Annotated in this window: 48 protein-coding genes and 1 pseudogene (1 of these 49 running past the window's edge); 12 read left to right on the plus strand and 37 right to left on the minus strand. The window is 72.4% G+C overall.

From position 1 onward, the window contains the following. Positions 1-529 precede the first annotated feature (529 nt). The 4 genes from IF45_RS0119735 to IF45_RS0119755 form a co-directional block, all read right to left on the minus strand. Positions 530-1,771, minus strand: coding sequence for an ROK family transcriptional regulator (locus IF45_RS0119735; RefSeq protein WP_008409785.1), 1,242 nt, complete (start codon positions 1,769-1,771; stop codon positions 530-532). 214 nt (positions 1,772-1,985) lie between these two features. After that, entirely contained in the window at positions 1,986-3,431 is a 1,446-nt protein-coding gene (locus IF45_RS0119740; RefSeq protein WP_030308661.1) for an aldehyde dehydrogenase family protein, read from the minus strand. A 354-nt stretch (positions 3,432-3,785) separates the two neighbouring features. Next, entirely contained in the window at positions 3,786-5,498 is a 1,713-nt protein-coding gene (locus tag IF45_RS0119750) for a PucR family transcriptional regulator (protein WP_030308663.1), read from the minus strand. A 117-nt stretch (positions 5,499-5,615) separates the two neighbouring features. Next, positions 5,616-7,877, minus strand: a complete 2,262-nt coding sequence (locus IF45_RS0119755) for an ATP-binding protein (RefSeq protein ID WP_283784039.1) — start codon at positions 7,875-7,877, stop codon at positions 5,616-5,618. A 408-nt stretch (positions 7,878-8,285) separates the two neighbouring features. Here IF45_RS0119755 and gabT point away from each other — a divergent pair, with 408 nt between their 5' ends. Together gabT and IF45_RS0119765 are read left to right on the plus strand one after the other, a co-directional pair. After that, on the plus strand, positions 8,286-9,617 hold the full coding sequence (gabT, locus tag IF45_RS0119760; protein ID WP_030308673.1) for a 4-aminobutyrate--2-oxoglutarate transaminase: 1,332 nt from the start codon (positions 8,286-8,288) through the stop codon (positions 9,615-9,617). Positions 9,618-10,007: 390 nt separating this feature from the next. Then, complete coding sequence (locus tag IF45_RS0119765; RefSeq protein WP_030308675.1) at positions 10,008-10,616, plus strand: phosphatase PAP2 family protein; 609 nt, start codon at positions 10,008-10,010, stop codon at positions 10,614-10,616. 164 nt (positions 10,617-10,780) lie between these two features. On the opposite strand, the pseudogene IF45_RS31490 reads toward IF45_RS0119765, so the two are convergent. The 8 genes and pseudogenes from IF45_RS31490 to IF45_RS0119805 form a co-directional block, all read right to left on the minus strand. Continuing rightward, positions 10,781-11,793, minus strand: a pseudogene (locus tag IF45_RS31490) (chitinase); the annotation flags it as partial. Between the two features lie 356 nt (positions 11,794-12,149). Next, positions 12,150-12,614, minus strand: coding sequence for a bifunctional DNA primase/polymerase (locus tag IF45_RS0119775; RefSeq protein WP_030308677.1), 465 nt, complete (start codon positions 12,612-12,614; stop codon positions 12,150-12,152). 355 nt (positions 12,615-12,969) lie between these two features. Then, a complete protein-coding gene (locus tag IF45_RS0119780) occupies positions 12,970-14,391 on the minus strand; it encodes an NAD(P)/FAD-dependent oxidoreductase (RefSeq protein ID WP_030308680.1) in 1,422 nt (473 codons plus the stop codon). A gap of 101 nt (positions 14,392-14,492) precedes the next feature. Then, positions 14,493-15,284: an ABC transporter permease gene (locus IF45_RS0119785; RefSeq protein ID WP_003951162.1), complete on the minus strand. Its 792-nt coding sequence runs from the start codon at positions 15,282-15,284 to the stop codon at positions 14,493-14,495. Next, a complete protein-coding gene (locus tag IF45_RS0119790) occupies positions 15,284-16,216 on the minus strand; it encodes an ABC transporter permease (protein ID WP_030308682.1) in 933 nt (310 codons plus the stop codon). Before IF45_RS0119790 ends, IF45_RS0119785 begins: the two co-directional genes overlap by 1 nt. Beyond that, entirely contained in the window at positions 16,213-17,364 is a 1,152-nt protein-coding gene (locus IF45_RS0119795) for an ABC transporter ATP-binding protein (protein WP_030308684.1), read from the minus strand. The genes IF45_RS0119790 and IF45_RS0119795 overlap by 4 nt, the downstream gene beginning before the upstream one ends. A gap of 257 nt (positions 17,365-17,621) precedes the next feature. Then, positions 17,622-18,878, minus strand: coding sequence for a polyamine ABC transporter substrate-binding protein (locus tag IF45_RS0119800; protein ID WP_008410156.1), 1,257 nt, complete (start codon positions 18,876-18,878; stop codon positions 17,622-17,624). A 201-nt stretch (positions 18,879-19,079) separates the two neighbouring features. Beyond that, positions 19,080-20,597, minus strand: a complete 1,518-nt coding sequence (locus IF45_RS0119805; protein ID WP_030308687.1) for a gamma-aminobutyraldehyde dehydrogenase — start codon at positions 20,595-20,597, stop codon at positions 19,080-19,082. 226 nt (positions 20,598-20,823) lie between these two features. Here IF45_RS0119805 and ybiA point away from each other — a divergent pair, with 226 nt between their 5' ends. After that, entirely contained in the window at positions 20,824-21,375 is a 552-nt protein-coding gene (gene ybiA / locus IF45_RS0119810; protein WP_008410159.1) for a riboflavin biosynthesis intermediates N-glycosidase, read from the plus strand. A gap of 267 nt (positions 21,376-21,642) precedes the next feature. Here the strand turns inward: ybiA and IF45_RS33980 are convergent, their stop codons facing one another. Next, positions 21,643-21,930, minus strand: a complete 288-nt coding sequence (locus tag IF45_RS33980; protein WP_234364528.1) for a DUF4190 domain-containing protein — start codon at positions 21,928-21,930, stop codon at positions 21,643-21,645. A gap of 900 nt (positions 21,931-22,830) precedes the next feature. On the opposite strand from IF45_RS33980, the gene IF45_RS0119820 reads away from it, so the two are divergent. Further along, on the plus strand, positions 22,831-23,859 hold the full coding sequence (locus tag IF45_RS0119820; RefSeq protein WP_015507021.1) for an adenosine deaminase: 1,029 nt from the start codon (positions 22,831-22,833) through the stop codon (positions 23,857-23,859). A 43-nt stretch (positions 23,860-23,902) separates the two neighbouring features. Further along, entirely contained in the window at positions 23,903-24,658 is a 756-nt protein-coding gene (locus IF45_RS0119825; RefSeq protein WP_030308688.1) for a glycerophosphodiester phosphodiesterase, read from the plus strand. Positions 24,659-24,782: 124 nt separating this feature from the next. On the opposite strand, the gene IF45_RS0119830 is transcribed toward IF45_RS0119825, so the two are convergent. After that, a complete protein-coding gene (locus IF45_RS0119830) occupies positions 24,783-26,006 on the minus strand; it encodes a polyamine ABC transporter substrate-binding protein (protein WP_078842897.1) in 1,224 nt (407 codons plus the stop codon). A gap of 500 nt (positions 26,007-26,506) precedes the next feature. On the opposite strand from IF45_RS0119830, the gene IF45_RS0119835 reads away from it, so the two are divergent. Further along, positions 26,507-27,766, plus strand: a complete 1,260-nt coding sequence (locus tag IF45_RS0119835; protein WP_030308692.1) for a serine hydrolase domain-containing protein — start codon at positions 26,507-26,509, stop codon at positions 27,764-27,766. Between the two features lie 197 nt (positions 27,767-27,963). Here the strand turns inward: IF45_RS0119835 and IF45_RS0119840 are convergent, their stop codons facing one another. Further along, positions 27,964-29,409, minus strand: coding sequence for a gamma-aminobutyraldehyde dehydrogenase (locus tag IF45_RS0119840; protein WP_008409424.1), 1,446 nt, complete (start codon positions 29,407-29,409; stop codon positions 27,964-27,966). A gap of 176 nt (positions 29,410-29,585) precedes the next feature. Between IF45_RS0119840 and IF45_RS0119845 the strand changes: the two genes are divergently transcribed. From IF45_RS0119845 to IF45_RS0119865, 5 genes are all read left to right on the plus strand, one after another. After that, complete coding sequence (locus IF45_RS0119845) at positions 29,586-30,074, plus strand: Lrp/AsnC family transcriptional regulator (protein ID WP_003951151.1); 489 nt, start codon at positions 29,586-29,588, stop codon at positions 30,072-30,074. Beyond that, complete coding sequence (locus IF45_RS0119850; protein WP_030308694.1) at positions 30,059-31,438, plus strand: aspartate aminotransferase family protein; 1,380 nt, start codon at positions 30,059-30,061, stop codon at positions 31,436-31,438. Before IF45_RS0119845 ends, IF45_RS0119850 begins: the two co-directional genes overlap by 16 nt. A 629-nt stretch (positions 31,439-32,067) precedes the next feature. Then, on the plus strand, positions 32,068-32,799 hold the full coding sequence (locus IF45_RS0119855; protein WP_030308696.1) for an ABC transporter ATP-binding protein: 732 nt from the start codon (positions 32,068-32,070) through the stop codon (positions 32,797-32,799). Beyond that, on the plus strand, positions 32,781-33,950 hold the full coding sequence (locus IF45_RS0119860) for a hypothetical protein (RefSeq protein ID WP_030308698.1): 1,170 nt from the start codon (positions 32,781-32,783) through the stop codon (positions 33,948-33,950). Before IF45_RS0119855 ends, IF45_RS0119860 begins: the two co-directional genes overlap by 19 nt. A gap of 184 nt (positions 33,951-34,134) precedes the next feature. Continuing rightward, complete coding sequence (locus IF45_RS0119865; RefSeq protein ID WP_008409418.1) at positions 34,135-34,545, plus strand: VOC family protein; 411 nt, start codon at positions 34,135-34,137, stop codon at positions 34,543-34,545. 126 nt (positions 34,546-34,671) lie between these two features. On the opposite strand, the gene IF45_RS0119870 is transcribed toward IF45_RS0119865, so the two are convergent. From IF45_RS0119870 to rpsB, 10 genes are all read right to left on the minus strand, one after another. Next, on the minus strand, positions 34,672-35,475 hold the full coding sequence (locus IF45_RS0119870; RefSeq protein WP_030308700.1) for a maleylpyruvate isomerase family mycothiol-dependent enzyme: 804 nt from the start codon (positions 35,473-35,475) through the stop codon (positions 34,672-34,674). 91 nt (positions 35,476-35,566) lie between these two features. Next, positions 35,567-36,673, minus strand: coding sequence for an ABC transporter ATP-binding protein (locus IF45_RS0119875; protein ID WP_030308702.1), 1,107 nt, complete (start codon positions 36,671-36,673; stop codon positions 35,567-35,569). Positions 36,674-36,687: 14 nt separating this feature from the next. Beyond that, positions 36,688-38,313 carry an ABC transporter permease gene (locus IF45_RS0119880; protein ID WP_030308705.1) on the minus strand — a complete coding sequence of 542 codons (1,626 nt, stop codon included), beginning with the start codon at positions 38,311-38,313 and terminating at the stop codon, positions 36,688-36,690. A gap of 224 nt (positions 38,314-38,537) precedes the next feature. Continuing rightward, on the minus strand, positions 38,538-39,620 hold the full coding sequence (locus IF45_RS0119885; RefSeq protein WP_030308707.1) for a thiamine ABC transporter substrate-binding protein: 1,083 nt from the start codon (positions 39,618-39,620) through the stop codon (positions 38,538-38,540). 282 nt (positions 39,621-39,902) lie between these two features. Continuing rightward, positions 39,903-41,015 carry a dual-specificity RNA methyltransferase RlmN gene (rlmN, locus tag IF45_RS0119890; RefSeq protein ID WP_003951142.1) on the minus strand — a complete coding sequence of 371 codons (1,113 nt, stop codon included), beginning with the start codon at positions 41,013-41,015 and terminating at the stop codon, positions 39,903-39,905. Positions 41,016-41,466: 451 nt separating this feature from the next. Further along, positions 41,467-42,573, minus strand: a complete 1,107-nt coding sequence (locus tag IF45_RS0119895; protein WP_078842898.1) for a phosphatidate cytidylyltransferase — start codon at positions 42,571-42,573, stop codon at positions 41,467-41,469. Next, complete coding sequence (gene frr / locus IF45_RS0119900) at positions 42,573-43,130, minus strand: ribosome recycling factor (protein WP_003951140.1); 558 nt, start codon at positions 43,128-43,130, stop codon at positions 42,573-42,575. The genes IF45_RS0119895 and frr overlap by 1 nt, the downstream gene beginning before the upstream one ends. 156 nt (positions 43,131-43,286) lie before the next feature. Beyond that, positions 43,287-44,051, minus strand: a complete 765-nt coding sequence (gene pyrH / locus IF45_RS0119905) for a UMP kinase (protein WP_003951139.1) — start codon at positions 44,049-44,051, stop codon at positions 43,287-43,289. Between the two features lie 171 nt (positions 44,052-44,222). Further along, a complete protein-coding gene (tsf, locus tag IF45_RS0119910) occupies positions 44,223-45,059 on the minus strand; it encodes a translation elongation factor Ts (protein ID WP_030308712.1) in 837 nt (278 codons plus the stop codon). A 92-nt stretch (positions 45,060-45,151) separates the two neighbouring features. Next, positions 45,152-46,090: a 30S ribosomal protein S2 gene (gene rpsB, locus IF45_RS0119915; protein WP_003951137.1), complete on the minus strand. Its 939-nt coding sequence runs from the start codon at positions 46,088-46,090 to the stop codon at positions 45,152-45,154. Between the two features lie 273 nt (positions 46,091-46,363). Between rpsB and IF45_RS34425 the strand changes: the two genes are divergently transcribed. After that, on the plus strand, positions 46,364-47,614 hold the full coding sequence (locus IF45_RS34425) for a murein hydrolase activator EnvC family protein (RefSeq protein ID WP_370443956.1): 1,251 nt from the start codon (positions 46,364-46,366) through the stop codon (positions 47,612-47,614). On the opposite strand, the gene IF45_RS0119920 is transcribed toward IF45_RS34425, so the two are convergent. The 12 genes from IF45_RS0119920 to rplS form a co-directional block, all read right to left on the minus strand. After that, on the minus strand, positions 47,568-48,125 hold the full coding sequence (locus IF45_RS0119920; protein ID WP_030308714.1) for a TetR/AcrR family transcriptional regulator: 558 nt from the start codon (positions 48,123-48,125) through the stop codon (positions 47,568-47,570). The genes IF45_RS34425 and IF45_RS0119920 overlap by 47 nt on opposite strands. 218 nt (positions 48,126-48,343) lie before the next feature. Further along, positions 48,344-49,183, minus strand: a complete 840-nt coding sequence (gene whiG / locus IF45_RS0119925) for an RNA polymerase sigma factor WhiG (RefSeq protein ID WP_003951133.1) — start codon at positions 49,181-49,183, stop codon at positions 48,344-48,346. Between the two features lie 220 nt (positions 49,184-49,403). Continuing rightward, the gene (dprA, locus tag IF45_RS0119930; RefSeq protein ID WP_030308716.1) at positions 49,404-50,657 is read right to left on the minus strand and encodes a DNA-processing protein DprA; all 1,254 of its coding nucleotides are present in this window, start codon (positions 50,655-50,657) and stop codon (positions 49,404-49,406) included. Further along, positions 50,654-52,267, minus strand: a complete 1,614-nt coding sequence (locus IF45_RS0119935; protein ID WP_030308722.1) for a YifB family Mg chelatase-like AAA ATPase — start codon at positions 52,265-52,267, stop codon at positions 50,654-50,656. Before IF45_RS0119935 ends, dprA begins: the two co-directional genes overlap by 4 nt. Continuing rightward, positions 52,267-52,629 carry a YraN family protein gene (locus IF45_RS0119940; protein WP_008409405.1) on the minus strand — a complete coding sequence of 121 codons (363 nt, stop codon included), beginning with the start codon at positions 52,627-52,629 and terminating at the stop codon, positions 52,267-52,269. Before IF45_RS0119940 ends, IF45_RS0119935 begins: the two co-directional genes overlap by 1 nt. Positions 52,630-53,042: 413 nt before the next feature. Further along, complete coding sequence (locus tag IF45_RS0119945; protein ID WP_003951129.1) at positions 53,043-53,351, minus strand: DUF2469 domain-containing protein; 309 nt, start codon at positions 53,349-53,351, stop codon at positions 53,043-53,045. Positions 53,352-53,413: 62 nt separating this feature from the next. Then, positions 53,414-53,932 carry an NUDIX hydrolase gene (locus tag IF45_RS0119950; protein ID WP_018469787.1) on the minus strand — a complete coding sequence of 173 codons (519 nt, stop codon included), beginning with the start codon at positions 53,930-53,932 and terminating at the stop codon, positions 53,414-53,416. Beyond that, positions 53,922-54,698: a signal peptidase I gene (gene lepB / locus IF45_RS0119955; RefSeq protein ID WP_008409403.1), complete on the minus strand. Its 777-nt coding sequence runs from the start codon at positions 54,696-54,698 to the stop codon at positions 53,922-53,924. The genes IF45_RS0119950 and lepB (IF45_RS0119955) overlap by 11 nt, the downstream gene beginning before the upstream one ends. Before the next feature lie 87 nt (positions 54,699-54,785). Further along, complete coding sequence (gene lepB / locus IF45_RS0119960; protein ID WP_306789806.1) at positions 54,786-55,541, minus strand: signal peptidase I; 756 nt, start codon at positions 55,539-55,541, stop codon at positions 54,786-54,788. A 13-nt stretch (positions 55,542-55,554) separates the two neighbouring features. Further along, on the minus strand, positions 55,555-56,661 hold the full coding sequence (gene lepB / locus IF45_RS34430) for a signal peptidase I (protein WP_030308725.1): 1,107 nt from the start codon (positions 56,659-56,661) through the stop codon (positions 55,555-55,557). Beyond that, positions 56,654-57,349: a signal peptidase I gene (lepB, locus tag IF45_RS0119970; RefSeq protein ID WP_030308727.1), complete on the minus strand. Its 696-nt coding sequence runs from the start codon at positions 57,347-57,349 to the stop codon at positions 56,654-56,656. Before lepB (IF45_RS0119970) ends, lepB (IF45_RS34430) begins: the two co-directional genes overlap by 8 nt. A 115-nt stretch (positions 57,350-57,464) precedes the next feature. After that, positions 57,465-57,671 carry the 3' portion of a 50S ribosomal protein L19 gene (rplS, locus tag IF45_RS0119975; protein WP_008409401.1) on the minus strand. It continues 144 nt past the right edge of the window, so the window shows 207 of its 351 coding nt (coding positions 145-351); its start codon lies beyond the right edge, outside the window — the gene reads right to left on this strand; the stop codon is at positions 57,465-57,467.

Raw genomic sequence — 57,671 nt, forward strand, 5'->3', positions numbered from 1 at the left:
GTGACGAGGTGGCGGCGGAGGGGGGACGGGCGGGGTGGGGCTCCAGGTGGGGCAGGGCGGACGTCAGGGGGCCGAGGGGCTGAGCGCGCAGCAGGAGATGGGGCGAGGCTCAGAGGTGCGGCTGGCGGTCCGTGGCTCGGCGCCGATGTAGTCAAGGATCCGGCACGGTGCGGGGCGGCCGCCGGGTACCGTGCGCGCCCCGTACGGCGCGTGCGACCTGCGGTTTTGCGCGACGGGGCGACGGGGCGACGGGGCGACGGGGCGACGGGGCGACGGGGCGACGGGGCATTCTGCGGGGCCATGGTGAGGCGGAGCCGATGACGAAGCCGGCGAGAAGGTGAGTCGGGGTCAGAGAACACCCTGGCCTAGCGCGCCCCGTATGGCCCGACGCGGCGGACACTCCGGTGCGGGCGCGCCCCGTACGAAGCACAGGCGATGCCCCGTTCCCGGCCCGCGAAGGCGTCCGACGGGGCGCGCGACGCGCGCCCCGTCTGCGCCCCGTACGTCGCATGCGACCTGCGGTTTCTCGCTACGGGACGGAGGCTGTCCCGCCGTACGCCAAAGGGTCCGCGAGGACGCGGCGCAGGACCTGGCCCGCCGCGCCGCGGGCGGCGTCGCCGGCGGGTGAGGCGGTGCTGAGGCGGCCGCTGCCGGCGCCCCAGAGGCCGGAGACGACGCGGCGTTGCAGCTCGCGTTCGGCGGCGGGGGCGAGGCGGTCGGCGAGTTCCCGGTAGAAGCCGCCGAGGACGACCGTCTCGGGGTCGAGGAGGTTGACCGCGCCGGACAGGGCGATTCCGAGCATGGCGCCCGCCTGCTCGACGGCGTCCCGGGCGCGCCGTGCCTCCGGCGCCCCGGAGCTGCCGGCGACGCGGCGCGCCAGTACCGCGATGGTGTCCCCAGGGTCCATGCCCGCCGCCTGGAGCAGGGCGTCCTGGCCGGCGTACCGCTCCAGGCAGCCGCGTGAGCCGCAGCGGCAGTCGGGGCCGTTCGGGTCGACGACCAGGTGGCCGATCTCGCCGGCGAAGCCGTGCGCGCCGCGCAGCAGTTCCCCGTCCAGGACGACGGCGCCGCCGACGCCGATGTCGCCGCTCAGGTAGACGAAGGTGCGCGCTCCGCCGGGGGCGCCCGCCCAGAGCTGGGCGAGGGCGGCGGAGTTGGCCTCGTTGTCGGAGCCGACCGGCAGCTGCGCCCCGTCGTCGCGCAGGGACTGGGCGAACAGTTCCGCGGCGGGCACCGCGTTCCATCCCAGGTTCGGCGCCTGGCGGACGACGCCCTCGGCGACGAGGCCGGGCAGGGCGAGGTCGACCCCGGCGGGCGCCAGCCCCACCCGCGCCGCCGTGCGCAGGGCGCGCCCCGTTAGCAGCGCCGCGTCGCGCAGCACGGCGCGGGGGTCCGCCCCGGCGTGCCGCCCGGCCTCGGTAAGGCGCAGCCGCTCCGTACCGGCCAGGTCGACGAGGCAGACGGTGAGCGCGTCCACGTCGACGCTGACGCCCAGTCCGGCGTGGCCGGTCCGGGCCATGGTCAGGGCGGTGCCCGGCCGCCCCGCCTGGCCGCTGAACGTCTTGCCTGACTCCGCGACGAACCCAGCCGCCATCAGCTGGTCCACGAGGGACGAGACGGCCGCCCTGGTCAGCCCGAGCCGTTCGGCCACCGCGGCGCGGGTGATCTCCGCCTCGTCGTGCACGGCCCGCGCCACCCGGCTCAGGTTGAGCCGGCGCACGCCGGGGGCGTCGGTGCGGCCCGGCGGGCGCCCCGTGCTCTCCGCGCGCACGGCACCGGGGGGGCCCGGAGCGGGGCGGCGGGGCACCGTGCGGCGGGCCGGAGGCGGTTTCTGCGTCATGGTGCCCGGCAGCCTACGGGGACGGACTCCGGCGGGGCAGAGCGCCTGCGCGGAGCGCCGGGGCTGCGCGGCGTACCGCACCCACGTACACCTGCGGGGCCGAGCGCAACCAGGCGCCCGGCCCCGCAGGAGGTGCCCGGTCCGGTCAGAGGTCCAGCCCGGTGAGGACCATGACCCGCTCGTAGGTGTAGTCGTCCATGGCGTAGGCGACGCCTTCCCGGCCGACGCCGGACTCCTTCACTCCGCCGTACGGCATCTGGTCGGCGCGGTAGGAGGGCACATCGCCGATGATGACGCCGCCGACCTCGAGGGCCCGGTGGGCCCGGAAGGCGGCCTGGAGGTCGTGGGTGAAGACGCCGGCCTGGAGGCCGTACTTGGAGTCGTTGACGGCGGCGAAGGCGGCCTCCTCGCTGTCGGCGCGCTGCACCGAGAGCACCGGGCCGAACGCCTCCTCGCAGGAGAGCGTGGCGTCGTCCGGCAGATCGGCGAGGACCGTCGGGGCGTAGGTGGCCCCGTCCCGCGTACCGCCGGTGAGCAGCGTCGCGCCGCCCTTGACCGCCTCGTCGACCCAGGATTCGAGGCGCTGGGCCGCGGCCTCGCTCACCAGCGGGCCGACGTCGGTGGCCGGGTCGGAGGGGTCGCCGGTGACCTGGCTCTCCACCGCGGCGACGATCTTCGGCACCAGGCGCTCGTACAGCGAGGCGTCGGCGATCACCCGCTGCACGGAGATGCAGGACTGGCCGGCCTGGTAGTTGCCGAAGGTGGCGATCCGGGAGGCGGCCCAGTCGAGGTCGGCGTCGGAGGCGTAGTCGCCGAGGACGACCGCCGCGCCGTTGCCGCCCAGTTCGAGGGTGACGTGCTTGCGCGGCACCGACTCCAGGATCGAGAAGCCGACGGGGCCGGAGCCGGTGAACGAGATCACCGGCAGCCGCTCGTCCTGGACGAGGGCGGGCATGCGGTCGTTGGGCACGGTCAGCACCGACCAGGAGCCGACCGGCAGGTCGGTCTCGGCCAGCAGCTCGCCGAGGATCAGCGAGGAGAGCGGCGTGGCCGGGGCGGGCTTGAGGATGATCGGGGCGCCCACGGCGATGGCGGGGGCGACCTTGTGCGCGCTCAGGTTCAGCGGGAAGTTGAACGGCGCGATGCCCAGCACGGCGCCGCGCGGGAAGCGGCGGGTCAGCGCGAGCCGCCCGGTGCCGCCCGCGTCCGTGTCGAGGCGCTGCGCGTCGCCGCCGTTGAACCGGCGGGCCTCCTCGGTGGCGAGGCGGAAGACGGAGATGGCCCGGCCGACCTCGCCCCGCGCCCACTTGACGGGCTTGCCGTTCTCGGCGGAGATCAGCTGCGCGATCTCCTCGGTGCGCTCGACGAGGCGGCGCGCGACGTGGTCCAGCGCGGCGGCGCGGACGTGCGCGGGCGTGGCGGCGAACTCCTCGCGGACGGCGTGGGCGGCGGCGACCGCCTCCTCCACCTGCTCCTCGGTCGGCACGGCGACGGTGCCGACGAGCCGGCCGTCCCAGGGGTTGGTCACGTCGAAGGTGGTGTCGCCGGCGGCCTGGCGGCCGGCGAGCCAGAAGGCGTGAGGGGAAGTCATCAGATTTCCGGCCCTTCCGCAGTCGGTGGGTGGTCCAGGGCCGTCCCGGTGGCCGGCCGGTGCGGTACGCCGCACAGCCCCGCGGCGTGGCCGCCGCACACCGGGAACGGTGTCTGAGCCCACCGTAGGGGCGCCGGTGCGCAGCGTCGTTTGTCCGGGCCGGATGAGTCGTGGGCGGCGCCACTCCGGATTGGCAGTGCGGGGCCGCGCGGCGGGCTCCGGAACGGCGGCGGGCAGGCAGCGCCGTGCGCCGCGACGGGGCGGGTACGAGCGGCTACGGGGCCGCACGGGGCGCCGCGCCGTCCGGGGCCGCCGCCCCGTTCCCGCACCGTACGGGGCGGGACGGCCGCCCCGTCACTCCGTGCCGCTGGTCGCTTTCAGCGCGAGCCACAGCTCCATCCGCACGTCGGGGTCGTCCAGCGAGCGGCCGAGGATCTCCTCCACCCGGCGCATGCGGTACCGCAGCGTGTGCCGGTGCACGCCCAGCTCAGCCGCGGCGGCGTCCCACTGGCCGTGACGGGAGAGCCAGGCGCGCAGCGAGGCGACGAGGTCGCCGCGGCCCGTCGCGTCGTGTTCGCGCAACGCCCTGAGCAGCCCGTCGGCGAAGGCGCGGACGGCGTCGTCGGAGAGCAGCTGCACCACGGAGCCGGTGGCCACCTCCTCGTGCTCCACCAGGGCGCGGCCCCGCCGCCGGGCCACCGAGAGCGCCTGCTCGGCCTGGCGGTAGGCGGTGGCGGCCGCGATGGGGCCGGCCGGGGCGGAGAGCCCCATGACCGGCTCGTCGGTACGGCCGGCGAGGGCCTGCCCGGTGGTGCGGGCCTGGTCCACTGCGGCCGCGTACCCGACGCAGGCGCGCGCCGCGGCGCCGCCGTCGGCGGTCAGCAGGACGAGCCGCTCACCGTCCGGGACGACGAGGAGCGCCTCCCCGGCCCGGGCCGCCGCCGCCTCCACGTGCTCGGCCAGCGCGGCGAGCGGACCGGCCGGGGGCTCCCCCGCCCGCACCGGCGCCGCGACGGCGCGCTCCCCCGCCACGGGGCGCGGAGCGTCGTCGGGGCGCGGAGCGTCAACGGGGCGCGGCGCCCCGTGCGGCGCGGTGCGCCCGTCGGCGTGGGCGCGGGCGGCGGTGGCGGAGGCCGCCTCGGCGATGATCAGCCGGTACGGGGCGTCGAGAAGATCCCCGTAGAGGCTGCCGGCGGCGGTGCGCGCGTGCTCCGGCTCGCCCGCGAGGAGCATGCGGAGGACCGCGGCGCCGACCCGCTGTTCCGCCTCGTGGAGGGAGCGCGACCGCTCGGTGGTGAGGGTCAGCAGGGCGATGGCGGAGTGCACCGCGTACCGCTCCGCCGTGCCCAGCGGCGCCCCGGTGCCGACGGCCAGCGCGGCACGGGGGCGCCGGGAGGTACCCAGGGTGTGCAGTTCGACCCGGTCGGCCTCGCCGCCGACGACGAGGCTCGCGGGCGGCGTCCGCGCGTGCAGCCGCTCGACCTCGGGAGTGAGCCGCGCGGCGCGGCGGGCCGCCCACTCCGGGGCCGCGGCGACGACGGCGCCGGTGGCGTCGTACAGCGCCGCCCAGCCGTCGACCTGCCCAGCGAGGGCCGCCAGCAGCCCGGCGGGGCCGCCACCGAGGGCCTGCTTGGTGAGGTCGCGCTGCGCGGCGAACCCGGCGGTGACCGCCTGGTACTGCTCGGCCGAGATCGCCGCCGACACCGCCTTGCTGATCGCGAGGAACGGGGTGCGGCGCGGCACCTCCAGAAGCGGCAGCCCCTCCTCTGCGGCGGCGTCCACCAGGGCGTCCGGGATCGTCGCGTAGTGGACGCCGACGGCGAAGCCGAGCCCCGCGACCCCCGCCTGGCCGAGCCGCCGTACGTACCGCCGCATCGCCTCCGGGTCCTCGGCGTCCAGCTTGAGCGCCGTGATCAGCAGCAGCTCGCCGCCCTCCATGTACGGCACCGGGTCGGCCAGCTCGCTCGCGTGGGCCCAGCGCACCGGGGTGGCCAGGCGTTCCTCACCGGCGCGCACCGTGAGTTTGAGCGCGGAGTGGTGGACGAGGGAGGCGAGCGTGGGAGGCATATGTCCTTCAGGTGACGGCGGGGCCGACGAGGGACCGGGACGATCTTGGACGCGGCGTATGAAGCGCCACCCTCGATTCTGCCTCACCGTAGAACGCGGCCCGCGCCCCCGTACGGCTCACTTCCGCAGGTCGACCAGGAGCGGCGGGGCGTACTCCCCTCGTACGTTCGTCAAGGACAGGACGGCGTGGCCGGGCGGGACGGCGTGGGCCAGCTCGGAGGCGGACCAGCGTTCGCGTTCGACCTGGCGCACGGTCACGGACTGGGCGGTGGGCGCCTTGCCGGTGATGACGCGGCGGACGAAATGGGCGGCCTTGGTCAGGGGTTCGTCGGCGACGATCTGGCGGTCGGTGACGTCGCGGGCCTCCGTCCACTCCTTGCCCCACACCTCGGCGAAGTCCTGGCCGTCCCAGGGGGTGAGCCCGGAGAGCGCCACGCGGCAGCCGACGGCGCCCAGCAGCGGACCGCGCAGCGTACGCGGCACCTCCTCGAGGGTGCGGAGGGTCAGCACGGCGCCGGCGTTGGCCGAGCGCAGCCGCTGCAGGCTGCGCACCGTCTGCGGCGTCACGACGCCGGTGGCATCGTCCAGGACCAGGCAGGCGAAGAGCGAACGGTCCTCACGCGCCGCGACGCTCTCGGTGAACTGGGCGAGGACGAGGCGGGCCAGGATGCGCGACGCGTCGGCGTGGCCGCGCTCGGGCAGGTCGATACGGACCCGCACGGGGTGGTCCACGGCGCGCAGGGAGAACGGCCGGGTGCGGCCGCTGGTGTCGAAGAACTCCGCGAACGCGGGACGGTCCAGCAGGGCGATGCGGTCGGCGAGCACCGGCCCGGGATCGTGCGGACTGCCCGCCTGGCGCGTCCGGGCATCCAGCTCGCGGACCATCGCGGTCTCGCCGAGATCCTCCAGATCCTTACGGAGGGCGCTCAGCGGGGCGGGCCCCCCGTCGAGGAGTTCCCGCAGCTCCGGGACGGACGGGAAGCGGCCGTGCACGGCGGCGTACGGCCCGATCAACTGGGCGAGCACCGTGGTCGAGCGCCGCGTGTCACCCCCCGTGTGCGGGTCGGCGAGGTCGCCCACGAGCGCCTCGGCGAGAACGGCGGCGGCCTCGTCGGGGTCGGAGGTGCCGCCGTACAGATCGAGGTCGTAGACGGAGTCGGGATGACCGGGGCGGACCACGACGTCGTACTGCTCGGCCGACCCCGCGCCGGGCGAACCGGCGGCGGAGACGACGACAACGGCGGCACGGCCGGCCAGCGCCAGCAGGCAGAGGTTCTCGACGACGGGGCGGACCAGGCGCACCGACTTGCCCGCCCCGACGGGGCCCACGGCCAGCAAGGACGTACCGAGCAGCTCGGGCCCGAGGGCCAGGCCGACGCCGCGGAAGGCGTACGGATTGCGCGGCGTGTCACCGATCTCGCCCAGCCGGACCTGACCGGTGACGAGGTCGTGCTCGGCGGAGCGCCCGGGGAGGTCGCGGGCTCCGGACGGATGGCCGCAGGCTCCCGCCCCGTCGGCCAGGACGGCACGGGTGAACTCCTCCGCGGAACGCCGCCCCGCCCGGACCGCCTGCCACGCCCGGGTGATGCGGGCATGGTCGACGTCGCGCATGACACCGGCCCCGGTCTCGGCGGCCAGGCGCTCCGCCGCCTCGGGGGCCCCGCCGGCACGGAGCTGGGGCCACTGGGCGGGGTCCTCCTCGGGCGCCGGGGGCCCCGAGGGGGTGGCCGGAACGGCACGGCGCCACGCGGGGAGCCCGTAGCGGCGCCAGACCTCCGCCCACCGGCCGAGGCGGGCGACGACGGTGAGGATGCCGGCGGCGATGAGCCCGTAGTAGGGGTAGTAGACGAACGCGCTCGTGATGCGGTCCCCGAATCGCCAGGAGGCCGGGGTGAGCAGTTCCAGCGGGAGGAGCCACCAGCTGCCCAGGTAGCCGTTCCACAGCAGGGACCAGACGAGCCAGCCGACCAGGAGGGCGATCAGCGCCCCGCTGATGAGCTGGCGCCCCGGGGTCGGCTCGGGCTCCACCTCGGGCCGGGGCGTGTGCCCGTACCGCCAGATTCCCGGCCCCGCGGCGGGCCGCTCGGTTCGCAGCCAGGCGACGAAGGAGGCCCCGTCGGGGGGCGCGGCGCCGGGCGGGGCTCCGACGGGGCGCGGCGGCACCGCTTCGGGGGCGGCGGGCGGACGGGGCGGCGGCGCGGACCGGCGAGGGGGCCCTGCTGCCCCGCCTCCGTCGCGTGGCGGCGGGGCGGACGGCAGCGGCGGAGTCGCCGGGGTCGGAGGCGCGGCCGGGGGCGGTACGGAAGGGGGCCATCCCGGGGCGTCAGGGGGAGGCGGCCCCTGGGTGCCGCGCGTCTCGTGCCTGCCGTCGTTGTCCATCCGTCCTGCCCCCTGGCCTGCCGGTCCGTCAGTCCCGGGCGCCAATCTACTGCCCCGCCGCCCCGTCGCCCCGTACTGTGCGCGCGACCTGCGGAAACACCCGGGGCGCGGGGCGGCCTACGGGGCGTGTGCGGGGCGGTGCGCGGCGGAGCGGACGGGGCGTCGGGGCGCGCGGCGCGGCGACGCGGAGCGCCCGCCTCCACCGACCGCCCGCCGCGTCCGCCCGGCGCTTCTTGCCGGGTCGCCGCCCGCCACTGTCCTCGGCGGACAACGACACGTGCGCACTTCTCCCGATCGGAGCATGCCCCCGCCCGGTGCGCACCCCTAGCCTGCGAACAAAGCCATCGAAAGCTTCGGAATCCAGACCCCGCGCTGACTTCGGAAGCGCCCGACCCTCCAGGAGCCCTTATGAGCACCCTCCCGCAGGAGCGCCGCGTCGTCACTGCCATCCCCGGTCCGAAGTCGCAGGAGCTCCAGTCGCGGCGTACCGCCTCCGTCGCGGCGGGCGTGGGGTCGGTCATGCCGGTCTTCGCGGCGCGCGCCGACGGTGGCATCGTCGAGGACGTCGACGGCAACCGGTTCATCGACTTCGGCTCCGGCATCGCCGTGACCACGGTGGGCGCCTCGGCCGAGGCCGTGGTCCGCCGGGCCTCGGCGCAGCTCGCCGACTTCACCCACACCTGTTTCATGGTGACCCCGTACGAGGGGTACGTGGAGGTGGCCGAGCAGCTCGCCGAGCTGACGCCCGGGGACCACGCCAAGAAGTCGGCGCTGTTCAACTCCGGCGCCGAGGCGGTGGAGAACGCGGTGAAGATCGCCCGCGCCTACACCAAGCGCACCGCGGTCGTCGTCTTCGACCACGGCTACCACGGCCGCACCAACCTCACGATGGCGCTGACCTCGAAGAACATGCCGTACAAGCAGGGCTTCGGGCCGTTCGCCCCGGAGGTGTACCGGGTGCCGGTCGCCTACGGCTACCGCTGGCCGACCGGTGCCGAGAACGCCGGCGCCGAGGCTTCCGCGCAGGCCATCGACCAGATCAACAAGCAGATCGGCGCGGAGAACGTCGCGGCGATCATCATCGAGCCGGTGCTCGGCGAGGGCGGGTTCATCGAGCCGGCCAAGGGCTTCCTGCCCGCCATCCGGCAGTTCGCCTCCGACAACGGCATCGTCTTCGTCGCCGACGAGATCCAGTCCGGCTTCTGCCGCACCGGCCAGTGGTTCGCCTGCGAGGACGAGGGCATCGTCCCGGACCTGATCACCACCGCCAAGGGCATCGCGGGCGGCCTGCCGCTGTCCGCCGTGACGGGGCGCGCGGAGATCATGGACGCGGCGCACTCGGGCGGCCTGGGCGGCACCTACGGCGGCAACCCGGTGGCCTGCGCCGGTGCGCTCGGCGCCATCGAGACCATGCGCGAGCTGGACCTCAACGCCAAGGCGAAGCGCATCGAGGAGGTCATGAAGCCGCGGCTGACCGCGATGCAGGAGAAGTTCGACATCATCGGTGACGTCCGCGGCCGTGGCGCGATGATCGCCATCGAGCTGGTGAAGTCCGGCACGAAGGAGCCGAACCCCAAGGCCACGGCCCAGATCGCGAAGGCCTGCCACGCGGAGGGCGTCCTCGTCCTCACCACCGGCACCTACAGCAACGTGGTGCGGTTCCTGCCCCCGCTGGTGATCGGCGAGGAGCTGCTCACCGACGGCCTGGACGTCCTGGAAGCGGCGTTCGCGGCCCTCTGAGGCCGGAGCCGGCCGTCCCCGCACGTCGGAGCCTGTGAAGAAGGTGTGCGGGGGCGATGTCGGCCTCCTTCTGACCCTGTCGGCCGCCGGGCCGCTGCCGTAGGTTGAGCGCAGATGAGAGAAACACCCCGCCCGCAGGGCTCTGCGGGCGATTTCGGGACGGGGCGCGTTCAGCACCGTTCCGGCCGTGCCTTCGCGCACACCGGGGTCTCGCGCTCCGGAACTCCTCATGGATCGGACCGCCGCCCGCCCCACACCCCCCGGGGCGCGCGGCCCACCGGTCTGGTCGGCCGCCTCGGAACCTCCCCCCCTGTTCCGGGTCGGCCGACTCCTCCTCTTCCTCCTCCGCCCCGCTCGTGGCGCACCGCCTGGGCGGCCCCGGTCGCGTGCGTGGTGGTCTTCGCCCTCTGCACCTGGCAGGTGGTCACGCGCGGACCGGTACTCGCGGCCGACGAACGCCTGGGACACCAGATCCGGAACAGCGCTTTCCCGGAGGGCCTGGCCGAGTTCCTCGCCGACGCCGGGGGCATGCTCGTCGGGCCGGTACTGCTGGCAGCCCTCATCGTGTGGCAGTGGTGGGCCGCGAGACGGCGCGGCGGCGCCCCGTACTGGTGGGCGCTGCCGCTGACGACCGGGCTCGCGATGGCCCTGGTCCCGCCGCTGGTGAGCCTGGTCAAGGTGCTGACGGACCGTCCGGGGCCGCCGGTGATGGGCGGCTCCGGGTTCTTCCCCTCGGGGCACGCGGCCACCGCCTGCGTCGCCTTCGGGGCGTGCGTGCTCCTGCTACGGGGTGCCTCGGCCGCCCCGCGTGTGTGGTGGTGGCTGGTCGGCCTCTGCGTGGTGTTCAACGCCGCCGTGGGTTACGGCCTGGTGCGCCGGGGGTACCACTGGCCGCTGGATGTCGTGGCGAGCTGGGCGCTCGGGGTGTTCCTGCTGTGGGGCGCCGTGACGGTGGCGCGGGTGCTGTTGCGGCGTCGGGGCGGCGCGCAGGCCCCGTGACACGGGGCGGCCCGGTGCGACGGGGCGCGCCCCGTCGCATACGAGAAACCGCAGGTCGCGCGCCCCGTACGGGGCCCCGTGCCGCGCCGTCGACCGCCGCGTGCCGCCGCCCCGTACGGGGCGAGCCTCGCCACGTCCCGGTGCCGGAGCGGGGCAGCCCAGGATCAGCCGAAGTACCGGTCGAAGGTGCCCGCGAATTCGTCGCCTCCGTAGCGGTCCCAGTTGACGGACCAGGCCATCAGGCCGCGCAGCGCGGGCCAGGTGCCGTGCGGCGTGTACGGGCCGCAGGCCGATCCCTTGGTGAGGCAGTCGAGCGCCTTCTCCACCTCGGCGGGCGGTACGTGGCCGTTGCCCGCCTGCGGCGTCGCCGGCATGCCGATCGCCACCTGTTCCGGCCGGAGCGCGGGGAAGACCTTGTCGGGGTCACCGGCGACCGGGAAGCCGGTGAGCAGCATGTCCGTCATGGCCACGTGGAAGTCCGCGCCGCCCATGGTGTGGTACTGGCCGTCCAGCCCCATGATCGGTCCCGAGTTGTAGTCCTGGACGTGCAGCAGGGTCAGGTCGTCGCGGAGCGCGTGGATGACGGGCAGGTAGGCACCGGCCCGGGGGTCCTGTCCGCCCCACGGCCCGGACCCGTAGTACTGGTGGCCGAGCTGGACGAAGAACGTCTCGGGGGCCATGGTGAGCGTGAAGTCGTCGCCGTAACGCTCCTTCAGGTGCGCAGGGCGGAGATGAGGTGGACGATCACCGGCGTGGTGGGGTTCTCGAAGTCGGTGTCGCCGTCGTCCAGGGAGAGGGAGTGCCCCTCGAAGTCGATGTCGAGGCCGTCGAGGCCGTAGGTGTCGATGATGGAGCTGACGGAGTCGACGAAGGTGTCGCGGGCCTGGGGTGTGGTGAGCCGGACCTGTCCGTTCTGGCCGCCGATGGAGATCAGCACCTTCTTCCCGGCCTGCTGCTTCGCCTTCACCGCGGCTTTGAACTCGGCCTCGGACTCGACTCCGGGGCATTCGGCCGGCGGGCACAGACTGAAGCGGATGTCGCCGGAGGTGACCGAGGTGGGCTCGCCGAAGGCGAGGTCAATGATGTCCCAGCTGTCGGGCACGTCGGCGAGCCGGGTGTAGCCGGACCCGTTGGCGAAGCTGGTGTGCAGGTAGCCGACGAGGGCGTGTTCGGGCAGTTCCGCAGTGCGCGAGGCGGGCGGCGCGTCGGCCGCGGCGTGCGGCGCGACAGCGGTGGCGGCCAGCGCGCAGACCGCGACGGCAGCGGCGGCCGCGCAGCGGACGCGGCCACGTCGCGAGCGCCGGGACGTCCAGGACGAGAGAGATCGACGGTTCACGGCATTCTCCGGTTGTGGGGGGGGGAGGGAAGGAGCGCGTGACGGTACGACAACTTGCCGCACAACTTGGTCCAGACCAATCGGGTTGTCAAGACCTCTGACGCCCGGGCGAGGCCCTCACCAAGGCCGACCCACACCGGCGCACCGCGGGACGTGCCAGGTCACCTCGCCCGTCGCGCCTCCCCCGCTCCCCCGGTTCACCATCCACCGGACCGCCCCCAGCCCTCGCCCGCCACGGCCTCGTGCATGGCGAGTTCCAGCAGCCCAGGATCGTTGAGCGTGCCGGAACCGTCCGGGCGGACCAGCCAGCTCACCACCCCGGCGGCCCGCCCCGGGTGCGGCACCACGATCCACGTGCCACGCCCTACCGCACGGACACCCGTGCCGAGCCAGCGCGACGCGGTACCCGGCGGCACGAAGAAGCCGAGCCGCGCCCCGCCCGCCCCCGAGAGCACGGGGCCGGGCCGGCCGGCGCAGCGGCTCAGCACGTCGAGGGTGGGGTGCCCCAGCGCCCCCGGAAGGATCAGCACGTCCCACTTGACCCCCGCGGGCAGCAGAACCATCCCTTGCGGGCCACGCCCCCACTGCCGTCGGCCCTCGGCCGGGTCGGGCGCCGCCGACAGCAACCACTCGGCAGCCGCCCTGGTCTGGAACTCCGTCATGACGCTCCCTCTCCACTGTTGGACATTCCGTCATCAGTGGAGAGCTGTTCACGCGGCGGGCATTACGCGGATTCGGCGGGGGATTCCCCGTGAGCCGGGTCACATGGGCGGGGCGGAACGAAGGCACCGTGCGCGGCAGGGCGGCGCGGGTCGGTGCGACACCTCGGCGACCGGGGCGGATAAGGGCTACGCCGCGATGCTGACCCTTACTGCCCCGTACGCCGCGTAACACCTACGCCGCGACGTGGCCACTTACACCCCGTGCGCCCGCCGTAAGGTCCGCGCCGCGACGGTGCCACCTACTGACAGCACCCCCGCCCGCTCGCCCGTCCGGGCCGCCCCGCCCCGCCCCGTTTCAGCTGTCGAACCCCATCCCCATCCGGTCCATCGTGCGCAGCCAGAGGTTCCGGTGGCCGCCCCGTTCGTCGGCGCGGGCCAGGGACCACTTGGTCAGGGCCACGCCCGTCCAGGCGAAGGGCTCCGGCGGGAAGGGCAGCGGCTTGGTGCGGACCATCTCCAAGGCGGTCCGTTCGGTCTCCTCGCCGCTCAGCAGGTCCAGCATCACGTCGGCGCCGAAGCGGGTCGCCCCGACCCCGAGCCCCGTGTACCCCGCGGCGTACGCGACGCGGCCGCCGTGCGCGGTGCCGAAGAACGCGGAGAAGCGGGAGCAGGTGTCGATCGCCCCGCCCCAGGCGTGGGTGAAGCGCACCCCCTCCAACTGCGGGAAGCAGGCGAAGAAGTGGCCGGCCAGCCGGTCGAAGGTCTCGGGCCGCTGGTCCAGGGCGGCGCTGACCTTCCCGCCGTAGGGATAGACCGCGTCGTAGCCGCCCCAGAGGATGCGGTTGTCGGAGGAGAGCCGGAAGTAGTGGAACTGGTTGGCGCTGTCGCCCAGGCCCTGCCGGTTGTGCCAGCCGATGGCGGCGAGCTGTTCGGCGCTGAGCGGTTCGGTCATCAGCGCGTAGTCGTAGACCGGCACGGTGAGGGGGCGGGTGCGGCGGACGAGGGAGGGGAAGACGTTGGTGCCGAGGGCGACCTGGGCGCAGCGCACCGTGCCTCCCCGCAGGGTGCGCACCGCCATCCCCGCCCCGCTCCGCGTGAGCGACGTGGCGGGGGTGTTCTCGTGGATGCGTACGCCGAGCGAGAGGCAGGCGGCCTTCAGGCCCCAGGCGAGCTTCGCCGGATCGACGAGGGCGACGCCGTCACGGTCCCAGAGCCCGCCGAGGAAGATCGGCGAGTTCACGTGAGCACGCAGCGCGTCCTCGTCGAGCAGTTCGGAGCCGGCGGCGAGGCCCGCGGCGTCCATCTCCTCGTACAGTTCGCGCAGCTCGGTGACGTGGTGGGGCCGGGTGGCGACCGAGATCTCCCCGGTGCGTTCGAAGGCGCAGTCGATGCCGTAGCGGTGGACGGCGGACTCGATGGCGTCGAGGTTGCGGGCGCCGAGTTCTTCGAGGAGCGGCATCTCGTCGGGCCACCGGGAGAGGCCGTTGGCGGTGCCGTGGGTGAGGGAGGCGGCGCAGAATCCGCCGTTGCGGCCCGACGCCGCCCAGCCGACCTCGCGCCCCTCCAGGAGGAGTACGTCGCGGCCGGGGTCGCGTTCCTTGGCGAGGAGTGCCGTCCACAGTCCGCTGTAGCCACCGCCCACGACCAGGAGGTCGCAGGTCGCGTCCCCGGTGAGGCCGGGCTCGGGAGCGGGTCGCCCCGGGTCGTCGAGCCAGTAGGGGATCGGCGAGGCGTCCGACAGGGCGGCGGACGTGCTGGTCATGGCGCGTGCGGCCATGATGTCAACTCCCTTGCGATGCGTGCGTGGTACGAGGTGACGCCGCGGAGCGTCCCTTACCGCGCGGCGTATGCCGCGCCGTACGGGGCGCTCCGCGCCGTTCACCGGGCCTGCTTCTTGCGCCGGTTGCCGATGAGCATCCCGGCGAGGACGAGGAGGATGGCGACCGCGAACATGGCGGTGCCGATCACGTTGATCTGGACGGGCGTCCCACGTTGCGCCGAGCCCCACACGTACATGGGGAAGGTGACCGTGGAACCGGCATTGAAGTTGGTGATGATGAAGTCGTCGAAGGAGAGGGCGAAGGCGAGCAGGGCGCCGGCCGCGATGCCGGGGGCGGCGATGGGCAGCGTGACGCGCAGGAAGGTCTGCACCGGCCCGGCGTAGAGGTCCTGGGCGGCCTGCTCCAGGCGCGGGTCCATCGACATGACGCGGGCCTTCACGGCGGTGACGACGAAACTGAGGCAGAACATGATGTGGGCGATGAGGATCGTCCAGAAGCCGAGCTGCACCCCCATGTTGAGGAAGAGGGTGAGTAGCGAGGCCGCCATCACGACCTCCGGCATCGCCATCGGCAGGAAGATCAGCGCGCTCACCGTGGAACGCGCCCGGAACCGGTAGCGGACCAGCGCGAACGCCACCATGACGCCCAGCACCGTGGCACCCAGCGTCGCCCAGGCGGCGATCTGGAGGCTGAGGGCGAGGGAGCCGCACAGGTCGGCGACGCCGCACGGATCGCGCCACGCGTCGAGGGAGAACTCCTGCCAGGCGTAGTTGAACCGGCCCTTGGGCTTGTTGAACGAGAAGACGAGCACGACGAGGTTGGGCAGGATCAGAAAGGCGAGCGTGATGAGGCCCGCGATGACGACGAGGTTGCGGCGCAGCCAGCTCATCAGACCAGATCCTCCGTCCCGGACTTGCGGATGTAGAAGGTGACGATGAAGAGGATCGCCGCCATGAGGATGAAGGAGAGCGCGGCGGCGGTCGGGTAGTCGAGGATGCGCAGGAACTGTGTCTGGATGACGTTGCCGATCATGCGCGTGTCGGTGGAACCGAGCAGGTCCGCGTTGACGTAGTCGCCGCTGGCCGGGATGAAGGTCAGCAGCGTCCCGGAGACCACCCCGGGCATCGACAGGGGGAACGTCACCTTCCGGAACGTCGTGAACGGGTTGGCGTACAGGTCCCCCGCCGCCGCGTGCAGCCGCCCGTCGATCCGCTCCAGCGAGGTGTACAGCGGCAGGATCATGAACGGCAGGAAGTTGTACGTCAGGCCGCAGATGACGGCGAGCGGGGTGGCGAGGAGGCGGTCGCCCTGGGTGAGGCCGAGCCAGCTGGTGACGTCGAGGACGTGCAGGCTGTTGAGCACCGACACGACGGGGCCGCCGTCGGACAGGATGGTCTTCCAGGCGAGCGTGCGGATCAGGAAGCTGGTGAAGAAGGGCGCGATCACCAGGATCAGCACCACCCCGCGCCAGCGTCCCGCGCGGAACGCGATGAGGTACGCCAGCGGATACCCCAGCGCCAGGCAGAGCACGGTGGCCGCGCCCGCGTACAGCACTGAGCGCAGGAACTGGGGCCAGTATTCGGCCAGTGCCTCCCAGTACGTGGCGAAGTGCCAGGTCACCTGGAAGCCGTCCTCCAGGGACCCGGTCTGCACCGAGGTCGACGCCTGGTAGACCATCGGCAGCGCGAAGAACACGAGCAGCCAGAGGATGCCCGGCAGCAGCAGCCAGTACGGGGTGAAGCGGCCGCGCGGCTTGCGCGGACGGGGCGGCGGCGGGGCGGCGGGCGCGGCGCCGGGCGGCTTGGTCAGGGTGGTGGTCATGCGGCGGCGTCCTCCTCCACCGAGGCGCTGCCGGCGTCGATGTCCTGGGTGGCGTCGAGGCCGAAGGAGTGCGCCGGGTTCCAGTGCAGGACCACGTCGGCGCCGGGGACGAGGCGGGTGTCGCGTTCGACGTTCTGGACGTAGACCTCGAAGCCCGCGCAGACGGGACTGTCGATCACGTACTGGGTGGAGACGCCGATGAAGCTGGTGGCGCGGACGCTGCCGGTGAGCCGGTTGCGGCCGTCGGGGACGGACGCGGCGTCCGTGGCGGGGACGAGGGAGACCTTCTCGGGGCGTATGCCGAGCAGGACGGGGCCGGTCGTGGCGGCGGCGCCGTTGCGTGCGGTGGGCAGGGTGAGGGGCGCGTCGCCGGCGCGGAGGAGGAGGTCGTCGCCGCTGCGGCCGTCGAAGCGGGCGGGGACCAGGTTGGAGGTGCCGAGGAAGTTGGCGACGAAGGTGGTCCGCGGGGTCTCGTAGAGGTCGGTGGGGGCGCCGAGCTGTTCGACGCGGCCGCCGTTCATGACCGCGACCTGGTCGGCCATGGTCATGGCCTCCTCCTGGTCGTGGGTGACGTGGACGAAGGTGATGCCGACCTCGGTCTGGATGCGCTTGAGTTCGAGCTGCATCTGGCGGCGGAGCTTGAGGTCGAGCGCGCCGAGGGGCTCGTCGAGGAGGAGCACCTGGGGGTGGTTGATGAGGGCCCGGGCGACCGCGACGCGCTGCTGCTGGCCGCCGGAGAGCTGATGGGGCTTGCGCCGGGCGAAGTCGCCGAGTTCGACCAGGTCGAGCATGTCGCCGACCTGCCCGCGTACCGATTTGACGCCGCGCCGCCGCAGCCCGAACGCGACGTTCTCGAACACGTCGAGGTGCGGGAAGAGGGCGTAGCTCTGGAAGACGGTGTTGACGGGGCGCTTGTACGGGGGGAGCCCCGTCACGTCGCGCTCCCCGAGCAGGACGGAGCCGGTGGTGGGCTCCTCCAGGCCGGCGATCATGCGGAGCGTCGTGGTCTTGCCGCAGCCGGAGGCGCCGAGCAGGGCGAAGAACGACCCTTCGGGCACGGTCAGGTCGAGCGGATGGACGGCGGTGAACATGCCGTAGGTCTTGCTGATCCCGGAGAGGCGGACGTCGCCGCCGCGGTCGGTGGTCATGGAGTGGTCCCGGGGGCTGGAGGGGCAGAAGCGGAAGGTGCGCCGGCCCTGCGGTGGGGGCGCGGGAAGGCGGTGCGGGCGGTGCCGGACGGGGTGCCGCGGACGGTGCGCGGGGGCGCGGCGTACGGGGCGGCGGGGCGTCTCGTACGGTGCGTGGCCGACGCCCCGTACGGGGCGCGCGACCTGCGAAAACGGTGCGCGCGGCGTACGGCGCGGGGCGCCCGCCGTACGGGGCGCGCGGCGCGGCGGTGCGGGGCTCAGGTGGTGAGCTTGGCGAACGCCGCCTCGTACCGCGCCTCTTCCTTGGAAGTGAGAGAGCGGAAGGAGCGCGACTTGGCTGCCATGGCCTTGTCCGGGACGATCAGCGGGTTCTCCGCGGCTTCCTTGTCGATCTTGGCCAGCTCGGCCTTCACTCCGTCGACGGGGCAGACGAAGTTGATCCACGCCGCGAGTTCGGCGGCGACCTTCGGCTCGTAGTAGTAGTCGATGAGCTTCTCGGCGTTGGTCTTGTGCCGGGCCTTGTTGGGTACCAGGAGGCTGTCGCTGGAGGTGACGTAACCGCTGTCGGGGATGTGGAAGCGGACGTCTGGCGTGCCGGCGGCGAGCTGGACGACGTCGCCAGCCCAGGCGAGGCAGGCCGCGAGGTCGCCCGATTCGAGGTCGGAGGTGTAGTCGTTGCCGGTGAAGCGGCGTATCTGGCCGCTGTCGACGCCCTTCTGGAGCCGGGCGATGGCGCCGTCGAAGTCGTCGTCGGTGAAGTCGCCGGGGTCCTTGCCGGAGTCGAGCAGGGTCATCCCGACGGTGTCGCGCATCTCGGAGAGGAAGCCGACCCTCCCCTTCAGCGCGGGGTCCTCCAGGAGCTGCTGGACCGAGGTGACCTCCCGGCCCTTGGTGGCCTTGGCGTTGTAGGCGATGACGGTGGAGATGCCCTGCCAGGGGTAGCTGTAGGACCGCCCCGGGTCCCAGTCGGGGTTCCTGAACTGGGGCGACAGGTTGGTGTAGGCGTGCGGGAGGTTGGCGGGGTCGAGCTTCTGCACCCAGCCGAAGCGGATGAGGCGGGCGGCGAGCCAGTCGGTGACGCAGATCAGGTCGCGGCCGGTGTCCTGTCCGGCGGCGAGCTGCGGCTTGATCTTGCCGAAGAACTCGACGTTGTCGTTGATGTCCTCGGTGTACTTGACCTTGATGCCGGTCCGCTGCCGGAAGGCGTCGAGGGTGGGCCGGCTCTTCTTGTCCTCGGAGAGGTCCATGTACTCGGTCCAGTTGGAGAAGTTCAGCCGCTTCTCCTTGGCCGAGTGGTCCTCCGAGGAACCCGCCTGGGCGTTCCCGGCCGCCGGGGGGATGCCGCAGGCGGCCAGCGTGCTCAGACCTCCGGCCGCCAGCGCCCCGCCGCCTGCGGCGCGCAGCAGTGACCGGCGGCTGAATGCCCCGTGTCCCCGGGGCACCCCTGCGCGCACACCGCGCCGCATCGCTGCCAACTGGGCCGGGGTGAGGCGGTCGGGCTCGTACTGCTCCATGCGCGGGGGGCCCTTTCGAAAGGGGCGGCCACCGGGAGCGGCGGGGACCGGCTCCGGTGACCGCGGCGGTGCGGATACGGGGAGATACGGCGGTGCGGGGCGGGTGTGCGGGGTGCCTCTCACGGTGCGCCGCCTACGCCTCGTACGGGGCGCGCGACCTGCGGAAACGCGGCGCGCGCCGTACGGTGCGGGGCGCTCGGGTCAGCGGCGACCGAAGACGGTGCGGTGCCAGTCCTTCCGCGCGACGGCGGTGTTGTCGTACATGACGTGCTTGATCTGGGTGTACTCCTCGAAGGAGTAGGCGGACATGTCCTTGCCGTAACCGGAGGCCCTGTATCCGCCGTGCGGCATCTCGCTGAGGATCGGGATGTGGTCGTTGACCCAGACGCACCCGGCCTGGATCTCGCGGGTGGCCCGGCCGGCGCGGAAGACGTCGCGGGTCCAGGCGGAGGCGGCGAGTCCGTAGGGGGTGTCGTTGGCGAGACGCAGCCCTTCGTCGTCGCTGTCGAAGGGCAGGACGACGAGGACGGGGCCGAAAATCTCGGCCTGGACGGCCTCGCTGTCCTGCGGGGCGTCGGCGATGAGCGTCGGGCGGTAGTAGGCCCCGGGGGCCAGGTCCCCGCCGGGCGCTTCGCCGCCGGTGACGACGCGGGCGTAGCCGCGGGCCCGCTCGACGAAGCCGGCGACGCGGTCGCGGTGCGCGTGGCTGATGAGGGGGCCGATGTCGGTGGCCGGGTCGAACGGGTCGCCCACCTGGACGGTGGCCATCAGGTCGGCGACGCCCGCCACGAACGCGTCGTACAGGGGGCGCTGCACGTAGGCGCGGGTGGCGGCGGTGCAGTCCTGGCCGGAGTTGATGAGCGCGCCCGCGACGGCGCCGTGGACCGCGGCGTCGAGGTCGGCGTCGTCGAAGACGACGAAGGGGGCCTTGCCGCCGAGTTCGAGGTGGAGCCGCTTGACCCCGGCGGTGGCGATCTCGGCAACGCGGCGGCCGACGGCGGTGGAACCGGTGAACGAGGTCATCGCGACGTCCTCGTGTCCCACCAGGTGCTCACCGGCGCCGAGGCCGGCTCCGCTCACGATGTTGACGACGCCGTCGGGCAGTCCGGCCGCCGTGGCGGCCTCGGCGAAGAGCAGCGAGGTGAAGGGGGTGAGTTCGGAGGGCTTGAGGACGATGGTGTTGCCCGCGGCGACGGCCGGGAGGATCTTCCAGGCGGCCATCTGGAGCGGGTAGTTCCACGGGGCGATGGAGCCGACCACACCGATCGGCTCGCGGCGTACGTATGACGTGTGGTCGCCGCTGTACTCGCCCGCCGAGGAACCTTGCAGGTGGCGCGCGGCGCCGGCGAAGAAAGCCGCGTTGTCGACGGTGCCGGGGACGTCGAACTCCCGGCTCAGCTTCAGCGGCTTGCCGCACTGGAGCGACTCCGCCTGGACGAACTCCTCGGCGCGCTCGCCCAGCACGGCGGCGAAGGCGTGCAACGCGTCGGAGCGCTCGCCCGGCGTCGCGCGGGACCACCCGGGGTACGCGTCGCGGGCCGCGGCGACGGCCGCGTCCACGTCGTCGGTGCCCGCGAGTTCGTACGTGTGGACCGGCCGGCCGGTGGCCGGGTCGACGACCGTGCGGCTGGTTCCCGACGTTCCGCGTCGCAATTCTCCGGCGATGAACTGGGCGCCGGCCGCAAAACGGTCCTGCGCCTGGAAGCGGTTCTCGTGCATGTCGCTCTCCTCGCCGCCCGCCCCGTCCCCCGGGTCGCGGCGTAGCTCCGGCTCCGTGTGGCTGCCGATCCTGACAGAAAGCTCACACCTCAACAAGTGATTCCGTTGTTGCCTTTTGGTTACGCGACGGAATCTGTCGAGCCTGGTCACGGGGACCGACCAGGGTGTCGAGGCGCGGCGGAAAATCCCGGACGTCGTGCCGGGTGCGCGTGCGACGCTCCCGTGCATGGACACCATCACCTCACGCGACGACCTGATCCGGTACACGGACGCGGGCGGGACGGTGAAGTATCTGCCCTTCTGGGGCCACGCGCCCCGCCGCGACGGCCGACTCGGCGCGAGCTGCCTCAGCCAGTGGTGGCCCTCCCCGTTCACCGTGGCCGGAATCCGCTACGAGACGGCCGAACACTGGATGATGGCCGGCAAGGCCCGCCTCTTCGGCGACGCGGAGGCCGAACGCCGCGCCCTCGACGCCGCCACCCCCGCCGAGGCGAAGATCGCGGGCCGTCTGGTGCAGGGCTTCGACGAAGCGGTCTGGAACGGGGCCCGCTTCGCTCTGGTCACGGAGGGCAGCACCCACAAGTTCGCATCCGACCCCGCGCTTCGGGCCTTCCTCGTCGGGACTGGCGAGCGCGTCCTGGTCGAGGCCAGCCCTTTGGACCGGATCTGGGGGGTCGGTCTGGCCCGGGACGATGAGCGGATCGGTGATCCGAGGAGGTGGCGGGGGTTGAACCTGCTGGGGTTCGCGTTGATGGGGGCGCGTGATCGGTTGCGGTGAGGGGCGCGGCGGGGCGGGCGCGGGACGGCGCTGAAGGTACGGGGCGAGTGGGTGCGGCGGGGAGATACGGGCCGACCCGCCGTGTGTCCCGCCGTCGGAAAGGCCGCCCCGCGTGCACCGTACGTCGCGTGCGACCTGCGGTTTTGCTGTTCGGCGCGGGGCGCTGCGGCGCGCCGTACGGGGCGACGGCGCGCGCTCCGCTACGAGGCGGCGGCCTGGACGGGGCGCCCCGTCGCGATCAAGGCGAGCGCTCCGCGCCGCCTCCCCTCAGCGAACCGACGTCGCCGAGTACCCACCCTCGTCCACGCGCCCGTCCACGTCCTCGCCGGCCGTACTGACCACCAGAACCAGCACCAACGTTCCCAGCACCAGCGCCACACCCCCGCAGATCATCCCGGCGAGGGCCTGACCACGGTTGCCTGCCTCGCCACGCCGCGCCCGGGCGTGGCCGATGCCGCCGAAGATCAGGGCGAGCACTCCCAGGATCATCGCTAGGGGGAAGGCCAGGAAGAGGACGAGGCCGATGATGCCGAGGGCGAGGCTCGCATCGCCCATACCGTTCCGGAGGCCGGTCGGCCAGCCCCAGCCGGGGTGCGCGTACGGAGCGGGGTAGCCGCCGGGGCCCGCCCCGTAGCCGGACCCGTACGGGGAGGGCGGCTGGGCGGACGGGCCGTACGGAGGGGGCACGGGGCCCGCGTGGTACGCCCCGTACGCGGCGGGTCCCAGCGCCTGCCCGTGCGACGGCGAGGGTCCGACGGGGGCGGGGCCGGGGCCTTCCGGGCCGATCGGCGGGGGTGGTACGGGGCTCGCGGAGGCAGGCGGTGTAAGGGGTGCCGCCGCGGCGTAGGGGCTACCGGGGGCGTACGGCGCGGGCGGCGCGAACTGCGACACGTAGCCGCCAGGCACCGCGCCCAGCGGTTGCGCCCCGTACGGAGCCGCGCCGGGCGAGCGCTCCGCAGGGTTCGGCGGAGCCCACAGGTCGAGCTGCTCCCTCGGCGCCATAACGGCGCCAGCCGCTGCCCCGGCGTCGGACCCCAGTGCCTGAGGCTCGGGGGCATGTGACTCCGGCGCGCCAGGCGCCACGGCTGCCGCGTCCGTGCTCTTGGTCAGCGACAGGCTCGCTTTCGGCGCGCTGGCCGGCGGCGTCCCGCCCGGCCGCTCCGGCGCCCCGTCAGCCCCGTCGGCATCCGCCCCGTGCTCCCCCGCCGCAGGCTCCGCGGTGCCCTCGGCCGGAGCCTTCAGCTCGATCACCGTGGCGGGGTGCTCCTCTTCGGCTTCTTCGCGACGCCGCTCGGCCTGCTCTTCGTTCTCGGGCATCGCGCCCACCCCCTCGTACCGGTGTCCGATCATGCTACGGGCAGCCCGGCAGGGGGCCGGCCTGTGCCTAGGATGGCTCCGGCCCGCCCGGGGGCAGACTCCGGACGGCGGAGCCTGGACCAGTTGCCGGAGGACACCGTGACCGATCTGCACGCCTTCATCGCGGGCCTGCCGAAGGCCGAACTGCACGTGCACCACGTGGGGTCGGCCTCCCCACGCATCGTGGCCGAGCTGGCGGCCCGGCACCCGGACTCGGCAGTGCCGAGCGACCCGGAGGCGGTGGCGGACTACTTCACGTTCACCGATTTCGCCCACTTCATCCAGGTGTACCTCTCGGTGGTCGACCTGATCCGGACGCCGGAGGACGTACGTCTCCTGACCTTCGAGATCGCCCGCGACATGGCGCGGCAGAACGTCCGGTACGCGGAACTGACGGTGACTCCCTACAGCTCCACGCGCCGGGGCATCGACGAACGGGCCTTCATGGAGGCCATAGAGGACGCCCGGAAGGCCGCGGAGGCGGAGTTCGGCGTCGTTCTGCGCTGGTGCTTCGACATCCCCGGCGAGGCGGGGCTCGAGTCGGCCGAGGAGACTCTGCGGCTCGCCCTCGATCTGCGTCCCGAGGGCCTGGTCTCCTTCGGGCTGGGCGGACCGGAGATCGGCGTTCCGCGGGCGCAGTTCAAGCCGTACTTCGACCGGGCGATCGAGGCGGGGCTGCACAGCGTGCCGCACGCCGGGGAGACGACGGGCCCCGAGACCGTCTGGGAGGCGCTGCGCGCCCTGCGTGCCGAGCGCATCGGACACGGCATCAGCTCCGCCCAGGACCCGGAGCTGCTCCGGTACCTGGCGGAGCATCGCATTCCGCTGGAGGTCTGCCCCACCTCCAACGTGGCGACCCGCGCCGTGACCGAGATCGGGCTGCACCCGCTGAAGAAGCTGGTGGACGCCGGCGTACTGGTGACGATCAACAGCGACGACCCGCCGATGTTCGGCACGGACCTCAACAGCGAGTACGACGTGGCCGCCCGGCTACTGGGCCTCGACGAACGCGGTGTCGCGGAGCTGGCCAAGAACGCCGTCGAGGCCTCCTTCCTGGACCAGGCCGGCAAGGACCGGATCACGGCGGAGATCGACGCGTGGACGGAGAGCTGGCTCGCCCAGGGGTGAGCCACGGCGGCGGCACAGCGCCGCGTCGGGCAGCATGGAGCCCATGTCCACCGCGCACCGCACGAACTCGCCCCGCGGCACGGCCCCCACGCCGCCCCGCACCGTCGCCGTGGCCCATCGGGGCGACCCGTACCAGATCCGGGAGAACACGCTCCCCTCACTGCGCTCCGCGCTCGACCGCGGGGCGGACGCGGTCGAGGTGGACGTACGGGTCACCCGGGACGGCGTTCCGATGCTGCTGCACGACGCCACCCTGGAACGGCTGTGGGGGCACGAGCGGCGCCTCGCCTCCTTGTCGGCCGACGCAGTCACCGATCTGACGGCCGGCAGGCTGCCGCGCCTGGACGAGGCGCTGCGCGTGACCTTGGACAGCAGGCTCATGATCGACCTGCCGGGCACACCGTCGCGTCGCGACGTCGCCGCGATGGTCGGCACGGTGCAGGAGTCCGGGGCGGCCGACCGCGTGTACTGGTCGGGGGACGCCGCGACCATGCTCCAGGTGCGGGAGCTCGACGGGGAGGCGGAGATCGCACTGACCTGGACGACGTTGGCGCCGCCACGCCCGGCACTGCTCTCCGCCGTGCGGCCCCGTTGGCTCAACTACCGGTTCGGCCTGGTCGGCCGCGACCTGGTGGACCGAGTCCACCGGGACGGCCTGCTGATGTCCGTCTGGACCCCCGACACGAAGCGCACGATGCGCCGGCTGCTGGCCCTGGGCGTCGACTCCGTCACCACCAACCGGATCGACGTCCTACGAGGACTCCTCGGACCTGCGGCGCGGCCAGGGGCGGTCACGTAAGGGTTGGCGTCGCGGCGTTGCCCTTACCGTTACGCCGCACGGCCGCCCCGTGACCGCACGGGGCGGCACCGTGGCCGCCCCCCGTCAGGCGCGCGCTCCGAACCGACTGCCACGTCCCGACGCCTCACAATCCCGCAAGCGCGTTCCACCGCTTCCCGAACTCCCTGCGCTCCGCGGACGTGATGTCCCGGGCGATCACGAGCCGTCGGCGCATCGCGTCGTCCGGGAAGATGAGCGGGTCCTCGGCGAGCGCGGCGGTCTCCGCGTCCCGCGAAGAGGCGAGGACGTCGCGGGCGGCGGGTACGGGGCACACGTAGTTGACCCAGCCGGCCAGCTCCGCCGCCACCTCGGGGCGGTAGTAGTGGTCGACGAGGAGTTCGGCGTTGGCCTTGTGGCGGGCGAGGTTGGGAATCATCAGCGACTCGGCCCAGAGTTCAGCGCCCTCCTCCGGGACCACGAACTCGATGTCCGGATCGTCGTTCTGGAGCTGGATCACGTCACCGCTGTACGCCTGGCACGCCAGGACGTCACCGGCGGCCAGGTCCTTGATGTAGTCGTTGCCGGTGAACCGCCTGATGTGCCCGGCACGGACCAGCCCCTCCACGCGGTCGCACATCCGGTGGAAGTCGTCGGCGGTCCAGCGAGCGATGTCCACGCCGTCCCCCTGCAGGAGGAGCGCGAACGCCTCGTCCATCCCTGACAGCAGCGTGACCCGGCCCCGCAGATCCTCCGCCCACAGATCGGAAACCTGCCGGATCTCCCGTCCGAGCCGTCGCCGGTTGTACGCGATGCCGGTGATGCCCGACTGCCACGGCACGGAGAACCTGCGCCCCTCGTCGAAGTGAGGCCCGCGCAGCAACGGGTCCAGGTGACGGGCCACGTGCGGCTGGCGCGAGCGGTCCATCTCCTGGACCCAGCCGAGCCGCACGAATCGCGCGCACATCCAGTCGCTGATGACCACGAGGTCCCGGCCGGTCTCCTGATGGTTCATCAGCGAGGGGCTCACCTTGCCGAAGAACTCGTCGTTGTCGTTGATCTCCTCCGTGTAGGTGACGGCGATGCCGGTCCTGCCGGTGAACGCGTCGAGTGTGGGACGACGCGTCGGCCGGTCCTCGGAGGTGTCTATGTAGAGCGGCCAGTTGGCGAAGTGCAAGGACTTGTCCCGGGCGGACTCGTCGCGTCTCGCGCGGCCTTCCGGGGCGACGTAGGCGGCAGGCACGCCGCAGGAGGTGAGTGCCGCGCCGGCGGCCGCGGCGGCGAGAGCGCCGAGCAGGGAACGACGGGGCGGAGAGTTCCTCAGGTTCGTTCGCACCAGCGCAGGATGGCGCCGGTGCCTGGGCGCGGGCAATGGACGTTCCGTCGATCGCCGGGCTCCGAAGGGGCACGCCCTGCTCATGGCACGGGCCGCACCTGGTACGCCCTCGCGCCCCGCTCCGATGCTGCGCCGCGCGGTACGGACGCCGCCACGGGGCGCGCCCCATGCACTCCTCCCCTAGCCGCAAAACGCCTGGTCGCGCGCCCAGTAGACGCTCCGTACGGGGCGCACTCACCACGGTGCGGCCCGCCCCGAAACGTGGCTCCGTGACCCGCCCCGTGAAGCGGACCCAGGGCGCCGCCCAGCACCCCCCTAGGGATGAACCCTTTCGCCACCTTGCCCCTGACAGGCCTTCAGGAACGCGAATCTCCGGGTACGACCCCGTCCCAAGTGATGATCCCAACCACACCCGCGCTCAGCAGGATGGCCATGTCCACGCCCCACCCGCGCAGTCGCCGCTTCCGCCTCCAGAACGGGCCGACACCGCGCCGGGCAGGCCGTCGCGTTCGCCCAGCCTCCGAGGAGACTCCGCCATGCACCGTCGCACCACTGAGACCACTACGCCCCGTACCGCCCCGTCGCCCCGCACGTCCCCGCGACGCCGCACACGCCGCGCCGCCGCACCGTACGGGGCGGCGCTCTGCGCCGTCACCACGCTCACGCTGCTCGGCACGGCCACCCTCCCCGCAGCCGCCAACGCCCCCGTAGCAACGGTCCGCACGGCGACGGCCTCCACGCAGTCACCCGCCGCAGCGCCCGTCGTCACCCGCGACGACCACCCACGCTCCGAGGCACTGCGCTCCGCGCTCGTCGGGCTCCCGGACGACGAGGCGACCGCGGCCGTGGTGCTCGCGGGAGGGAGGGACGGGCGGTTCGAGGGCTCGGCAGGCGTCAGGGACATCCGGAGCGGACGGGCGGCCCTGGCCGACGGACGCATCCGGGCCGGTTCGGTGACCAAGGTCGTCAACGCCTCGGTCGTCCTGCAACTCGCCGCCGAGAACCGGCTGAGCCTCGACAGCACCGTCCAGGAACTCCTCCCCGGCCTGCTGACCGACGACTTCACCCAGCCGGTCACGGTACGGAACCTGCTGAACCACACCAGCGGCATCCAGGCCGGTGCCGGCCTCAACGGACCGTGGGAGGAGCAGTACGCGCACCGTTTCGACCGTCTCCCCGTGGCGGAGGTGGTCCGCACCGCCGTCGCCAAGGGCCCCGCCTTCGCCCCGGGCGAGCAGCAGCAGTACCTGAACATCAACTACACCCTGCTCGCCCTGATCGTGGAGAAGGTCACGGGGCATCCCTTCGAGGCGGAGGCCACCCGGAGGGTGCTGCGGCCCCTCGGAATGCGCGCCAGTTACTTCCCCGGCGACGAGGTGGGCATCCGGGGCGCGCACAACCGCGGCTACCAGCTGGTGGACGGCGTCCGCGTGGACGTGACCCGATGGCGGATGACCGACCGCTGGGCGGCGGGCGACCTCGTTTCGTCCCCCGCCGACCTCGAGCGCCTCCTGGTCGGCGTGTTCACGGGCAAGGCGGTGCCCCGGTCCCAGCTGGAGGAGATGTTCACCGTGCCGGACATCGACGGGGCCACGATGAGCGCCGGCCTGGAGCGGTTCGACCTCGGTGACGGCAAGGTCGTGTGGGGCAAGAGCGGCGCACGCCCCGGCTACAACGCCGGGATCGCCGCCACACGGAACCTGTCCCGCACCGTCGTCTACGGGGTCACGGGCACCACGGCGAAGGAGTCGGGCGGCCCCGTCGCGGCACGGTTCGGCATCCCGGCGTTCGGCTGACCCGAACGCCCCGCACGGTGCGCGACGGGGCGCCCGCCCCGCCCCGTACGCCCCGACGTACCGCGCCCCGCCGCCCGCCCCGTACGCCGCCCCGTACCTGCGCAAACGCCGCCCCGCAACGCCCCGTGAAACGCGCACCGGCGCCGCCCCCTGAACGGGGCGGCGCCGGTGCGCGTCCATCGACCGCTTCGCGGGGCTCAGCTCTCCAGCGACGTCATCACGTGCTTGACGCGCGTGTAGTCGTCGAAGCCGTACGCGGACAGGTCCTTGCCGTAACCGGACTTCTTGAATCCGCCGTGCGGCATCTCGGCGACCAGCGGGATGTGGGTGTTGATCCACACGCAGCCGAAGTCGAGGTGGCGCGAGAGGCGCATGGCCCGGCCGTGGTCCTTGGTCCACACCGAGGAGGCGAGGGCGTACTCGACGCCGTTGGCGTACGCGAGGGCCTGGTCCTCGTCGGTGAAGGACTGGACGGTGATGACGGGGCCGAAGACCTCGTTCTGGATGATCTCGTCGTCCTGCTTCAGGCCGCTGACCACGGTCGGGGCGTAGAAGTACCCCTTGTCACCGACCCGGTGGCCGCCCGCCTCGACCTTGGCGTGGGCCGGGAGGCGGTCGATGAAGCCGGAGACCTTGGCGAGCTGGTCGGCGTTGTTGAGGGGGCCGTACAGGACGTCCTCGTCGTCGGGCTGCCCGGTCTTGGTGTCGGCCGCGGCCTTGGCGAGCGCGGTGACGAAGTCGTCGTGGACCGACTCGTGGACCAGGACGCGGGTGGCGGCGGTGCAGTCCTGCCCGGCGTTGAAGAACCCGGCCTCGCTGATGCCCGCGGCAGCCGCGGCGATGTCGGCGTCCTGGAAGACCAGGACCGGCGCCTTGCCGCCCAGCTCCAGGTGGACCCTCTTGAGGTCCTTGGCCGCCGACTCGGCCACCTGCATGCCGGCCCGCACGGAGCCGGTGATGGAGGCCATCGCCGGGGTGGGGTGCTCGACCATGGCGCGGCCGGTGTCGCGGTCGCCGCAGATGACGTTGAAGACGCCCTTGGGCACGATCGACCCGATGATCTCGGCCATCAGCACGGTCGACGCCGGGGTGGTGTCGGAGGGCTTGAGGACGACGGTGTTGCCCGCGGCCAGCGCCGGGGCGAACTTCCAGACGCCCATCATCATCGGGTAGTTCCACGGGGCGACCTGCGCGCAGACGCCGATCGGCTCGCGGCGTACGAAGGAGGTGAGCCCCTCCATGTACTCGCCTGCGGAGCGTCCCTCGAGCATCCGCGCGGCGCCCGCGAAGAACCGGATCTGGTCGACCATAGGAGGGATTTCCTCGCTCCGGGTCAGGCCCAGCGGCTTGCCGGTGTTCTCCGACTCCGCGGCGATCAGCTCCTCGGCGCGCTCCTCGAAGGCGTCGGCGATCTTCAGCAGGGCACGCTGCCGTTCGGCGGGGGTGGTGTCGCGCCAGGCGGGGAAGGCGGCCGCGGCGGCCTCCATGGCGGCGTCGACGTCGGCCTGGCCGGAGAGCGGCGCGGTCGCGTAGACCTCACCCGTGGCGGGGTTGATGATCTCGGTCGTACGCCCGTCGGCGGCGTCCTTGAACTCCCCGGCAATGTAGTTGCGCAGCTTGCGCGCCTGTCCCAGCTCGGTCACTGCCGGCCTCCTGTCGGATGTCCAGTGGATGAGACACCCACCCTAATCCGTGCGCCGACGTTTTCAACATGGCCAACCCCCAGCATCTGCGAAATCGGTACCCGATCGACGCCGCGACAACGAATTACATCGGTGCAGCCTTGCGAAACCGACGAGACCTCGTGCACAGTGAGGCCGTGGCCAGTCGAAGCGCAGACTCCAGGAACGGGAGCGGTTCGTCGTCCGTCGACGCCGTCTCCCTGGCAATCATCGAGCAGCTCCAGGAGGACGGACGCCGCCCCTACGCCGCGATCGGCAAAGCCGTCGGCCTCTCCGAGGCGGCCGTACGCCAGCGCGTCCAGAAGCTGCTGGACCAGGGAGTGATGCAGATCGTCGCGGTGACCGACCCGCTCACCGTGGGGCTGCGACGCCAGGCGATGGTCGGCATCAACGTCGAAGGCGACCTCGATCCGGTCGCCGAGGCACTGTCGGCCATGGCCGAGTGCGAGTACGTGGTGATGACCGCGGGCTCCTTCGACCTGATGGTGGAGATCGTCTGCGAGGACGACGACCACCTGCTGGAGACGATCAACAAACGCATCCGGGCCCTCCCCGGTGTGCGCTCCACCGAGAGCTTCGTCTACCTGAAGCTCAAGAAGCAGACCTACATGTGGGGAACCCGATAGCCGTGAGCAAGGACCTCAGCCGAACCGCGTACGACCACCTGTGGATGCACTTCACGCGCATGTCGTCGTACGAGAGCGCACCCGTTCCCACCATCGTGCGGGGCGAGGGCACCTACATCTTCGACGACCAGGGGCGGCGATACCTGGACGGACTGGCGGGACTCTTCGTCGTGCAGGCCGGACACGGCCGCACCGAACTGGCCGAGGCGGCCTCCAAGCAGGCGCAGGACCTGGCGTTCTTCCCCATCTGGTCGTACGCCCACCCGAAGGCGGTCGAACTCGCCGAGCGGCTGGCCCACGAGGCACCGGGCGACCTGAACAAGGTCTTCTTCACCACCGGCGGCGGCGAGGCGGTCGAGACCGCGTGGAAGCTGGCGAAGCAGTACTTCAAGCTGACCGGCAAGCCGACCAAGCACAAGGTCATCTCCCGCGCCGTCGCCTACCACGGCACGCCGCAGGGGGCGCTCTCCATCACCGGACTGCCCGCCCTCAAGGCCCCGTTCGAGCCGCTGGTGCCGGGCGCGCACAAGGTCCCGAACACCAACATCTACCGCGCTCCGCTCTTCGGCGACGACCCCGAGGCGTTCGGCCGCTGGGCCGCCGACCAGATCGAGCAGCAGATCCTCTTCGAGGGCCCGGAGACCGTCGCCGCCGTCTTCCTGGAACCGGTGCAGAACGCCGGCGGCTGCTTCCCGCCGCCGCCCGGCTACTTCCAGCGCGTCCGCGAGATCTGCGACCAGTACGACGTGCTGCTCGTCTCCGACGAGGTCATCTGCGCCTTCGGCCGGCTCGGAACCACCTTCGCCTGCGACAAGTTCGGCTACGTCCCGGACATGATCACCTGCGCCAAGGGCATGACCTCGGGCTACTCCCCCATCGGCGCCTGCATCATCTCCGACCGCCTCGCGGAGCCCTTCTACCAGGGCGACAACACCTTCCTGCACGGCTACACCTTCGGCGGCCACCCGGTCTCGTCCGCGGTCGCCCTGGCCAACCTCGACATCTTCGACCGCGAGGGCCTCAACCAGCACGTCCTCGACAACGAGGGCAACTTCTTCGCCACCCTCCAGAAGCTCCACGACCTGCCCATCGTCGGCGACGTCCGCGGCAACGGCTTCTTCTACGGCATCGAACTCGTCAAGGACAAGGCCACCAAAGAGACCTTCACCGAGGAGGAGACCGAACGCGTCCTCTACGGCTTCCTCTCCAAGGCCCTCTTCGACAACGGCCTGTACTGCCGCGCCGACGACCGAGGCGACCCGGTCATCCAGCTGGCCCCGCCACTGACCTCCGACCAGTCGACGTTCGACGAGATCGAGGGCATCCTGCGCACGGTGCTGACGGAGGCTTGGACGAAGGTCTGACGGGGGGGGCTTCGCGGAGCGGATGCCGGGTTCGGGACGTAGGGGGCGCTGCGCGGCGTGGTGCCTTACTGGACGGGGCGGGCGGCGTGACGGGGCCGGCGCCGTGCGGCGTACGGGGCGCCCGGCGTACGGCGCCCGCCCCGTTGAAGCGTCGCTACTTATAAGGGCGCCGCGCTGGGCCAGAGTATAGGGGCGCTCCGCGGCGCTGACCCTTACTGCGGCGTGCTGGGCAGACACCCGGTACTGGGTACCCCCGCCCCGCACGGCGCAGTAAGGGGCACGGAGCCCCGAGTTCCCTTACGGCACCGCGCGCCGTCGCGCAGAACCGTGCAACGCCGCCGCACCTCGCCCTAGCCCCGCTCCCCCGCCCGGCCCACCGCCCCGCCGGACGGAGCCCGCCCAGCCCCGCCGCCGATACGGCGGACCTCCATCCCCCGCACCCCCGACGGCCCGGTGCCACCCGTTCGAGTGAGAACGCGCGGCATCGGGCCGTGTGGGTGCGACGGGCCCCCCGCGCGTCCCTAGGTTCCCTTCCGTAGGGCGACCGCCCCGTGCACCGCGCCTGTCCCGCCCCGTGGGCCTGCGGAGCCGAGCTGGCCGCACCGTGCTCACGGAACCGAGGTGTCACCATGGCGGCCCCACCCGACAACGACGTGGTGCGGGCCGTCGGCCTGCACCACGCGCATCACGGCTCCCCCGTCCTCGCGGACGTCACCCTCGGGGTCCGCGCGGGCGAGATCCTCGCGGTCACGGGGCCCCGGGCCGGCGGCAAGACCACACTGCTGCGCTGCCTCTCGGGCCAGCTCGTCCCCGACACGGGGGAGATCTGGTTCGACGAGATGCCGGTCCACAGCCTCACTCCCTCGCAGCGTGAGCGGTTCCGCCGCGAGCACCTGGGGTGGATCGATTCGGAACCCCACCTGGTTCCGGAGCTGAGCGCCTGGGAGAACGCCGCGCTCCCCCTGCTGCTGCGCGGTACGCCGCGACGTGCCGCGAAGGCCGCCGCGATGGAGTGGCTCGACCGGTTCGATCTCGGCCCGCTGGCGCGCAAACGTCCGCACGCCCTGGCCTACGGGCAGCGCCAGCAGGTCTGCGTCGCGCGGGCCATCGCCATGGAGCCCGCCGTGATCCTCGCCGACGAACCCACCGTGGCGCTGCGCCGCCCCGAACGGGCCCACGCGCTGCGCACCCTCACCTCCGCGGCCCGTTCCCACGACATCACGGTCGTCATCGCCACCTCCGACGCGGACACCGCGTCCGTCGCCGACCGCACGGTGCGGCTGAGCGACGGCCGGGCCGACGCCGAGGCGCCCGACGCCCCCGAGCAGGAAGGCCGGGCAGCGTGCTCGCTCTCCGTCTGACCCGCGGCGCCCACCCGTTCGTCCTCTGTGGCCGACTCCTGGTCGCCGCGGCGTCGGCGGGTACGGGCTTCCTCATGCTGAGCGCCCTCAGCCACGCCCTGGCGCATCCCGGGGCGGCCGGCGCCCTGCTCCGGCTCGCCTGGTGCGTCGTCCCACTGACCGCCACGGTGTACTTCGCCGTCGCCATGGCTCGCAACGACCCCGCCACGCGCCCCCGCGAGGGCCTGTCCTCCGTCGGGCTCGGCCCCGCGGCGCTGGCCGGCCTCGCCGCGGCGTCCACGGCGCTGTCCAGCCTGCTGGGCTCGGTGGTGGCACTGCTGTTCTTCCTGCACCTGCGGGGCGACCTGACGGGGCTGCCGTTCGACGGGGCGGCCGCTGGGATGCTCGCCGCGGACCAGCCGCTGCCGCTGGCCGCCGTGCTGACCCTGCTCGCGATCGTCCCCGCCGTGGCGTCCCTCGCGACCGCCGTGGCACTACGCCCCCGCGCGGGGCGGCCTGCCCCCACGGCGCCGCGGACGGAGCCCCCCACGCCGCTGCCCGTACCATCAGGACTCCCCTGGGGCGTCGCCCTGCTGGCGACGGGGCTGGCCGTGGAGAGCTGGGCGGCGGGCGGTACGTCGCGCGACGGCGGCGTACCGCTGCCCGGCGGCGTGGAGTCGGGCGCGCTCGGCGGCGTACTCGGCTGGCTGCTCACCGCGCTGGGCCTGGCGCTCGCCGGACCTGGCCTGACCCACCTCTGCGGCCGGGTGCTGCAGTCGGCGAAGCCGGGCGCGGTACGGCTGCTGGCCGGGCGCGGCCTCCAGGAGGAGGCCACCCGCATGGGCCGCCCCGTGGGCGTGGTCTGCGCCGTCGCGTCGGGCGCACTCGCTTCCGCCACGCTCTACGGGGCGGGCACCGGCACCGCCCCCGCAGGGCCGCTGACGGCGCTCGGCGGCGTACTGGTGGCCGGATGCGCCCTCGCGACCCTGCTCAGCGCAGGCGTCGAGGCCAGGAGGTCGCGTGCGTCGGCCAACGCGGCGCTGTTGCGGCTCGGCGCCCCCGCCTCGGCGCTCCGCAACGCGGCGGCGCTCCGTGCCGTAACGCTGATCGCGGTCTTCGTCCCACTCACCTGGGCAGTGGCGACCCTCGCGGCGGCGCCGCTACGCGGCTGAGCCCCGCAACCCCCGTACGCCGCTTCGCACGCCCCACGCGACGCGCGGAGCGCGGAACGGCGACCCACCACCGATGAGTTCCGCCCCCGCCCCCGGTCCAACACCATGAACGCAGGAAACCTCCGGGCCACCTGCACCGCAGGACGGCGGCCGTGCCGCCCTCCGCCTACCAGTGGGGACAGCCATGTACCAGCAGATGATTTTCGTCAACCTCGCGGTGAACGACCTGGAAGCGTCGAAGAAGTTCTTCACCGAGCTGGGTTTCGCCCTCAACGAGCAGTTCTCCGACGACAGCACCGCGTCCGTCGTGATCAGCGACGCCATCGTACTGATGATCATGAAGAAGGAGCGGTTCGGTCAGTTCACCAAGAAGCAGATCGCCGACTCCTCCCAGACGGTCGAGGCCCTCCTGGCGCTGAGCGCCGAAAGCAGAGAGAAGGTCGACGAGCTCGTCGACAAGGCGATCGCCTCCGGGGGTGCCCCCGCCGGCGAGACCCAGGAGCAGGGCGACTTCATGTACGGCCGGGCCTTCTTCGACCCGGACGGTCACCACTTCGAGGTCGTCTGGATGGACCCGTCGGTCATCGAGGGCTGAGCAGCCGTCCGGGCCGTACGAGCCGATCCTGACCGGCCCTGAGGGGCGCGGAGGCGGCAACTCGCCGCCTCCGCCCGTCGCCCGACGGGGCAGCCAAGCGCTCCCGGAGCCGCCCCGGTACGTCAGTCACCCAAAGCTGGCGCGCTCCAGCCAGAACTCCAGGAATGAGCGGTCGCCGCGCACCTCGACCTCGTCACTGGTCAGGGGAAGGCGTCGGTAAAAGGCGAGCATCAGTTCGGTCATGGGTCCGCGCAGTTCCACCGTGGCTCCGTCGCTGTGCTCCGGCCGTACCGCGAACCCGTCGTCCGTGAGCTCGATGAGCCATTCCCCGCGTACGCCCGGCGCCGCGTCCGTCGCGTGGAGGTGCAGGGTGCGTCCGCCACCCCGCAACTCTCCGGCGGGGTCGGCCGGCTGGACCCGCTGCACGTACGCGACGATCTCCAGCCACTCGTCAACCGCGTCCGCGGCCAGCTCGGCGTCGGCGGCGAACGGCACGCCCGCCGCGATGCAGGCGTCCGCGCGATGGACCAGCAGCTCCTGTGTGAGCCGCCTGGCCCAGAAGCTGGAGCTCTGCTCCCAGGACCAGGTCCACATCTGGCGCCCCGGACCCGCCTCCCTCAACGCCTCCGCCGCGGCCTCGGCACCCTCGGCCAGCCACGCGTCCAGGGCCCCGGGCCCGTCCTCGGCCGGCGGCCCCGCGAACTCCGGAACCGCCTCGTCCGGCACTTCGGCCGATGCGCGGGTCCGTACGATCTCGTTCATCCACCGGGTGGCACCGCCCACGTGTACGGCGAGGTCACGCAGCATCCACTCCGGGCACGTCGGGACACGCGCCTGGAGATCGGCTCCGGCCAGCGCCTGCCGCAGCAGTCCCGTCTGCACGGTCACCTCGTCGCAGTACCGGTCGTACGAGAGATCTCTCTGAGTCATGGCCGGAGCGTAGCCCCCGCTCCGAGGACGGTCACCGGCTTTTCCCGCCCCGTACCGCGGCGTACGGGGCGGCTGCGGGGCCCGCCCCGTCTCAGCCGAGGACGACCACGTCGTCCGGGTCGAAGGCCACGCCGACCTCGGCCCCGGGCGCCGGCGCCTCCCGCAAGGTGCACGCCGCCTCCAGTCTGGGCCCCGTCGCCGGGTCCAGCGCGAGCGAGACATGGGTGCCCCGGAAGGTCCGCGCGGCCACGGTGCAGGCCAGCCCCCGGTCCGGCTCCACGAGGCGTACGCCGGTGGGCCTGACCAGCACTTCGCGCTCCCCGTGCGGGGACCCGGGCGGTACGGGCAACTTGCCCCAGGGCGTGTCCGCGACGCCATCCGCCACCTTGGCCGCGACAAGGTTGTCGAAGCCGATGAACCGGGCCACGAAAGCGTCGGCGGGCCGCTGCCACACCTCCAGCGGCGTCCCGGACTGGGCGATGCGCCCCTCCCGCATCACCACCACGCGGTCGGCCAGCGCGAACGCCTCCCCCTGGTCGTGCGTCACCGCCAGCACCGTCGTCCCCAGCGTGCCGAAGAGTTCCCGCAGTTCGATCACGAGACGCTCGCGCAGGCTCCGGTCCAGCTGGCCGAGCGGCTCGTCGAGCATGAGCAGGCGAGGGCTGGGCGCCAGGGCGCGGGCCAGGGCGACCCGCTGCTGTTCACCGCCGGAGAGCGTGCTGACGACGCGCCCCGCGGCGCCGGGGAGGCCCACCAGCCGCAGCAACTCCGCCACGCGCGTGTGCTGCTCCTCGCGCGTCGCCCCGTGCATACGCGGCCCGAAGGCGATGTTGCCTCCGACGTCGCGCTGAGGGAAGAGCTGGTGGTCCTGGAACATGAGCCCCACGCCCCGTCGGTGCGCGGGGACTCCCGCCTGGTCCCGCCCCTCCAGCCGTACCCGCCCCGAGTCGAGCGCCTGGAGTCCCGCCACGGCGCGCAGCAGAGTGGACTTCCCGCTGCCGCTCGGCCCGAGCACACAGACGATCTCGCCTACCGCCACCCGGAGGTCGACCGCGCCGAGCGCGGGGTACGCCGCGTCGGCGAACCGCACCGAGGCCGCCTCGATCTCGAGCAGCGGCGCGCCAAGGGACGTGGCGGCGTCCCGCTCCGCCTGCGCATCCGCACGGGGCGCGTCCGAACGCCGTGGTGTGCCAGCCATCAGAATGCTCCGGTTCAGTCGAGCGCCCCGGCCGTGCCCGCTCCCCGGGACAGCGGGCGGACCCGCTCCAGGAGCAGCAGGGAGACGACGCAGACGATCATGAGGATCGTGGACAGGGCCATGGCCTGTCCGTAGTTGAGGTCACCGGCGCGGCCCAGCAGCCTTGCCACGGCGACCGGCAGCGTCGGGTTGTCGGGGCGTGCGATGAAGACGGTCGCTCCGAACTCGCCGAGGGACACGGCGAACGCGAACCCCGCGGCGACCAGCAGCGCCCGGCGTACCAGCGGCAGGTCCACCTCCCGCCAGGCCCGCCACGGCGACGCGCCGAGCACGGCCGCAGCCTCCCGCAGCCGGCTGTCCACCGCGCGCAGTACGGGCAGCATGGTCCGCACCACGAACGGCACCCCGACGAGCGCCTGGGCCAGCGGCACCAGAATCCAGCTGGCCCGCAGATCCAGCGGCGGCCGGTCGAGGGCGATCAGGAAACCGAACCCGACGGTCACTGCGGACACCCCCAGCGGGAGCATCAGCAGCGCGTCGAATCCCCTGGTGAACGGACCCGCACGCCGCGTCAGCGCGGCGGCCGCGAGTCCCCCGACGAGCAGAGCGATGAGCGTCGCCACGGCGGCGTACTGGAGCGAGTTGGCGACGGCGTCGATCGGCGGTACGAGGAACGCCCCGCCGTCCGCCGACATGAGGGCGCGGAAGTAGCCCAGCCCGTACCCGCCCGGGGCGTCGAGGGCCCGCTCCACCAGGACGCCGAGCGGCAACAGGATCAGGACGGCCACGGTGGCGAGGACGAAACCCAGCAGAATCCGCTGCCCCGTCCCCCGCACGCGGCGCACCGCGTACGCCGCGTCGACCAGGCTGAGGGCGCTCTCGCGGCGCCGCACGGTCCAGGCGTGAACGGCGAGGATGGCCCCGACCGCGGCGAACTGCACCAAGGTCAGGACGGCTGCGGTGGGCAGGTCGAGCAGTTGCGCGGTCTGCCGGTAGATCTCCACCTCGAGCGTGGCGAAGCCCGGCCCGCCCAGGATCTGCACGACGCCGAACGAGGTGAACGTGAACAGGAAGACCATCAGCGCGGCCGCGGCGACGGCAGGGCCGAGAGCGGGCAGCGTGACGGTGCGCCACGCCCGGAACCGGGAGGCACCGAGCATCCTGGCGGCTTCCTCCTGCCGCGGGTCGAGCTGGGCCCACAGGCCGCCGACGGTGCGGACCACGACGGCGTAGTTGAAGAAGACGTGGGCCAGGAGGATGGCCCACACCGTGGTGTCGAGGCGCAGGCCCCACAGGTCGTCCAGCAGCCCGCCGCGTCCGAGGAGCGCCAGGAAGGCCGTCCCGACGACGACGGTGGGCAGGACGAACGGGACCGTCACCACGGCCCGCAGCAGACTCTTGCCCGGGAACTCCAGTCGCGCGAACACGTACGCCGCGGGCATGGCGACGACCAGGATCAGCCCCGTCGATGCGAGCGCCTGCCAGAGGGTGAACCACAGCACCTGCCCGATGTCCGGGTCGCCCAGCACCTCCCCCAGCGCACCGAACTGCCACGCCCCGTCCTGCCGCAGCCCCCTGCCGACGATGGCGGCGACGGGGTACGCGAAGAAGATGCCGAAGAAGACCACGGGAACGGTCATCAGAGCGCCCCGCGCCCAGCTTCCACTGCGCGCGCCACCTGCGACAACGTGGCGACGGGGCAGCCGTGGCCAGCGGCCCCGTCCCGGCCCGCGCGGCGCCTTCGGACCGCGCCCCGTGCCGGGCGCCCCGTCGGCCCCGTCGGCCCCGTCGGCCCCGTCGGCCCCGTCGGCCCCGTCCGCCGCGCTCACGTCGCGGACGGGGCCGGAGCCGGCGCGCCGCGCCGTCACTTCACCACGAGCGAGGTCCACGACTTGACCCACACCTCACGGTTCTCGGCGATCTTCTCCGGCTCGAGCGAGCGGGCCCGGTCCGCCTCCGCGCCGAACTCCGTGAAGAGCTTCGGCAGCTTCGCGTCGTCGGCCACGGGCCGGACGAACATCTGCAGCGGCAGATCCTCCTGGAACGTCTTGCCGATCAGGAAGTCCAGCAGCTTCTTCCCGCCCTCGGGATTCTTCGCCCCGTCGAGGAGCCCGGCGAACTCGATCTGCCGGAAGCAGGTGTCGGTCAGCACCCCGGTGGGGGCCTCATCGGGCTGCGGGTCGGCGTACAGCACCTCCACGGGCGGGCTGGACGCGTACGAAACAACGAGGGGCCGGTCGCCGCCGGCCTTCTTGCCGCCGGCCGAGCCCGAGAACTCCTCGTTGTACGCCTGCTCCCAGCCTTCGACGACCTTCACGCCGTTGGCCTTGAGCTTCTTCCAGTAGTCCTGCCAGCCCTCGTCGCCGAACTCGGCAGCCGTCCCGAGCAGGAAGCCGAGCCCCGGCGAGGACGTGGCGACGTTCTCGGTGACCAGGAGGTTCTTGTACTTCGGGTCGGCCAGGTCCTCGAAGGTGCGCGGCGGGTCGAGCTTCTTGTCGGCGAAGTAGCTCTTGTCGTAGTTGACGCAGATGTCGCCGGTGTCGACGGGCGTGACCCGGTGCTTCTCCGCGTCGAGCTGGTACTCCGCCGGGACGCGGTCCAGCCCCTTCGCCTCGTACGGGGCGAAGACGCCGTTGTCGACGGCGCGGGAGAGCAGCGTGTTGTCCACGCCGAACAGGACGTCGCCTTGCGGGTTACCCTTGGAGAGGACGGCCTGGTTGACCGCCTGCCCGGCGTCGCCGCTCTTCAGCACCTTGACGGTGTAACCGGTCTTCTTCTTGAACTCGGCGAGGACGTCCTTGGAGACGTTGAACGAGTCGTGCGTGACCAGAGTGACCTGCTTCGACTGCGCTTCGTCGGCGCCGTCGCCGGAACCGCAGGCCGTCACGGCGAACAGACCGGCACAGGCCACCAGCGCGGTCCTGGCGGCGTTGCGTGCGATGGGCACTGGATTTCCTCCTGGGTATGCCAGGAAGAGACGCGGCCTTGCCCTGGCGCCGGCGGACCGGCGCCAGGGCAAGGCGCAACAGCTTGAGTGGTCCGAACTTCCTACCCGGAATGACCCGGGCGAGGTTCAGAGGGTCTGCGGCCTTTACGTGGGATCACGTGGTGCCGCACTCTCAGCGCTGTGGCGCTCCCCTGTCGGAATATGTATGTGTGCGGGGCCAGGATACTCGCGCACACGCCCCGCACTCGAACGGCTCCCCGCCCCGTACGGGGCGGGGCACGCTCAGCGCTCCGTGGCGGCGAGCTGCCCGCAGGCCCCGTCGATCTCCTGGCCGCGGGTGTCCCGCACCGTGACCGGCACGCCGTGCGAGGCGATGGCCTCCACGAACGCCTTCTCGTCCTCGGGCCGCGAGGCGGTCCACTTGGAACCCGGGGTCGGGTTGAGCGGGATCAGGTTGACGTGCACGCGCTTGTTCTTCAGCAGCCGCCCGAGCAGGTCACCGCGCCACGCCTGGTCGTTGATGTCGCGGATCAGGGCGTACTCGATGGAGACCCGGCGCCCCGACTTCTCCGCGTACTCCCACGCGGAGTCGAGGACCTCGCGGACCTTCCAGCGGGTGTTGACGGGGACGAGCGTGTCGCGCAGCTCGTCGTCGGGGGCGTGCAGGGAGACCGCCAGGCGGCACTTGAAGCCTTCGTCGGCGAACCGGTGGATGGCCGGGACCAGGCCGACGGTGGAGACGGTGATGCCGCGCTGGGACAGCCCGAGGCCGTCGGGCTCCGGGTCGGTGAGGCGCCTGATCGCGCCGGTGACGCGGTTGTAGTTGGCGAGCGGCTCGCCCATGCCCATGAAGACGATGTTGGACAGGCGGGCGGGGCCGCCGGGGACCTCACCGTCCCGCAGCGCCCGCATCCCGTCGACGATCTGGTGCACGATCTCGGCGGTGGAGAGGTTACGGTCCAGTCCGGCCTGCCCCGTCGCGCAGAACGGGCAGTTCATGCCGCAGCCGGCCTGCGAGGAGATGCACATGGTGACCCGGTCCGGGTAGCGCATGAGCACAGACTCGACCAGCGTGCCGTCGTGCAGCCGCCACAGGGTCTTGCGGGTGGTGTCGTCGTCGCAGGAGATGTGGCGGACGACGGACATGAGGTCCGGCAGGAGCTCACTGCGCAGCTTCTCGCGGGAACCTGCGGGAATGTCGGTCCACTCCGCAGGGTCGTGCGCGTAACGGGCGAAGTAATGCTGCGACAGCTGCTTGGCGCGGAACGGCTTCTCGCCGATCGCGGCCACGGCTTCCTTGCGCTCGGCGGGCGTGAGGTCGGCGAGGTGCCGCGGCGGCTTCTTGGCCCCGCGGGGCGCGACAAAGGTAAGCACTCCGGGTGCGGGCGGTGCCATGGGCGGAAGACTCCTCAGGACGGCGAAGGCCGGGGCACCCGCGGAGACGCGGCGCGGCATCGTCCGACGGTGCGGGGCAGGAAAAGGCCCGCTGCTGGACGGCGCGGGCTCTTCCAGGGTAACGGAGTACCGGACGTACCGGCCCCGCCACCGTCAAGCCCTCGGTGCGCGCCCCGTACGGTGCGCGCGACCTGCGGAAACCCGACGCGACGGGGCGGGTACGGGGCACCCGACGCCCCCCCCGTACGCCGCCGACCGAACCCGGCACCCGCGCCCAGTGGCACCGATACGAAGCGGCAAGCCGCTCTCCCCCACCCGACGGCCACCGCCTACGCAACTCCGGTACCCCCGCCCGCCAAGCCCTCCTCCCCAGCACCGCAACACCCCCGGAACACCGAAGCGGGGCGGCGCCACCAGGCACCGCCCCGCTCCAAGCCACGTAACCGCCCGGTCAGCCGGACCCCACGAAGAGCACCAGCAGCGCCCAGACCACCGGCGCGGTCGGCAGAAGCGAGTCCAGCCGGTCCATGATGCCGCCGTGCCCCGGGAGCAGCGTCCCCATGTCCTTGATGCCCAGGTCCCGCTTGATCATCGATTCGCCGAGGTCACCCAGGGTCGCGCTGCCCGCGACCGCCAGGCCCAGGAGCAGCCCCTGCCACCAGGCTCCTCCGTCGATCAGGAACTGCATGCACAGGGCGCCGGCGACCATGGCCGCCCCCACCGCCCCGAACAGCCCTTCCCGCGTCTTACCGGGGCTGATGCGCGGGGCGAGCTTGTGCTTGCCGAAGCGCCAGCCGACGGCGTAGGCACCGGTGTCGGCGACCACCGTCAGGATGAGGAAGGTGATGACCCGCTCGGCGCCGTCGTCCGCCGTCAGCATGAGTGCGACGAACGTGGCGAGGAACGGGACGTAGAACGTCGCGAAGACGCCCGCCGTCACGTCCTTGAGGTATCCCTCCGGGGGCGCCGTCATCCGCCACACGAGCACCGCGAGTGCGGTGAGCGCCATGGCGACCCAGGCGCCTTCGGGGCCCCAGACGTAGCCGGCGACGACCATGCCCGCACCGCCCGCCGCCAGGGGGACGAGCGGGGCGTGGATGTCCTTGCGTTCGGACAGCCGCGTGGTCAGCTCCCACAGACCGACGACGACCGCCACCGCTATGACGCCGACGAAGACTTCCTTCACGACGAACAGCGACACCAGGACCAGCGCCCCGAGGCCGACGCCGACTCCTATTGCGGCACCGAGGTCCCGCCCCGCGGTCTTCTTCTGCGGTGCGGGGGGCGGCGTGGCGGCGGGCATGGGCTCCTGCGGCGTTTCGTCACGGAACAACGGTGCGCCCGGCCGGGCGCCGTCCGACGGACCGGCCCAGTCCCCGCCGTCGGCAGGACGGTCCGGCATTTCGGGCACGATGGGCATGGGCCGAGTCTGCTGGGCTTCATGGGCATCGTACGCGGGACCCGCCGTAGCGGCTCCCTGGACGGGTCCCTGGCCTGAGGTAGGCCACGGACCCGCGTACCCGGCATGCGACGGTGCGCCCCAGGAGGAGTCGTTCATCAGACTTCGAGCAGCTCGGCTTCCTTGTGCTTGAGCAGCTCGTCCACCTGAGCCACGTACTTGGCGGTGGTGTCGTCGAGTTCCTTCTCGCCGCGGCGGCCCTCGTCCTCACCGACCTCGCCGTCCTTGACGAGCTTGTCGATGGTCTCCTTGGCCTTGCGGCGCACGGCGCGGATCGAGATCTTCGAGTCCTCGGCCTTGCCCTTGGCGACCTTGATGAACTCGCGGCGCCGCTCCTCGGTCAGCTCCGGGAACGACACGCGGATGATGCGGCCGTCGTTGCTCGGGTTGACGCCGAGGTCCGAGTCGCGGATGGCCTGCTCGATGTTGCGCAGCGCGCTCGAGTCGAACGGCGTGACAACGGCCATGCGCGGCTCCGGCACGGAGAACGAGGCCAGCTGATTGATCGGCGTGAGGGCACCGTAGTAGTCCGCCACGATCTTGTTGAACATCGCCGGGTGCGCACGGCCGGTGCGGATCGCGGCGAAGTCCTCCTTGGCGACCACGACGGCCTTTTCCATCTTCTCCTCGGCCTCGAGGAGGGTCTCTTCGATCACCACTTGCTCCTGCGTGTCTTGAGTTGGCCTGAGGACCCCCCGCACGGTGATGACTGTCCGGGGGACGAAACAGGACCGGCTGCGTCGTGTGTCTTCCCTGCACGGTGTCCGACCGGCAGGGCTTTGTCCATCCCCGCTGCCGGGGACGCTGACGGGTCAGTCCCGGGCGCGCGGCTCGCCCACGAGCGTGCCGATCTTCTCACCCTTGACGGCCCGGGCGATATTGCCGGTCGCGAGAAGTTCGAAGACCAGGATGGGCAGCTTGTTGTCCCGGCACAGCGTGATCGCGGTCATGTCGGCGACCTTGAGGTCCCGGGTGATGACCTCGCCGTAGCCCAGGGCGTCGAACTTGACCGCGTCCGGGTTGGCCTTCGGGTCGGAATCGTAGACCCCGTCGACACCGTTCTTGCCCATCAGCAGCGCTTCGGCGTCGATCTCGAGCGCGCGCTGGGCGGCGGTGGTGTCGGTGGAGAAGTACGGCATGCCCATGCCCGCGCCGAAGATGACGACGCGGCCCTTCTCCAGGTGCCGCACCGCACGGAGCGGGATGTACGGCTCGGCCACCTGCCCCATGGTGATGGCCGTCTGCACGCGCGAGTCGATACCTTCCTTCTCCAGGAAGTCCTGGAGCGCGAGGCAGTTCATGACGGTGCCGAGCATGCCCATGTAGTCGGAGCGCGCACGGTCCATGCCGCGCTGCTGGAGTTCGGCGCCGCGGAAGAAGTTGCCGCCACCGATCACCACGGCGATCTGCGCGCCGTCACGGACCACGGCGGCGATCTCACGGGCGATCGCGTGCACCACGTCGGGGTCGACGCCGAGCCCCCCGCCGCCGGCGAAAGCCTCGCCGGAAAGCTTCAGCAGGAAGCGGCCGGCTCCTTTGCCGTCCTCGCTCCTGGCAGCACTGTCAACATTGCCCATGGGGTCTTCTCCTCGTGCACATACGAAGGAGGCCATTGCCGTTGGATGCGGTATCCCGATCGCGGCAATGGCCTCCTCGTCAGATCTGCGGTCGTCCGGTGCGTCCGACGCGGCGCACCCTGGCGTCCGCCACCGGCCCCGTCAGGGCCGTTCGTCGATCGCGGTCCGGACTCAGATGCCGACCTTGATGCGCGCGAAGCGCTTCAGGCTGACACCGGCCTCGTCCAGGATCTTCTGGACGGACTTCTTGTTGTCCTTGGCGAAGGGCTGGTCCAGGAGGGTGACCTCCTTGAAGAAGCCGTTCACCCGGCCCTCGACGATCTTCGGGAGCGCGGCCTCCGGCTTGCCCTCGTTGCGCGAGGTCTCCTCGGCGACGCGGCGCTCGTTCTCGACGACCTCGGCCGGCACCTCGTCACGCGAGAGGTACTTCGGCGAGAAGGCGGCGATGTGCTGCGCGACGTCCTTGGCGACCTCGGCGTTCTCCTTGTCGAGCTCGACGAGGACACCGATCTGCGGCGGGAGGTCGGGCATGGTGCGGTGCATGTACGCCGCGACGTAGCCGCCCGTGAACTGCGCGAAGCGGTCCAGGACGATCTTCTCGCCGAGGTTGGCGTTGGCCTCGTCCACGTACGCCTGGACCGTCTTGCCGGACTCGATCTCGGAGGCGAGCAGCGCCTCCAGGTCGGCCGGGGAGGTCGCGGCGATGTGCTGCGCCAGGGTTTTGGCGACGTGCTGGAACTTCTCGCCCTTGGCGACGAAGTCCGTCTCGCACTTCAGCTCGACGAGGACACCGGAGGTGTGGTCGTCGGCGATGAGGGAGACGACAGCGCCGTTCTCGGCGGAGCGGCCCTCGCGCTTGGCGACGCCCTTCTGGCCCTTGACGCGGAGGAGCTCGACGGCCTTGTCGACGCTGCCCTCGGCCTCGTCGAGCGCCTTCTTGCAGTCCATCATGCCGGCGCCGGTGAGCTCGCGGAGCTTCTTGACGTCGGCGGCGGTGTAGTTCGCCATGGTGATGTGAATCTCTCTCGAAGTCTGGAAGATCTACGGGTGGACGGCGGGGGCTGGTCCAGCCCCCGCCGTCAGCAACCGATGAGGATCGGTCAGGCCTGCTCGGGCTCGACGGCCGCGGCGCCCGTGGCCTCCTCGACGACGGCCGGGGCGACAGCCTGCTCGGCGTCGGCGACCTTCTCCGTCTCGGCGGAGGTCTGCACCTCGTCCTTGGCGGCGGGGGTCTCGGCCTCAGCGGCCTCGGCGGGGGTCTTGTCGCCCTCGAGCAGGTCGCGCTCCCACTCGGCCAGCGGCTCACCGGCGGCCTTGTCGCCCGGCTTCGAGTCGCCGGTGGCGACGCCGGAACGGGCGATGAGGCCCTCGGCGACGGCGTCGGCGATCACGCGGGTGAGCAGGGTGACGGAGCGGATCGCGTCGTCGTTGCCCGGGATCTTGTAGTCGACCTCGTCGGGGTCGCAGTTGGTGTCGAGGATGGCGACGACCGGGATGTGGAGCTTGCGCGCCTCACCGACGGCGATGTGCTCCTTCTTGGTGTCCACGATCCAGACGGCGCTGGGCACCTTCTGCATCTCGCGGATACCACCGAGGGTCTTCTCCAGCTTGGCCTTCTCGCGCGAGAGGACCAGGAGCTCCTTCTTGGTGAGGCCGGAGGCGGCCACGTCCTCGAAGTCGATCTGCTCCAGCTCCTTGAGGCGCTGGAGGCGCTTGTAGACGGTGGAGAAGTTGGTGAGCATGCCGCCCAGCCAGCGCTGGTTGACGTAGGGCATGCCGACGCGGGTGGCCTGCTCCGCGATGGCCTCCTGCGCCTGCTTCTTCGTACCGACGAACATCACCGTGCCGCCGTGGGCGACGGTCTCCTTGACGAACTCGTAGGCGCGGTCGATGTACGACAGCGACTGGAGCAGGTCGATGATGTAGATGCCGTTGCGCTCCGTGAAGATGAAGCGCTTCATCTTCGGGTTCCAGCGGCGGGTCTGGTGACCGAAGTGGACGCCGCTTTCCAGCAGCTCCCGCATCGTGACGACGGCCATGGCCGTATCTCCTTGAGTACTCGGTTGCCGTGACCACCGGACGGCGGTCACGCCTGACGCCCCGCGCGCTGTGCCCGAAGGACCGAGGAGCGCGGACGTCGACCAGAGGGGTTGACGTCGGGGCGTGCGAAGTCGACCCGGTGACCCGGATCGCCATCAGAAGTGTACGGGACCGCCGACCCACCGGGTGACGCCGCTGTCCACAACCAGCCGGTAGTCCACAGATTCGGATCATGATCCCCGAAATCAGCCGTGAGGGGCCACTGTGTACTCATGAACACGCAGAGTTACGCACTTGCCGGCTTCGTCCGCCGCATCGCCCGTACCGCCTTCAGCCCTCGCGCCCGCCGGAGTTCCACCGGTCCGGTGCGAGGCAGGTTCACCCCTGTGCCCCCAAGGGCAGCAAAGACCGCTCCGACCGCCCGTACCGGCGTTCTCGGCGCCCAGCTTTACTGGGCAACCACGCCCGCACATCCCACCCGGCCATCAGTGCTTCCTCGACGCCCACTCGCCCGCGCCGGGACGGTCCTGCTCTGCACCGTCGCCGCCCTCGCCCTGGCATCGGCGGTGAGGGCGGCGGACCCGCCTGCCCCGGCACCCCCTCCTCCCACTCCCACAGGCGACGGAACGGCCGGCTCCGCGAAGCCACGCCCCACCGGGACCACCGCCCAGGTCCGCCGCCAGGCCGCGACGCCAGCACGCACCCGTTCGTCCGGACGGGCCGAGACCGCGCGCCCGCGTTCCCGGCCACGTCCTGCCTCTGAGCCGCACCTGCGGCAGCCCGATGCGTCCGCCCCCGGCGCGGTCCCGGGCGCACGGTCCTGGCCGGTGGGCACCCGGCCGCACGTCGCACGAGGCTGGGAGCCCCCGGCGACCGACTTCGGCCCGGGGCACCGGGGAGTGGACCTGAAGGCCCCGGTGGGCACGACGGTCCGGGCGGCCGCCACCGGACGGGTCTCCTTCGCAGGCCCGGTGGCAGGCCGCGGAGTCCTCGCCATCGAGCTGTCCAACAGCGGCACGACCCCGCTGCGCATCACCTACGAGCCGGTACGGGCCTTGGTCGCTGTCGGCGACGAAGTGGTGGCGGGCCAGCCGGTGGCCGTGCTGGAGGCCGGCACCCACTGCCCGCACTCGTGCCTCCACTGGGGCCTGCTGCGCGGCAAGGAGTACCTGGACCCGCTCACCCTGCTCCCCGATTGGATGCTGCGGCACGGACCTTCACGCCTGCTGCCCGTGAGCGGCGTCCCGGAGCCTTCGGCGGACCGTCCCGAGGTCGCGGCGTCCGGCCCGAAGGCGTTCACGCCGGTGGTGCACCACACGCACGCCCCCGCGAGAAGGCGGAGCCGGGATCACCGAACAGGCGGGCACACCGCCGCACGGCGCTCCGCAGCGCGAAGCAGGCCCGCCGGCCGTAGTCGTCAACGCCCGGTCGCCAACCGTCCAGATAGCCGTCGAGGGCAGGCACCCCACGGAAAGGTCAGCCGCGGACGCCGCCGAGGGCCATCGCCACGGTCGCGTCGATGATCGCCTGCGGGTCCTCCGCCGCCCCCAGCTCGATACGCCGCACCGCCGCGTCGACGACGCCCTGGAGCAGCATGGCGGCGAGCCGCGGACGCTCGTGGCCCATCCCGTCCAGGGCGTCCACCACGACGGTCACGAGCCCTCCGTGGGCCGCGCGGATCTTCTCGCGCGCACTCGCGTCCAGCTCACTCGCCGAGATCGCCACGACGGCACGGTGCCGGCGGTCCCCCACGAGGGCGAGCTGCGTGCGGACGTATGCCTCGACCTTCGCCTCAGGCGTGGTTTCTCGCTCCATGGCCGCCTGCACCTCGGCGGCCCATACGGGGATGTCGACCTCGCAGAGTTCCTCCACGACGGCCCCGCGCGAGCGGAAGTACTCGTACACGGAGGACCGCGCCAGCCCCGTACGTTCGGCGAGCGCGGGAAAGGTGAGGGCCTCCGTGCCGCCTTCCGACAGCAGGGACCTCGCGGCGTCCAGAAGGGCGCCGCGTTGCATCGACCGGTGCTCGGCCACGGAGGCCGCTCGAATCCTTGGCACGTTCCCACTGTACGGATGACGCGTCCACGACGGCAGCCGGTACACCCTCTTCGTCCGCGTCGTGCCGTCGGCGTGATGCCGCATCTGGGTCGCTCCGGGGCGCCGGGGGCTTTCGTGGCACGCGGGGCGGCACGCACGACGCCCCCGGTCACGCGCCGGAGGAGGCAGTGGGCCCCGCGCCCGGGACGCAAGGGTCAGCGGCCGAAACTGGACAGTTTCGCGCGGAGCTGCAGAACCGATTTCGTATGGATCTGGCTCACTCTGCTTTCGGTCACGCCCAGGACGTGGCCGATCTCGGCGAGGGTCAGACCCTCGTAGTAGTAGAGCGTGACCACGGTCTTCTCGCGCTCGGGGAGGAGGTTGATCGCCCGGGCGAGCAGCCGGCGCAGCTCCCGGTCCTCGGCGAGCTCGACGGGGTTGTCGGCGGAGGTGTCCTCGAGGGTGTCCATGATGCTGAGGCGGTCTCCCCCGCCCTCTCCGCCACCGTGGAGGAGTTCCTCTAGGGCCACCACGTTCGCCAGGGACAGCTGGCTGAAAACCGCGTGCAGATCCTCCACAGCGATCCCCATCTCCGCGGCCACCTCCGCCTCGGTGGGCGTGCGGTGCAGTTCGGCCTCGAGCGAGGCGTACGCACGCTCGACGTTGCGCGCCTTCTGCCGGACGGAACGGGGAATCCAGTCCAGCGCGCGCAGTTCGTCGATCATCGCGCCCCGGATCCGCGTGATGGCGTACGTCTCGAACTTGATGGACCGTTCCGGGTCGAACTTCTCGATGGCGTCGATGAGTCCGAAGATCCCGGACGAGACGAAGTCGGCCTGCTCCACGTTGGGCGGCAGGCCGACGCTGACCCGGCCCGCGACGTACTTGACCAGCGGGGAGTAGTGCAGGATCAGTTGCTCGCGCAGCCGCGCGTCGCCCGTGGCCTTGTAGGAGCTCCACAGCTCCTCAAGCGTGGTGGGAGCCTTGGGCCGCACGCTGCCGCGGGCGGCGGGAGGTCCTGCCGCCCGGTCAGACCCGGAGGTGTGCTGGGGCATTCGTCGCCTTGAGCCGTTCTGCCGTGAACTGGGGGAGATTGATGGTCCGATGGCGTGTCTGAGTCGAAATCCTTGCGAGCGTAACGTGACGAAGGGGTCGCGTTGAGCGAAGGGTACGGGGTCGGAGCGGGACATTTGCGCCCCAGCGGGCGCCTCGCACGCCCCACCCGGCCCCGGTGCGACCAGCACACCGGGGCGGTAAACCTCGCAACAGCCAAGGTCATGGGGCATGATCCGGACAGCTGGGCACTTTAGCTACCGGATCGTCACAGGTCGGAAATCCGCCCGAAAGCGCCTGGCGTGTCAACTTCCAGTTTTCCCCTCCGCGTTCGACGAAGCCGAGGGCGAGCAGCTCGTGGAGGTTGGCGGCCGTCTCGTCAGTGCTGGTGGCAGCGCCGCGGGCGATCCGCTCCAGAGAGCCACCGGGACCGGCCGGTACGGCTTCGAGGGTCCTGCCCAGCCGGTCGGGCAGGAGGTCCCTGGGAAGCACCGGGCCAGTCTTCGCGGGGGCCAGTTCCCCCATTCCGCCGACGAGTTCGACGATGTCGCCGGCGTCCGCGACCAGGTGGCCTTCTCCGCGCAGCAGTTCGTGGACGCCGGCAGAGAGGCCACTGGTCACCGGACCGGGAACTCCCATGACGGCGCGCCCCAGTCGCGCAGCGGCGCGCGCCGTCGACAACGCACCGCTCCGGTAAGCCGCCTCCACGACCACCGTTCCCCGCGTCAGCGCGGCGATGACGCGGTTACGCAGCACGAACCTGCTGGGCGTCGGATGGTCGCCCGGCGGCAACTCGCTCACCACCAGACCTTGTTCGGCGATCCTGGCGATGAGCTGGGCGTGGCCTCGCGGGTAGGGGCTGTCCACGCCGCAGGCGAGGACCGCGACCGTGGCGCCGCCCGCCCCGAGGGTGGCGCGGTGGGCCGCGCCGTCGATGCCGTACGCGCCGCCGGAGACCACCACCCAGCCGCGCTCCGCGAGCCCCGCCCCGAGCAGGCCCGCGGCGTGCGCCCCGTAGTCCGTGCACGCCCTGGCCCCGACCAGCGCCACGGAGCGCAGAGCCCAGAAGCGGAGCGAGGGGGTCCCCCGTACCCAAAGACCGAGGGGCCGGGCGTCGCCGAGGTCGTCCAGCTGGGCGGGCCACTCGGCGTCGCCGGGGCAGACGAAGCGGGCCCCGGCCTCCCGGGCTGCCGCGAGGTCGAGTTCGGGGCGCGCGTCGCGGGCCCGCAGTCGCAGCCCCGCCATCCGCCCCGCGGTGGCACCGGGCAGCGGCGGCCCCTCGCCCCGCAGCCGGTCGAGCAGCGCCACCGGCCCCAGTCTGCGCAGCCACTGGCCTCCGCGGGAGTCCCCCGGTTCCAGAACGCGGGTCAGGCCGGCTCTGGCCAGGCGTTCGGCCGCGGCGTCCCCGGTGTGCCTCCCGGTGCCGGGCAACTGCTCCTGGGCGGGCGGAAGGCGGCCTTCGTGCGGCAGGGTCACCGCGCACCTGCCGCGATGCTGGGCACGCCCCGGGGGATGCCGGTGCGCAGTTGCAGGGCCGCCTCCACGTCACCCGCGTCGGGCTGGTCGTGGCCCCTCAGGTCGGCGACGGTCCAGGCCACGCGCAGTACGCGGTCGAGGCCGCGGGCGCTGAGCATGCCCCGTTCCAGTTCGCGTTCGGCGGCCTGCATGGCGCCTGCCGCCGCGTGCCACCGGGTGCGCAGCGCATGGCCCGACACCTCGCCGTTGGTTCGCCACGGCGTCCCGGCCAGGCGCTGTTCCGCGCGCTGCCGGGCCTCCAGCACCCGGGCGGCGACGGTCTCCGTGGACTCACCCCGCTCCCCCGCACCGACCAGTTCGGCCCGGGAGACGCGATCGACGTCGACCCTGAGGTCGACCCGGTCCAGGAGCGGGCCGGAGAGCCTGGCCTGGTAGCGCCGCACGACCGAGGGCATGCAGTCGCACGGGTCGCCCTGAGTGCCGTGGCGGCCGCACGGACAGGGGTTGGCCGCCAGGACCATGAGGAACTGCGCGGGCAGCCGGACGACCCCGGCCGCGCGGGCGACCACGACGTGCCCCGATTCGAGGGGCTGCCGCAGCGCGTCGAGGGCCTTGGCCCCGAACTCCGGCGCCTCGTCAAGAAAAAGCACACCCCTGTGGGCGAGAGAGACGGCTCCCGGGCGGGGCAGCCCGTTGCCCCCTCCGACGAGGGACTGCATGGTCGCCGAGTGGTGCGGGGCGCAGTAAGGCGGTCTGCTGAGCAGGGGCCCGCCCGCCTGCAGGACTCCGGCCACCGAGTGGACCGCGGTGACCTCCAGGGCTGCGGTGCGGTCCAGGGCGGGCATGATGCCGGGGAGCCGCTCGGCGAGCATCGTCTTGCCCGCCCCGGGCGGACCCTTCAGATAGATGTGGTGACCGCCCGCCGCAGCCACCTCCAGGGCACCCCGTGCGAGATGTTGACCGGCCACGTCGCCGAAGTCCAGGCGCCGCCCGTCCGCCGTCTGACTCGGCGCGCCGATGCCCGCGCCGGGGAAACTGAAACCGGACAGGAGCGGATCGGGACGACCCGGAGCGTCGGGTTCCTCCTCGGGAACGGGAGTGTCGGTGAGCACCGCCACGAGCTGGCGCAGGGTGCGGACACCGAGCACCGAGATGCCAGGCACCAGGGCGGCCTCGGCGGCGGAGCACTCCGGGACGACGACCTGCTCGTATCCCGCCTCGGCGGCCGCCAGTACGGCCGGCAGCACCCCGCGTACGGGCCGCACGCGGCCGTCGAGGCCCAGTTCGCCGATCATCACCAGGTCGGTGAGGCTGCGGGGGTCGATGAGTTCCGCCGCGCCCAGGACGGCGGTGGCGACGGCGAGGTCGAATCCGCTGCCGCTCTTGGGGACCGAGGCCGGACTGAGGCCGATGGTCAGTTTGCGCTGCGGCCACTCGATGCCGGCGTTGGCCACCGCGGCACGTACCCGGTCCCGGCTCTCCACCAGGGTCTTGTCCGGCAGTCCTACCAGGGCGAACGAGGCGACGCCGGGCTCCAGGTCCGCCTGGACCTCGACGATGATCCCTTCGACGCCCACCAGGGTGACCGCGTAGGTCCGTGCGAAGGCCATCAGCTCAGCCCCCGCACGTGCTCGACACGGGCGGCCCCGCGCGGCGGCAGCACCACGCCCACGAGGTCGATCCGTACGCCTCCGGGCGGTGGCCCCCCGTACTTCGCGAGCCACAGCTCCGCGAGCCGGCGCAGGCGTTTCGCCTTCTCGGCCGTGATCGCGGCCGACGGATGCCCGAACGGACCGGGCCGCCGGGTCTTGACCTCGCACATGACCAGGACATCCCCGTCCCGGGCCACCACATCGATCTCTCCGACGCGTCCCACGCGCCAGTTCCTCGCCAGAATCCGCATCCCGGCTGCGGTCAACGTCCTGACCGCCACATCTTCCCCGTACCGGCCCAGAGCGCCTCGTGCGTTCATGCGGCATCACCTCCGGCACCGACAGTGCGGGGCGGAGCGGAATGCCGAGGGAACGCGGTGGACAACACCGCAATTGTGGATAACTCCGTCACCCTTGCGGGGAGACAGGGCTCCTCAAAGGGCCGGCAAGGGGTGCCGGCGCGGGGCGGGGGTCGCCGGAACGGGGCGACACCGAAGCGGAGGGCGGGCGGCGGACGCCAGGAACGCCGCTCACGGCGCGGTCCGCCTCGGAGCCACCACGTAGCGCTACGACGGGGCCCGCTACGCGCCGTACGGGCCCCGCACGCTCCGCGCCCCATGCCCGCAGCGGGCCGCAAAACCCCAGCTCACGCGCCCCGTAACGGCCCCGCACGCCGCACTCACGGCGCGCGCCCCGTCCCCCCGCGAAACCCGCGCGGAGAGCCCCTCCGGGCTCACCCCCCAGGCAGTTCGAGGTCGCTCTTGTTGAGCTCCTCGATGTTCACGTCCTTGAAGGTCAGCACCCGGACCTGCTTCACGAACCGCGCCGGCCGGTACATGTCCCACACCCAGGCGTCCGCCATGGAGACCTCGAAGAAGACCTCGCCCTGCACGGAGTGGACCTGCATGTCGTAGTCGTTGGTCAGGTAGAAGCGCCGCTCGGTCTCGATCACGAACTTGAACAGACCGACGACATCGCGGTACTCCCGGTAGAGCTTCAGCTCCATCTCGGTCTCGTACTTCTCGAGGTCCTCGGCGCTCATGGCATGTTCCCCTTCAGCCGTGCGTGCCCCTATTGTGCGCCAGCCCTGCGAGGCGCTGACGGTTACCTGTCGAGCGTCATGGGCCTGGCCGGGGCTCCTTCGTCCAGCAGCGTGCACAGCAGTTCGGCGAGTCTGGTCGGATACACCGTCTCATGCGTCCTGGTCAGCTCCTCGCTCGACCACCACCGCGCACCTGCGACGGTACGTCGCTCCAGCTCGGTGAGCGCGGTGGGCCCCGTCACACTGCTCCGGGTGCGCGCCAGGTAGTACCGCTCGTCCTGGTCCCAGCGGCGTCCGGCGAAGGTGAAGGAGCAGACGCGCCGCCACAGCTCGGGACCGAGGGTGATGTCGCTGATCCCGGTCTCCTCGGCGAGTTCCCGGCGGGCAGCCTCCTCGTGGGTCTCGTCGCCCTCCAGGCCGCCGCCGGGCGTGAACCACCAGTCCGTCCCGGGGTCGTCCGGCTCGTGGCCGTGGAGCAGCAGCACCCGTTCGGCGGGATCCAGCAGGACGACCCGGGCGACGCGGCGCAGCGGCCCCGCGCCAGGCTCCGGCGCCCCGTGAACGTCCAGGTCACGCGCCACGTACGCGCTCCGTACGCCGCTGCCGCGCGGCGCGGCCGAACCGCGCCGCCACCGGCCCGTACGCCGCGCCGCCCAGGATCAGTACGGCGCCCCCGACGACCGCCGCGACGACGGCCTTGAGCGGGCCGGGCTCGGAGATCCCGCCGGGCAGCCCGGCGAACCCGTCGGGGCGGGCCAGCATTCCGTCCATCGGCCAGGCGACGGCGTCGACCCGCGCCACGACGGCGTCCCGGGGCACGGCGCCCCGGCCGACCTCCTGGAGGTGGGCGGTGGAGTCGAGCGAACCCGCGCGCTCGTCGCCCAGCAGGAACAGGCGCCCTTCCGGGACGGTGGTGCGGGGGATGCCGGCGACCGAGGCGGGGGTGTCGGCCGGGAGGTAGGACTCGTCGACGGGCTTGCCGTTCACCGTGAGCCGCCCCGAGGTGCAGCAGGCGACCTCGTCGCCGCCGACGGCCACGACGCGCTTGACCATGGGCAGGTCGCCCCACTCCGCCTCGTTGAAGACGACCACGTCGCCGCGGCGTACCTCCGCGCCGTCGATGCGCTGGGCGAGCACCCGGTCACCGGCGTTGATCGTGGGCGCCATGGAGCCGGTGGGGACGGCGTAGGGCTGGTACAGCAGCGCTCCCCAGGCGAAGCCGCCGAGGAAGAGCACACAGCCGAGGGCCACGGCCACGCCCGACAGGATTCTGCCGAGCCGGCCGTGGCCCTCACGCGTACCGTCCGTCCGGTCGGTACGGTCCTCCGCACTTCGTGTCGTGCTCATCCCAGCCCGTCCCCACCTCGGAGAATTGGTCTTCCCGCCGTCCCGACAGGCGTCGGGGGGCGGGAAGCGGCGATCTGGGACGGCACCCTACCCGTCGGTCCGGCGGGCGGTAACCCGTCGCCGCCACAGGACCAGCGGCACGGCGCCGGCCAGCCCCAGGACGCCCGGGGTGGCGCCGAGTGCGGCGTTCAGGCCGGGCTGGTCGAAGGTCTCCGGCACCGGCAGCGTCGACCAGCGCGTGGGCGGCCAGGCGACGACGATGGCGCGCCCGACGACCTCGTCGGCCGGGACCATGCCGGCGTTCTTGTCGTTCTGGTGGTACCGGGAGTCGAGCGACGACTGACGGTGGTCACCCATGACCCAGAATTTACCGTCGGGCACCTTCACCTTGAACGTGCCGCCGCCTTCGTCGGGACTGCACGGGGTGTTGCCCGGGAAAACGTACGGCTCGTCGAGCGCCTTGCCGTTGACCTTCAGCGGCCCCGTGCCGTTGCACTCGACCGTGTCGCCCGGGACGCCGATGACCCGCTTGATCAGATCCTTCTCCTCCGAGGAGGGCATCAGGCCGATGAAGCTGAGGAAGCGCTGGACCGAGTTGGGCTCGGTGACGGGCTCGTTGGCCAGCCAGCCGTCCGGGTCGTGGAAAACGATCACCTCGCCGCGCTCCGGCTCACCGCCGAACCACGGGGTGAGCTTGTCCACCAGGACTCGGTCGCCCTTCTGGAGGGCGTTCTGCATCGACTCCGAAGGGATCGAGAACGCCTGGACCAGGAACGTCTTGATCAGCAGCGCCAGTCCCAGCGCGATGACGATCAGGAACGGGATCTCCAGCCAGAAGGGGATGCGCCTCTTCCCCTTACGCCGCCCGTCGTCGGGGCCGTCGTCCGGACCGGCTCCGCCGGACCCGTCGGCGTACTCGGCCGGTTCGTCCTCGGGGCGTCCGGAACCACCCTCGGGCTCGCGTCCGGATCGTGCGCCCACCGCCACATCCCCCACATCGACTCCTCACTGTGTGCCGCTGTCCGCGCCTCGTCCGGCGCAGGACCACCACTCCCATAACGAGCGGGAGTTCCGCAGGGGTCGGGAGGGGGACCGTTCTGTTCAGATCCTGGGACGCCACCTTATGCGACGCCCCGTCGGCCGCCGTCGATGCGCCGGGCGCGTCGGGGACCGCCGCGTACGTCTCGCGGGCCTCCAGGCCCCGCCAGTGCCCCGCCGGCCACGCTATGGCCACGGCGCGGCCCACCACGTGGTCGTCGGGCACCGTGCCGCCGTACCCCTCGGCGCGGTGGTAGCGGGAGTCGGCGGAGTTCTCCCGGTGGTCGCCGAGCACGAAGTACCGGTCCTCGGGGACGCGCACGGTGAAGCGGAGCGACGAGGGCTTGTTGCCGGGGTGGAGGTAGGGCTCGGTCAGGGGCGTGCCGTTGACGGTGATCCGGTCGTCGCGGTCGCAGCAGACCACGGTGTCGCCGCCGACCGCGACGACCCGCTTGATCAGGTTGCGCTGGTCGTCGGCGGGCAGCAGGCCGATCGCAGCGAGCCCCCGTTTCACCTGGGCGGTGACGGCGGAGTCGTCGGGGGCGGCCGGGGCCGGCTCGCCGTGGAGCCAGTCGGCCGGGTCCTCGAAGACGATGACGTCGCCGCGCTGGGGCCGGGAGCCGAAGTGGGGGGTCAGTTTGTCGACGACGACGCGGTCGCCGATCCGGATGGTCTGCTCCATCGATCCGGAGGGGATCACGAACGCCTGGATGAGGAAGGTCTTCAGGAAGAGCGCGATCCCGACGGCGACAACGATCATCAGGGGTATCTCGCGGAGCGCGGAGCGGCGCCTGCGGCGGCGCACCTTGCGGGCGAGCTTGCGCCGTTCGGCGCGGCCGGTAGGGGGCGGCGCCGCGGCGTACCCGTTACCGCGCTGCGCGGCGTCCGCGCCGGAGCGGCCGCGGGGCTTTCCCCGCCTACCCATGGCGGCCCCGGTCCGGCAGCTGGGCGAGCGTGCCGGAGTGGCCGACGGAGGACCAGCGGGAGAAGGGCCAGCCGACCCACTCCGCCCGCCCCAGCACCTGCTCGACGGGGAGCATGCCGCCTCCGGGTGAGCCCAGCCGGTCGCGGGAGTCGCTGGAGTCGCTGCGGTGGTCGCCCAGGAGGAAGAGACGGTCCGTGGGCACGACGACGTCGAAGGGGACCGAGGAGGCGCCGTCGCCGGGGTACAGGTAGGGCTCGTCGACCACGGTGCCGTTGACGGCGAGGCGGCCCTTAGCATCGCAGCAGACGACGCGGTCACCGCCGGTCCCCACCACGCGCTTCACGAAGTCGCCGTCGCCGAAGTACTCGGTCCCGTCGAAGACGACGACGTCCCCCCGGCGCGGCTCGCCGCCGAAGCGGTAGGCCAGCTTGTTGACCAGAATCCGGTCCCCGACGCGCAGCTCCGGCTCCATCGACCTGCTCGGGATCTGGAACGGCTGGAGGACGAACGCACTGAAGAGCAGGACGAGAACCACGCAGGCGCCGAGTCCCAGGGTGAACCGGCCGCCCGGGAGGCGGGACAGAAGCGAGGAGCGCGACCCCTCCTCCGCCCCGGAATCCGCAGGGTTGTCCCCTGGTCCGGTGGTGGAGGAGCGGTCGCGCTCCTGGTGCTGTGCTTCGGTGTCCATCGGTGCCAGATGTTATCCGGCTCCGCGGCGGACACGAACAGGCAAGCGATACTTGACCTGTTCCTGGGCCGAGGCCCGGCGCGGCTCAGCGCACCGGGGCCGTCGCCCATCGGGCTCAGTTGTCGCGCTTCTCCTTGATCTTCGCGGCCTTGCCGCGCAGCTCACGGAGGTAGTACAGCTTCGCGCGGCGGACGTCACCACGGGTGACCAGCTCGATCTTCTCCACGATGGGGGTGTGCACCGGGAAGGTGCGCTCCACGCCCACGGAGAAGGAGACCTTGCGGACCGTGAAGGTCTCGCGCACGCCGGAGCCCTGGCGGCG

It is taken from the genome of Streptomyces albidoflavus (assembly GCF_000719955.1).
Taxonomy (GTDB): domain Bacteria; phylum Actinomycetota; class Actinomycetes; order Streptomycetales; family Streptomycetaceae; genus Streptomyces; species Streptomyces albidoflavus.

Bases quoted from the DNA above. Each gene is read 5' to 3' on its own strand.
- IF45_RS0119875 (WP_030308702.1), bottom strand. From the start codon at position 36,673: ATGGCTGGCACACCACGGCGTTCGGACGCGCCCCGTGCGGATGCGCAG.
- IF45_RS0119800 (WP_008410156.1), bottom strand. From the start codon at position 18,878: ATGGAGCAGTACGAGCCCGACCGCCTCACCCCGGCCCAGTTGGCAGCG.
- IF45_RS33980 (WP_234364528.1), bottom strand. From the start codon at position 21,930: ATGGGCGATGCGAGCCTCGCCCTCGGCATCATCGGCCTCGTCCTCTTC.
- IF45_RS0119785 (WP_003951162.1), bottom strand. From the start codon at position 15,284: ATGAGCTGGCTGCGCCGCAACCTCGTCGTCATCGCGGGCCTCATCACG.
- lepB (WP_030308727.1), bottom strand. From the start codon at position 57,349: ATGGACACCGAAGCACAGCACCAGGAGCGCGACCGCTCCTCCACCACC.
- IF45_RS0119780 (WP_030308680.1), bottom strand. From the start codon at position 14,391: ATGGCCGCACGCGCCATGACCAGCACGTCCGCCGCCCTGTCGGACGCC.
- IF45_RS0119805 (WP_030308687.1), bottom strand. From the start codon at position 20,597: ATGCACGAGAACCGCTTCCAGGCGCAGGACCGTTTTGCGGCCGGCGCC.
- pyrH (WP_003951139.1), bottom strand. From the start codon at position 44,051: ATGGGCAATGTTGACAGTGCTGCCAGGAGCGAGGACGGCAAAGGAGCC.
- IF45_RS0119740 (WP_030308661.1), bottom strand. From the start codon at position 3,431: ATGACTTCCCCTCACGCCTTCTGGCTCGCCGGCCGCCAGGCCGCCGGC.
- IF45_RS0119755 (WP_283784039.1), bottom strand. From the start codon at position 7,877: ATGGACAACGACGGCAGGCACGAGACGCGCGGCACCCAGGGGCCGCCT.
- IF45_RS0119750 (WP_030308663.1), bottom strand. From the start codon at position 5,498: ATGCCTCCCACGCTCGCCTCCCTCGTCCACCACTCCGCGCTCAAACTC.
- lepB (WP_030308725.1), bottom strand. From the start codon at position 56,661: ATGGGTAGGCGGGGAAAGCCCCGCGGCCGCTCCGGCGCGGACGCCGCG.
- rpsB (WP_003951137.1), bottom strand. From the start codon at position 46,090: ATGGCCGTCGTCACGATGCGGGAGCTGCTGGAAAGCGGCGTCCACTTC.
- rlmN (WP_003951142.1), bottom strand. From the start codon at position 41,015: ATGGCACCGCCCGCACCCGGAGTGCTTACCTTTGTCGCGCCCCGCGGG.
- IF45_RS0119855 (WP_030308696.1), top strand. From the start codon at position 32,068: ATGGCGGCCCCACCCGACAACGACGTGGTGCGGGCCGTCGGCCTGCAC.
- IF45_RS34425 (WP_370443956.1), top strand. From the start codon at position 46,364: ATGAACACGCAGAGTTACGCACTTGCCGGCTTCGTCCGCCGCATCGCC.
- IF45_RS0119790 (WP_030308682.1), bottom strand. From the start codon at position 16,216: ATGACCACCACCCTGACCAAGCCGCCCGGCGCCGCGCCCGCCGCCCCG.
- ybiA (WP_008410159.1), top strand. From the start codon at position 20,824: ATGGACACCATCACCTCACGCGACGACCTGATCCGGTACACGGACGCG.
- IF45_RS0119940 (WP_008409405.1), bottom strand. From the start codon at position 52,629: ATGAACGCACGAGGCGCTCTGGGCCGGTACGGGGAAGATGTGGCGGTC.
- IF45_RS0119835 (WP_030308692.1), top strand. From the start codon at position 26,507: ATGCACCGTCGCACCACTGAGACCACTACGCCCCGTACCGCCCCGTCG.
- lepB (WP_008409403.1), bottom strand. From the start codon at position 54,698: ATGAGCACGACACGAAGTGCGGAGGACCGTACCGACCGGACGGACGGT.
- IF45_RS0119865 (WP_008409418.1), top strand. From the start codon at position 34,135: ATGTACCAGCAGATGATTTTCGTCAACCTCGCGGTGAACGACCTGGAA.
- IF45_RS0119935 (WP_030308722.1), bottom strand. From the start codon at position 52,267: ATGGCCTTCGCACGGACCTACGCGGTCACCCTGGTGGGCGTCGAAGGG.
- IF45_RS0119945 (WP_003951129.1), bottom strand. From the start codon at position 53,351: ATGAGCGCCGAGGACCTCGAGAAGTACGAGACCGAGATGGAGCTGAAG.
- IF45_RS0119880 (WP_030308705.1), bottom strand. From the start codon at position 38,313: ATGACCGTTCCCGTGGTCTTCTTCGGCATCTTCTTCGCGTACCCCGTC.
- IF45_RS0119870 (WP_030308700.1), bottom strand. From the start codon at position 35,475: ATGACTCAGAGAGATCTCTCGTACGACCGGTACTGCGACGAGGTGACC.
- tsf (WP_030308712.1), bottom strand. From the start codon at position 45,059: ATGGCGAACTACACCGCCGCCGACGTCAAGAAGCTCCGCGAGCTCACC.
- whiG (WP_003951133.1), bottom strand. From the start codon at position 49,183: ATGCCCCAGCACACCTCCGGGTCTGACCGGGCGGCAGGACCTCCCGCC.
- IF45_RS0119795 (WP_030308684.1), bottom strand. From the start codon at position 17,364: ATGACCACCGACCGCGGCGGCGACGTCCGCCTCTCCGGGATCAGCAAG.
- IF45_RS0119825 (WP_030308688.1), top strand. From the start codon at position 23,903: ATGTCCACCGCGCACCGCACGAACTCGCCCCGCGGCACGGCCCCCACG.
- IF45_RS0119895 (WP_078842898.1), bottom strand. From the start codon at position 42,573: ATGAACGACTCCTCCTGGGGCGCACCGTCGCATGCCGGGTACGCGGGT.
- gabT (WP_030308673.1), top strand. From the start codon at position 8,286: ATGAGCACCCTCCCGCAGGAGCGCCGCGTCGTCACTGCCATCCCCGGT.
- IF45_RS0119775 (WP_030308677.1), bottom strand. From the start codon at position 12,614: ATGACGGAGTTCCAGACCAGGGCGGCTGCCGAGTGGTTGCTGTCGGCG.